The 53,805-nt window shown below is 68.3% G+C and carries 34 protein-coding genes and 7 pseudogenes; 23 read left to right on the top strand and 18 right to left on the bottom strand.

The window, feature by feature from the left end:
- Nucleotides 1-105 precede the first annotated feature (105 nt).
- Nucleotides 106-1,179, bottom strand: coding sequence for a DUF1611 domain-containing protein (locus ABZ904_RS36655; protein WP_361828429.1), 1,074 nt, complete (start codon nucleotides 1,177-1,179; stop codon nucleotides 106-108).
- A gap of 109 nt (nucleotides 1,180-1,288) precedes the next feature.
- Between ABZ904_RS36655 and ABZ904_RS36650 the strand changes: the two genes are divergently transcribed.
- On the top strand, nucleotides 1,289-1,552 hold the full coding sequence (locus ABZ904_RS36650; RefSeq protein WP_359411481.1) for a hypothetical protein: 264 nt from the start codon (nucleotides 1,289-1,291) through the stop codon (nucleotides 1,550-1,552).
- Nucleotides 1,553-1,641: 89 nt separating this feature from the next.
- Nucleotides 1,642-2,058, top strand: a pseudogene (locus ABZ904_RS36645) (integrase core domain-containing protein); the annotation flags it as partial.
- A 58-nt stretch (nucleotides 2,059-2,116) separates the two neighbouring features.
- Here the strand turns inward: ABZ904_RS36645 and ABZ904_RS36640 are convergent.
- From ABZ904_RS36640 to ABZ904_RS36630, 3 genes are all read right to left on the bottom strand, one after another.
- Nucleotides 2,117-2,614, bottom strand: a complete 498-nt coding sequence (locus tag ABZ904_RS36640) for a DinB family protein (RefSeq protein WP_361828427.1) — start codon at nucleotides 2,612-2,614, stop codon at nucleotides 2,117-2,119.
- Nucleotides 2,615-2,843: 229 nt separating this feature from the next.
- Nucleotides 2,844-3,236: a hypothetical protein gene (locus tag ABZ904_RS36635; RefSeq protein WP_361828424.1), complete on the bottom strand. Its 393-nt coding sequence runs from the start codon at nucleotides 3,234-3,236 to the stop codon at nucleotides 2,844-2,846.
- A gap of 709 nt (nucleotides 3,237-3,945) precedes the next feature.
- The gene (locus tag ABZ904_RS36630; protein ID WP_361828421.1) at nucleotides 3,946-4,428 is read right to left on the bottom strand and encodes a hypothetical protein; all 483 of its coding nucleotides are present in this window, start codon (nucleotides 4,426-4,428) and stop codon (nucleotides 3,946-3,948) included.
- A gap of 625 nt (nucleotides 4,429-5,053) precedes the next feature.
- Here ABZ904_RS36630 and ABZ904_RS36625 point away from each other — a divergent pair.
- The 3 genes from ABZ904_RS36625 (at nucleotide 5,054) to ABZ904_RS36615 (ending at nucleotide 15,180) form a co-directional block, all read left to right on the top strand.
- Entirely contained in the window at nucleotides 5,054-14,245 is a 9,192-nt protein-coding gene (locus ABZ904_RS36625; protein WP_361828418.1) for a DNRLRE domain-containing protein, read from the top strand.
- Nucleotide 14,246: 1 nt separating this feature from the next.
- Entirely contained in the window at nucleotides 14,247-14,921 is a 675-nt protein-coding gene (locus ABZ904_RS36620; RefSeq protein WP_361828415.1) for an SUKH-4 family immunity protein, read from the top strand.
- A gap of 106 nt (nucleotides 14,922-15,027) precedes the next feature.
- The gene (locus ABZ904_RS36615) at nucleotides 15,028-15,180 is read left to right on the top strand and encodes an AHH domain-containing protein (protein WP_361828432.1); all 153 of its coding nucleotides are present in this window, start codon (nucleotides 15,028-15,030) and stop codon (nucleotides 15,178-15,180) included.
- A gap of 199 nt (nucleotides 15,181-15,379) precedes the next feature.
- Here ABZ904_RS36615 and ABZ904_RS36610 read toward each other — a convergent pair whose 3' ends face one another.
- Entirely contained in the window at nucleotides 15,380-15,556 is a 177-nt protein-coding gene (locus ABZ904_RS36610) for a hypothetical protein (protein WP_361828412.1), read from the bottom strand.
- A gap of 418 nt (nucleotides 15,557-15,974) precedes the next feature.
- Here ABZ904_RS36610 and ABZ904_RS36605 point away from each other — a divergent pair, with 418 nt between their 5' ends.
- From ABZ904_RS36605 to ABZ904_RS36585, 5 genes and pseudogenes are all read left to right on the top strand, one after another.
- Entirely contained in the window at nucleotides 15,975-16,184 is a 210-nt protein-coding gene (locus ABZ904_RS36605) for a hypothetical protein (protein WP_361828409.1), read from the top strand.
- Nucleotides 16,185-16,249: 65 nt separating this feature from the next.
- Nucleotides 16,250-17,332, top strand: a complete 1,083-nt coding sequence (locus ABZ904_RS36600) for an integrase core domain-containing protein (protein WP_361828406.1) — start codon at nucleotides 16,250-16,252, stop codon at nucleotides 17,330-17,332.
- Nucleotides 17,333-17,365: 33 nt separating this feature from the next.
- A pseudogene (locus ABZ904_RS36595) lies at nucleotides 17,366-17,869 on the top strand (3'-5' exonuclease); the annotation flags it as partial.
- A 757-nt stretch (nucleotides 17,870-18,626) separates the two neighbouring features.
- On the top strand, nucleotides 18,627-19,142 hold the full coding sequence (locus ABZ904_RS36590) for a hypothetical protein (protein ID WP_361828403.1): 516 nt from the start codon (nucleotides 18,627-18,629) through the stop codon (nucleotides 19,140-19,142).
- Between the two features lie 82 nt (nucleotides 19,143-19,224).
- Complete coding sequence (locus tag ABZ904_RS36585; protein WP_361828400.1) at nucleotides 19,225-19,689, top strand: DUF6417 family protein; 465 nt, start codon at nucleotides 19,225-19,227, stop codon at nucleotides 19,687-19,689.
- A gap of 570 nt (nucleotides 19,690-20,259) precedes the next feature.
- On the opposite strand, the gene ABZ904_RS36580 is transcribed toward ABZ904_RS36585, so the two are convergent.
- Nucleotides 20,260-21,891 carry a hypothetical protein gene (locus ABZ904_RS36580; RefSeq protein ID WP_361828397.1) on the bottom strand — a complete coding sequence of 544 codons (1,632 nt, stop codon included), beginning with the start codon at nucleotides 21,889-21,891 and terminating at the stop codon, nucleotides 20,260-20,262.
- Nucleotides 21,892-22,404: 513 nt separating this feature from the next.
- Between ABZ904_RS36580 and ABZ904_RS36575 the strand changes: the two genes are divergently transcribed.
- Nucleotides 22,405-22,935, top strand: coding sequence for a hypothetical protein (locus ABZ904_RS36575; RefSeq protein WP_361828394.1), 531 nt, complete (start codon nucleotides 22,405-22,407; stop codon nucleotides 22,933-22,935).
- Nucleotides 22,936-23,157: 222 nt separating this feature from the next.
- Here ABZ904_RS36575 and ABZ904_RS36570 read toward each other — a convergent pair whose 3' ends face one another.
- From ABZ904_RS36570 to ABZ904_RS36555, 4 genes are all read right to left on the bottom strand, one after another.
- Nucleotides 23,158-24,672 carry a restriction endonuclease gene (locus ABZ904_RS36570; RefSeq protein ID WP_361828391.1) on the bottom strand — a complete coding sequence of 505 codons (1,515 nt, stop codon included), beginning with the start codon at nucleotides 24,670-24,672 and terminating at the stop codon, nucleotides 23,158-23,160.
- Between the two features lie 966 nt (nucleotides 24,673-25,638).
- A complete protein-coding gene (locus tag ABZ904_RS36565) occupies nucleotides 25,639-27,165 on the bottom strand; it encodes an amidase (protein WP_361828388.1) in 1,527 nt (508 codons plus the stop codon).
- 93 nt (nucleotides 27,166-27,258) lie between these two features.
- Nucleotides 27,259-28,509: an iron-containing alcohol dehydrogenase gene (locus ABZ904_RS36560; RefSeq protein WP_361828385.1), complete on the bottom strand. Its 1,251-nt coding sequence runs from the start codon at nucleotides 28,507-28,509 to the stop codon at nucleotides 27,259-27,261.
- 222 nt (nucleotides 28,510-28,731) lie between these two features.
- Nucleotides 28,732-29,673 (bottom strand): hypothetical protein, encoded by a 942-nt coding sequence (locus ABZ904_RS36555; RefSeq protein WP_361828382.1) that lies wholly within the window; start codon nucleotides 29,671-29,673, stop codon nucleotides 28,732-28,734.
- 398 nt (nucleotides 29,674-30,071) lie between these two features.
- On the opposite strand from ABZ904_RS36555, the gene ABZ904_RS36550 reads away from it, so the two are divergent.
- Nucleotides 30,072-31,043, top strand: coding sequence for a helix-turn-helix domain-containing protein (locus tag ABZ904_RS36550; RefSeq protein WP_361828380.1), 972 nt, complete (start codon nucleotides 30,072-30,074; stop codon nucleotides 31,041-31,043).
- 192 nt (nucleotides 31,044-31,235) lie between these two features.
- Here the strand turns inward: ABZ904_RS36550 and ABZ904_RS36545 are convergent, their stop codons facing one another.
- The 3 genes from ABZ904_RS36545 to ABZ904_RS36535 form a co-directional block, all read right to left on the bottom strand.
- The gene (locus ABZ904_RS36545; RefSeq protein ID WP_361828377.1) at nucleotides 31,236-31,463 is read right to left on the bottom strand and encodes a hypothetical protein; all 228 of its coding nucleotides are present in this window, start codon (nucleotides 31,461-31,463) and stop codon (nucleotides 31,236-31,238) included.
- Nucleotides 31,464-31,937: 474 nt separating this feature from the next.
- Nucleotides 31,938-32,885 carry an alpha/beta hydrolase gene (locus ABZ904_RS36540; protein WP_361828374.1) on the bottom strand — a complete coding sequence of 316 codons (948 nt, stop codon included), beginning with the start codon at nucleotides 32,883-32,885 and terminating at the stop codon, nucleotides 31,938-31,940.
- A gap of 95 nt (nucleotides 32,886-32,980) precedes the next feature.
- A complete protein-coding gene (locus ABZ904_RS36535) occupies nucleotides 32,981-33,202 on the bottom strand; it encodes a hypothetical protein (protein ID WP_361828371.1) in 222 nt (73 codons plus the stop codon).
- Between the two features lie 674 nt (nucleotides 33,203-33,876).
- Here ABZ904_RS36535 and ABZ904_RS36530 point away from each other — a divergent pair.
- Together ABZ904_RS36530 and ABZ904_RS36525 are read left to right on the top strand one after the other, a co-directional pair.
- Nucleotides 33,877-34,338 (top strand): annotated as a pseudogene (locus ABZ904_RS36530) (integrase core domain-containing protein); the annotation flags it as partial.
- Nucleotides 34,339-34,750: 412 nt separating this feature from the next.
- The gene (locus ABZ904_RS36525) at nucleotides 34,751-34,915 is read left to right on the top strand and encodes a hypothetical protein (RefSeq protein WP_361828368.1); all 165 of its coding nucleotides are present in this window, start codon (nucleotides 34,751-34,753) and stop codon (nucleotides 34,913-34,915) included.
- A gap of 221 nt (nucleotides 34,916-35,136) precedes the next feature.
- Here ABZ904_RS36525 and ABZ904_RS36520 read toward each other — a convergent pair.
- Nucleotides 35,137-35,340, bottom strand: a pseudogene (locus tag ABZ904_RS36520) (Vms1/Ankzf1 family peptidyl-tRNA hydrolase); the annotation flags it as partial.
- Nucleotides 35,341-35,762: 422 nt separating this feature from the next.
- Between ABZ904_RS36520 and ABZ904_RS36515 the strand changes: the two are divergent.
- From ABZ904_RS36515 to ABZ904_RS36495, 5 genes are all read left to right on the top strand, one after another.
- Nucleotides 35,763-38,504: an AAA family ATPase gene (locus ABZ904_RS36515; RefSeq protein WP_361828365.1), complete on the top strand. Its 2,742-nt coding sequence runs from the start codon at nucleotides 35,763-35,765 to the stop codon at nucleotides 38,502-38,504.
- A 1,155-nt stretch (nucleotides 38,505-39,659) separates the two neighbouring features.
- Entirely contained in the window at nucleotides 39,660-41,369 is a 1,710-nt protein-coding gene (locus tag ABZ904_RS36510) for a CocE/NonD family hydrolase (protein WP_361828362.1), read from the top strand.
- A gap of 496 nt (nucleotides 41,370-41,865) precedes the next feature.
- On the top strand, nucleotides 41,866-42,717 hold the full coding sequence (locus ABZ904_RS36505; protein ID WP_361828359.1) for an aquaporin: 852 nt from the start codon (nucleotides 41,866-41,868) through the stop codon (nucleotides 42,715-42,717).
- 35 nt (nucleotides 42,718-42,752) lie between these two features.
- On the top strand, nucleotides 42,753-43,670 hold the full coding sequence (locus ABZ904_RS36500; RefSeq protein WP_361828356.1) for a pirin family protein: 918 nt from the start codon (nucleotides 42,753-42,755) through the stop codon (nucleotides 43,668-43,670).
- A 906-nt stretch (nucleotides 43,671-44,576) separates the two neighbouring features.
- Nucleotides 44,577-47,069 carry a SpoIIE family protein phosphatase gene (locus ABZ904_RS36495; protein ID WP_361828353.1) on the top strand — a complete coding sequence of 831 codons (2,493 nt, stop codon included), beginning with the start codon at nucleotides 44,577-44,579 and terminating at the stop codon, nucleotides 47,067-47,069.
- A gap of 4 nt (nucleotides 47,070-47,073) precedes the next feature.
- Here the strand turns inward: ABZ904_RS36495 and ABZ904_RS36490 are convergent.
- Nucleotides 47,074-47,187, bottom strand: a pseudogene (locus ABZ904_RS36490) (IS5/IS1182 family transposase); the annotation flags it as partial.
- Nucleotides 47,188-47,255: 68 nt separating this feature from the next.
- Between ABZ904_RS36490 and ABZ904_RS36485 the strand changes: the two are divergent.
- Nucleotides 47,256-48,082: pseudogene (locus ABZ904_RS36485) on the top strand (integrase); the annotation flags it as partial.
- An 89-nt stretch (nucleotides 48,083-48,171) separates the two neighbouring features.
- On the top strand, nucleotides 48,172-49,257 hold the full coding sequence (locus ABZ904_RS36480) for an integrase core domain-containing protein (RefSeq protein ID WP_361828350.1): 1,086 nt from the start codon (nucleotides 48,172-48,174) through the stop codon (nucleotides 49,255-49,257).
- Here ABZ904_RS36480 and ABZ904_RS36475 read toward each other — a convergent pair.
- The 3 genes from ABZ904_RS36475 to ABZ904_RS36465 form a co-directional block, all read right to left on the bottom strand.
- Nucleotides 49,232-49,993: a hypothetical protein gene (locus ABZ904_RS36475; RefSeq protein WP_361828347.1), complete on the bottom strand. Its 762-nt coding sequence runs from the start codon at nucleotides 49,991-49,993 to the stop codon at nucleotides 49,232-49,234. The two genes, ABZ904_RS36480 and ABZ904_RS36475, sit on opposite strands and share 26 nt — an antisense overlap.
- Before the next feature lie 178 nt (nucleotides 49,994-50,171).
- Nucleotides 50,172-50,831: a hypothetical protein gene (locus tag ABZ904_RS36470; protein ID WP_361828344.1), complete on the bottom strand. Its 660-nt coding sequence runs from the start codon at nucleotides 50,829-50,831 to the stop codon at nucleotides 50,172-50,174.
- Between the two features lie 627 nt (nucleotides 50,832-51,458).
- Nucleotides 51,459-51,584, bottom strand: coding sequence for a hypothetical protein (locus tag ABZ904_RS36465; protein ID WP_361828341.1), 126 nt, complete (start codon nucleotides 51,582-51,584; stop codon nucleotides 51,459-51,461).
- 186 nt (nucleotides 51,585-51,770) lie between these two features.
- Here ABZ904_RS36465 and ABZ904_RS36460 point away from each other — a divergent pair, with 186 nt between their 5' ends.
- Nucleotides 51,771-52,298: a hypothetical protein gene (locus ABZ904_RS36460; protein WP_361828338.1), complete on the top strand. Its 528-nt coding sequence runs from the start codon at nucleotides 51,771-51,773 to the stop codon at nucleotides 52,296-52,298.
- A 65-nt stretch (nucleotides 52,299-52,363) separates the two neighbouring features.
- Nucleotides 52,364-53,716 (top strand): annotated as a pseudogene (locus tag ABZ904_RS36455) (ISKra4 family transposase); the annotation flags it as partial.
- Between the last annotated feature and the right edge of the window lie 89 nt (nucleotides 53,717-53,805).

The following is a 53,805-nucleotide window of genomic DNA, read 5'->3' as shown; positions in this document are numbered from 1 at the left end:
ACCCGGACGGTGCCGAGGGCGTAAGACCACCTGAGCCGCCGGCTCAGGTGGCGGCCTGAGCCGTGAATCCCCACGCAGCCCTGGAGGGTGGAGAATCCCCTCCCTTCAGGGAGGGGAGCCCTCAACGTCGCATCCATCGTCGGTGCCGCCGTAAGCCGCGTTCAAAGTGGCAGGTGTCGGGATCAGCAGGTCCACCGCAGCGCCGCCTGCGAGCTGCGCCGGGGACAGCACCGGAATCCCAGTGGTGGCGGCGGCTTCGCGGGAGGCCAGCGGGCTGGCGGTCACCCGGCCGCTCACCGCTCGGATCGGAACGTCCAAAGCGGCCAGGATGTCGCTGCCGGCGCTGGCGCCCAACGCGTCGGCGACGGCGAGCACTATTCCGTCGGCAAAGCCCGCAAGGCATGTGGCGAGCGCCGCCGTCTCGGTTTGTAGCAGACCGTCCGCGATCTCCAAGGCCACCGCCTGGGCCCCTTGGTCCACCAGGCCGTCGCGGACCCCGAACATCGTGGCGCGCAACCGCTCGAGCGGGTAGCCGAACGTGGAGGGCAGGCCGAAGTCGAGGAAGTCCAGGACGGCCGTGGCGCCCGCGTCGATGTACATCCAGCGGTCTTTGCCGCTGCCGGAGCCGGTGATCTTGCCGGCGCCGGCGGTCAGTCCCGCGCGGCGCCAGCCCCGCACTATGGCCGCCATGGTGGTGGTCTTGCCCGCGTTCATCGACGACCCCAGTACGACCAGGGTGCCCAGCCCCGGCACGGCTGCGGCGGGCGTGGGTATCGCGAAATCCTCCACCGACAGCACCGCGCCCAGGTGGTCGGTGAGCGCGCCGATCACCTCCAGTTCGGTCGGCGGGTCACGGCGCGTGTGGGCGGATACGACGGTACCGATGAGGCCGCCCGCGGTGAGCAGGTGGACGGCCGTCCCTTCCGGCAGGTATCCCTCGAAGAAGTCGGTCGCGTACCTGTTTCCGTAGGCGCCGACGAGGATGTCTCCCGGATAGAGGCTGACGCTGCGGCCGTGGACGTCCTCCGTGTGGGCGTGGGCCCCCAGCGCGGTCACCTTGGCCGCGACCAGGTCGCCGAGCTGGGGTTTGCGGGGGAATCCGCTCAGGCACATCTGGCCTCGGTCCACGACTCTGCGAGTGACGTAGCTCCACTTGGCGGCGGAAATGCCTTGGATCACGAGCGCCACGTTACTCCTGTCTGTTGTGCGGCTCTTGTTGGCAGACGTCCCCAGTCGGTGTCGCGGGCTTTCGTGAGGTGAGACGGCTTTGGCGGGATCGCTGCTACCCGTGGACGAGCTCCATGAGGACGACAAGCGCGGGTACGCGCCGAAGCCGTGCGAGGTCCTCCAGGCCCGCGCCGCGATACGAGCGGCATCGGCCCGTCCGCAGGCCGTCGGCGAGCCGCGCCTGCCGCCCGCTTCTCCGCAAGAACCACCGGCCTCGCACACCGTCGGCTCCGTGACCGCTTCAGCTCCGCGGGACCCGGGCGGCCTGTCCATGCCGCATGGCGGATGGTGCATGCCGCTCTCCACGCCGCGGTACGAGAGCTGACGGGCAGTCTGACCAAAGCCGCGTACACGGTCGAGGCCAGCGGCCTGCTCGCCACCGACTTCTTCTCTGTGGACACCATAGGACTACAGCGGCTGTACGCCCTCTTCGTGATGGAGGTGCGCACCCGCACCGTCCCATCTCATCCGGGACCGGGACGGGAAGTTCCCTGCCCTGTTCGACGCGGTCCTCGCCGATGCGGGGATCGGGTCGTGCTCAGCGGCGTCCGGATGCCGAGGATGAACTCGGCCATGGAAAGGTGGGTGCAGACCTGTTGTCGTGAGCTGCTGGACCGGTCCTTGATCTGGAATCAGCGGCACCTGCTCCACGCCCTGCGGGAGTTCGAGCGGTTCTACAATTTACACCGGCCCCACCAGGGCATCGCGAACGCCCGCCCGCTGAACCCGTCGCCCCCGCCGATCGCCGATCCGGGCCAGATCGCCTGCCTCGAGGTACGAAGACGCGATCGCCTTGGCGGCATTCTCCACGAGTACGAACATGCCGCATGACCTGCCCGGACGAGGATTTCGGCAAGGGCACCGTCAGGGGACCGGCCCCCGCCGTCCACTACTGTTCGGCGCTTTTGTCGATGCGCTCGCGGAGGAGGTCAGCGTGGCCGTTGTGCCGCGCGTACTCCTCGATCATGTGAGTGAGGATGTAGCGGAGAGAGAAGACGTCGTCTCGGTACCGCCCGGTGACGTCGGGGGACTCGGCGGCATCCACGATGTCGCGGGATCGGGCGCACTCCTCGTGCCAGATCGCGAACGCCTCGGACGGGTCTGCGGTGTCAACGTCGAAAGCGCCGCCGTCGCTTCGGGGCCAGTGCACGTCGCTGTGCTCGCCGTTCAACACGTTCCGGAACCAGGTCCGCTCGACGTCAGCCATGTGCCGGACGAGGCCGAGCAGCGACAAGCCCGAGGGCCGCACGGCCTTTCCCCTGAGCTGCTCGGCTGTGAGCCCCGCACATGCCATGGCCAGCGTGTCACGCTGGCGCTGCAGGAAGCCGGTCAGCGTGGCGAGCTCATCGGCCACCCGCGGAGGTTCGGTCCTCTCCCGGTTGTCCATCGGACCATCATGACACCGAGGGGCGCATGGCAGTCGGATCTCTGCGGCTGACCTGCGCCGCCTACGACCGGCTGCCATCTCGGCGGTTCGGCTCGAGCCTTCGGAGTGTGGAGGCCGGCCTTGTCATGCGTCCGGTGGTGGCTCCGCCCCGCTCCCGTCGTCGGCCGACGCGGTGGTGCACGGCTGATGGTCTGCGGGGGAGCGTCGGTTGAACGTCGTCGTCTGGGCGTCAGTGGCGTCGTGATGGTGTCGCCAGGCCATTGGAGGATTCGATGACTTGCTCGGCCTTGTCCGAGTCTGGCTCATCCAGCAACTCGCCGAAGGTCAGCAGGTTGGCGATGGTCTCCAACTGGACCAACTGGACTGTGTCCGGATCGACTTCGGATGCAAAGAGCGGGGCTCGGCACAACGCGGCGGCTGCCTGCCTGTATGCGTGATGCGACTCTTCGCCGGGGGAGGCTGCTGCCAACCGGAACAGCGACTCCAGCGCAGAGGACTGGATGCCCCACTCTTCATCCGGTTCGAACGCGAGGACCGGCGCACGCCACCGCCACATCGCCAGGGCGGCGGCCTGGCACTGTTGGTTTGGCGTCAGGCCGGCCACCCGCTCGATCTGCACCATGTTCTTCGTCGTCCTCTGAGTGGTTCCTTCACCGCGGGGCAGTGTAGAAGGCGCCGACGAATCGCATGATCGTGCGGACTTGCTGCCGAAACAGCCGGCGCGCCCTGAGCCGGGCGGTCGTGATGCGGCAGCGTCTCTGACTTGGCTTGGGGATCCCCGGTGTTGCTCAGGGAGGTGAGCCGATCGTCTTCGTGCCCTGGTGCTGATCGGCGGGAGCCGTCAGCCCTCGTGGCACGTTCCTGCGGACACTGGGCGGTGAGGTCTCGCGGCCCCACCGAGGAGGGTGCCCCGACGTTGCCTGGGCGCCGGGTATGCGCGTGGCAGTCTGCCATGGGAACTACGGATCGCTCATCCAACGGGTAAGCGTCAGTCGCCGCCGGATGAAAGGGTTCGGTGGGGACTGGCCTGGCCGTATTGGCGGCGCTGCCACACCGGGCCGTGGGCCGCGCCCGCCACGGTAGCGCAACCGAGGCCGCGCCGGGGTGCGGGCCGATGAGTGGCCACCTCCCACAGCTTGACCGAACTGCAGCAGCGCCACCGATCTCCAACTGTATGGTCATTGCTTGCGGTGTTCCTTTAGACGTGCCCGGATCCGTCGCACGGCCAGCACGGTGGAGATCGCCACCGAGACGATCAGAAGGATCCTGTCGACGCTCACGCCGCCTCCATGTTCTGTATCGAAGATCTCCTGGTCTGCTCTGCACGGTCATCATGGGGTGGTGCGGGCCAGGGGGGCGCGGCAGTTGGCTCGTCCGTACGAGCCGTACGCGGTGGCCTGCTGGACCACCTTGCCGTGCAGGCTGACCGAGCAGCTGGCGTTGCCGCCCTCCTTGCCCAGGACGATGGAGACGACCGCCGGGGCGCCGCCGGTGGTCAGGTCGGCGCCGCCGCGCCAGGGCAGTTGGGCGCTGACGGTGTGCAGTCTTCCGTCCGGTGCGGCGTAGCTGATCTGGGCGGTGCCGTGGCCGGTGATCTGGTAGGCCACGGGGGTGGTGGGGCCGTGGTGCTTGGTATCCGCGCCGTGGTTGCCGTTGTCGCTGTGGGTGGTGAACAGGACGCCGGCGGCGGCGAGGGCGGCACACAGGAGGGCGCTGGCGAATATGAGCGGGCGGAGGCGGCGCCGGCTGGCGGGCGCGGCGGCGGTTTCATCGCTTTCGGGGGTCTCGGTGCCGGTTGCTGTCTGGGTTTCCATCGCCGACTCCCGTTGCGTAGATGGGCGTGAATGCCCGTTTTTTGAATTCTTGGCGGTGCGCCCGTCGATTACAGCCAATGCGAGCAAGGGGTGCAAGTGCCGGGCCGAAAGGCCCGTTTCGCTCCTGCGGCTCAAGTCTCCATGGTCGACTCAATCCTGAACGCCAGTTAAACAGGGTTCCAGACTCGGCAAAGCGATGATCTTGAGAGTAAAGGTGGCTTCAAGGGTGTCGCACGGTCGGTGGCTGAATTTGCACCCACGAATCGGGTGAATGCGGTGAATCAGCTGGCTGGAAGGGTGGTTCGTCCCGAATTTGCGATGGTTGACGTTGCTCTGGACCTGCCAACGATCTTTGTGTCAGAGTTCCGCCGCCGATTCGGTGTCCCCCAGCACTGGTCGCATTGCCGGCTTTGGATCCGCCATGGCCGGTTTTGTGTGATCACGTCTGCCTATGGGTTTACGGTGCTGCGGTTCATCCTTTCTGTGCCTTGGTTACAGATCCGGAAATGGTGGGGCTGCCGGAACGGCCATGTCGGTATGCCCTGGGATATTCGCGCTCCGAAGTCATGTGCAGATGCGGTCGCTTGTGTCGCGATTGTCGAGCATGCGTGACAAGGAGTTTTGGGTGGCGAGACGAAGTCGGATTGCCGCATCCCTGGTGGTCGGAGCGTTGCTGGGTTCTGTCCTACAGACCCCGGCGTTCGCGTCCGCTCCGTCATCGGGCGATGGCGGTCCCGGAATCATCGACACGGTCAAGGGCTGGTTCGGCGGCGGGCATTCTTCGCCGAAGCCGCCGGTTGGGCCGAAGGACGCGATAGCCGACCGGCAGAAACTGCCGCGGGGCAAGAAGGCGCCGAAGGCGCATCGGGTGCGGGAGTTGACGTCCAAGCGCACTCCGTCGACGCGGTATTGGAAGCTGTCGGACGGCACCACGCAGGCGGAGATCTCCGCGGTGCCGCTGTCCTACCACTCGCCGGACGGCTGGAAGGCGATCGACACGAAGGTCGCCGCGACCGCCCGGGCCGGCTACAAGTACGCCAACACCGCCAACCTGGCCAGCTCTTACTTCGGCTCCCGCAGTGGGAGCCTGCTGCGTTTCGAGGCCGACGGGAAGCACACCGTCACCCTGGGCCTGGCCGGTGCGGACAAGGCCGTCTCCCCGGTCGCCAAGGGCGACACCGTCACCTACCGGGGCCTGGCCGCCGGCGCCGACTTCGACTACCGGGTCGGACGCGGTGAGGTCAAGGAGGACATCGTCCTGAACCGGGCCCCGAGTAGCCCGGTCTCGTTCACCTTCACCCTGAAGAGCGGCGGGCTGACTCCCAAGCAGCGCAAGGACGGCTCGATCGCCCTCTACGGCGGCAACGAGTCGGGCCGCCCCGTGCTGGTCATCCCGGCCGCGGTGATGTCCCAGGCGCCGAAGCACGCCGACTCCGCCGTGGTCGACATGGACCGTGGCCCGGTGGCGCAGAAGCTGACCCGCACCGGCTCGTCCTGGCGGATCACCCTCACGCCGGACGCGAAGTGGCTGGCCGCCAAGGGCCGCCGTTTCCCGGTCGCCGTCGACCCGACGGTGATGATCGCGCCGACCCCGTCCACCTCCCAGGACGTGATGGTCGACTCCACTCAGCCGAACACCAACCTCAACGGGGTGGGCACCTCCACCACCGGCAACTGGCAGCTGGGCGTGGGCACCACCACGTCGGGCAAACTGCGCTCGCTGGTGCAGTTCCCGCTGAGCGGCATCCCCTCCGGCACGAAGATCGACTCGGCGCGGCTGGGTCTGTACTACAACCAGGTCCACACCACGAACTCCAACAACGTCACCATCGAGGCGCACCGGGCCACCGGCTCGTGGACCGCGACCGGGGCGACGTGGAACAACACCTCGGCGCTCTCAGGTGAGCTGTCGGGCACCAGCGTGCAGCTGGACGACGGCGACCCGGGCACGGCGGCGCAGGGCTCGTGGCCGTACTCGACGAACAGCGCCTTCACCCAGTACGCGATCAACGGCGACTACGCGTACAACAAGGACGCCGTCGCCGGCGACACCTACACCTGGCAGCCCACCGTCCCGGAGACGGCCCCCTACCGGGTGGACGTCCATTACGTACCGGCCTCGGACCGGGCCACCAACGCCCCGTACACGGTGACGTACAACGGCGGCACCTACAACGGCACGGTGAACCAGGCCTCCGGCACCGGCGGCGTGTGGACCTCGCTGAACGGCGGCACTCCGCTGTCCTTCACCAAGGGCACCGCGGGCAAGGTCGTCCTGGGTGACGGCCCGGCCTCCACCTCCACCGCGGTCATCGCGGACGCCGTGCGCCTGGTCGATGCGGGCAGCGTCTCCAAGCCCGCGGGATCGTACGACCAGTGGCACAACTTCGCGGTCACCGACACCGTCCAGCAGTGGATCTCGGGCACCGCCACCAACTACGGCTTCGTGCTGCAGTCGTCCAACGAGTCGACTCTGGGCCAGGGCGGCCCGATGTACGAGGCCGGCGAGTACGCCTACGGCGGCGAGACCGCCACGTATCCGACGCTGACCATCGTCTACGGCACCCCGGGCGTGGCCGTGAATGCGCCGACGGTCATCCACGCCACCGGCGCGGAGCTGAGCTGGCCAGCGTACACGAACACCACCGGGAACCCGGCGAACGACCTGGCCGAGTACCAGGTCCACCGGTCCGTCTACCAGGGCTTCACCCCGACCTCGGCGACCTTGGTGGCCCCGGTCTCGGCGGGCACGACGAGTTTCACCGACACCACCGCGGTGCCCACCCCGGCGGACTCCCCGGACGACTTCCACGCGGTCTACTACGAGGTCGCCGTCAAGACCAAGGGCGGCCAGATCATCGGCGGCCCGGTGCAGCTGACCGACCTGCCGAAGGCCGGTGAGACCCGGCAGATCATCCAGTCCGGCCAGAGCGACACCACCTTGTCCTCGACCCAGCCGACCACCGGGCACGACACCATCTCCTCCGACGGCGCGAACCAGAACTGGTTCACGGTCGGCAACAACTCCACCACCTACGGCAAGACCCGTGCGGTACTGAAGTTCCCCACCGGCTCCCTGCCCTCGACCGCCCGGGTGCTGGACGCCCAGGTGCAGGCCGAGTCGACGATCACCACCAACACCGGCGGCGGCTCGGCCTCCTACGAACTGCACGGCCTGACCAAGGACTTCGACGAGGCGACGGCCACCTGGAACAACGCCTCCTCCACCACCGCCTGGACCACGGCCGGCGGTGACTACTCCGCCACCGTCAACGACGCCGACACCGGATTCACCAACGATCCGGTGCGGCGCTGGTGGGATGCCACCTCCCTGACCCAGGGCTGGATCAATACGCCGTCGTCCAACCACGGCGTGCTGATCAAGGTCAAGGACGAGTCGACCACCGGGCCGCAGGAGAGGTCGGTGTTCCTCTCCTCCGAGACGAGCGAACCGCAGCTGCGCCCGCAACTGGTGGTCACCTATGTGGACGCCACGACCGACTCGACGTACTACGCGCCGCAGGTGCCGCAGCGGATGACGCCGGGCACCACCTACAACGTCGACCTGTCGCTGACCAACACCACCAACACCACGTGGGCGGCAACCGATCAGGTGCTGTCCTACCGCTGGACGCTGCCGGACGGCACCGACGTCACCAACGGCGGCAACCAGATCCAGACCGCCCTGCCGCAGGACCTGGTGCCCGGCCAGACGGTCACCATCCACGCCCAGGTCAAGGCGCCCACCAACGCCGACTCCGGCAACCCGACGAACTCCCGCACCCAGTACACACTGACGTGGGACGTCTTCAACAAGACCAACAACACCTGGAACTCCGCCACCGGCGGCGTCGCGGGCCTGGCACAGGCCGAGACGGTGGAAGACCCCACCTCCGACACCATCGGACTGGAGAAGTTCTACACCTACTCCGGCGTTGCCACCGGCGCGGGCTCGTCGGTGATGACGAACCTGGCCTCCGGCAACAACGTCTTCTCGTACAACGCCTTCTCCAACCCGGGGCGCGGGCTGGGAACGTTCGCGCGCTTCGCCTACAACTCGCTGGACACCTCCGACACAGTGATGGGGCCGGGCTGGTCGGCACAGGCCTCGGCGCCGATCCGGCTGGGTGCGGCGCTGGACTTCCACCCCAACCCCAACCCGACCGAAGTCACCCTCACCGACGGTGACGGCACCTCGTCCGTGTTCACCAAGCAGGCGGACGGCACCTTCAAGGCCCCGGCGGGTGTCCACTACCTGCTGGCGATGAAGGGCGGGGTCGACTGCACCCCCGACAAGGACGACACCGCCGACGCCTGGTCGATGACGCGGCCGGACGGCACCCGCTTCTTCTACGACTGCGACGGCTACGTCACGTCGATCGTGGACAAGAACGGCAACACCGAGACGTTCACCTACGCGATCCGCAAGTCCAACAACAAGCCCACGCACTTTTTGAGCTACATCACGGACCCGACGGGCCGACAGTCGCTGACAGTCACCTACTACAACAAGGGTGACAACTACAAGTACATCGACGACACAGGCACCGAGCAGTCGGGTACGAACCTCACCAACCCGAAGATCATCGACCATGTGGCGTCGATGACCGACATCTCCGGCCGCCAGGTGACGTTCGAGTACACCACGCAGGGCCTGATGGCCCAGCTGACGGACGGCGCCGGCTCGTCCCAGCCGAAGGTGTTCAAGTTCGGCTACGACGCCACCCAGGGCACGAAGAACGTCAAGCTGGTCTCCGTCACGGACCCGCGTGGCCACGCGACGCAGCTGGCCTACTACGCCCCGCAGAACGGCGACAATCCGAAGTATCACTGGTGGGCCAAGACCCTCACCGACCGGCTGAACGACGCCACGTCGCTCACGTACGCGACTGACACGTCGAACAGCGCGTTCACCGACACCACGGTGACGGACGCCAACACCCACGCGACGACGTACGTCACGGACGACTTCTCCCGCCCCGTTCAGATCACCAACCCCAAGAACGAGGTCACGAAGCTTGCCTGGGACGCCGACAACAACGTCACCTCGCTGATCGAGGACAACGGCGCCACCACCTCGTGGACGTACGACCCGAAGACCGGCTACCCGCTGACCCAGAAGGACGCGGAGGCGAACAAGAACGGCACGCCGGCTACGGTCTACACGTATCAGACCAGTCTGGACGGCTACTCCTCCGACCTGTTCAGCAAGACCTCCCCGGAGGGCCGCACGTGGCAGTTCGGCTACGACTCCTTCGGCAACCTCACCTCGGTGCAGGACCCGAAGGGCGTGGCGACGGGGTCGGGCTACACCACCGCGTACACCTACGACTCCTACGGTGAGCTGACCAAGGCCACCGACGCCAACAACCACTCCACCACCTACAGCGCGTTCGAAGCCAACGGATACCCGCAGACCGAGACGGACGCGCTTGGCGACGTCAATCAGACCAGCTATGACGTGCGGGGCGAGGTCCTCAGTGTCACCGATCCGCTGAGCAAGACGACGACGCAGACGTACGACACCTTCGGCCGTCCGCTGGTCTCCAAGGTGCCCAAGGACCAGGCGTCCGGCTCGTACATCACCACCCCGGCCCCGGTCTACGACACCAACGACAACGTCACGCAGTCCACGGCCCCGAACGGCGCGGTGTCGTCCGCGGTGTTCGACGCCGGCGACGAGCTGAAATCCGGCACCCTGCCCAAGGACAACTCCTCCGACCCGGACCGGATCACCACCTACACCTACGACAAGGTGGGCAACAAGCTCACCGAGACGGACCCGAACGGCAACCTGCCGGGTGCGACTTCGGGCAGCTATGCTACGAGCACGGCCTACGACGAGCTGGACCGCCCGGTGTCCGTCACCGACGCGGCCGGCCATGTCACCTCGACGTCGTACGACGACGTGGGCAACACCGTGCAGGTGGTCGACCCGCTCAAGAACCTGACCACGGACACGACGGACTTCACCTCGAAGTACGCCTACGACCTGGACCACCGGGCGATCTCGGTGACGGACGCGGCCGGGCACACCAAGCAGACCGGCTACGACAAGGACGGCCTGCAGACCTCGACCACGGACGAGGACGGCAACCAGACGCTGTACACGCTGGACGAGCGCGGCATGACCAGCCAGGTGCAGGTGCCGCACGACAACCCGTCCGGCTCCATCACCTACGACACCACCAAGTACGAGTACGACCAGGTCGGCAACCAGACCAAGGTCTACTCGCCGCGCGCGGTGGCCGCGAACAGCACGACCGCCTTCACCACGCAGACCGTCTACGACGAGCTGAACCGGGTCAAGTCGCAGCTGTCCGCCTACGATCCGAACGACTCGACGTACAACCATGCGGCCCAGACCGACAACTCCTACGACGCCGACGGCCACCTGACCAAGGTGTCCGCCCCGCCGTCCGCCGGGCAGTCGGTGCGCAACGACACCACCTACACCTACTGGGACGACGGCCAGACCAAGACCTCGACGGACCCGTGGGACATCACCACCTCCTACGACCACGACGAGCTGGGTGACCAGACCTCCCGCACCATCACCTCGGCCGGCGGCTCGCAGTCGCGGACGATGAACTGGACGTACTACCCGGACGGGATGGTCCACACCCGGACCGACAACGGTGTGCCGGTGGGTCTGCAGGTGGACCTGGCCGACAACTCCGATGTGCAGTCGACCTCGGCGGTGGGCTCGTGGCCGACGGCCACCAGCGGCTCCGACCACCAGGGCTACGACTACGCCACGCACCCGGCGGGGTCGGGCTCGGACTCCTTCACCTGGAGCCTGTCCATCCCCGAGGACGGCACCTACCAGGTGTACGTGAAGTACCCGCAGGTCTCGGGCGCGGCGACGAACGCCTCGTACACCATCGGCTACCACGGCGGCACCGCCACCAAGACGGCCGACCAGACCAAGAACACCGGCGCCTGGGTGTCGCTGGGCAGCTACGCCTTCACCGCCGCCGACACCACCCAGAAGGTGACGTTGGCGCAGAACTCGGGCGGAACAGTGGCCGCGGACGCCGTCAAGGTGGTCCGCGACAACAGCGCCGACACCGACAACGAGAAGACCGCCTTCACCTACTCCTACGACGCCAACGGCAACCTCGTCGACCTGGCGGACGCCACCCCCGGCGCCCGCTACGACGACTACGCCGCCACCTTCGACGGAGTGAACCAGCTGGCCAAGCTGGAGGTGAAGAAGGCCGGGTCCACACTGCACACCACGTCGTTCAACTACGACGCGGACGGCAACACGCTCAACCGGACCCACGATGCGACTGTCGCGAGCTTCGAGTACGACACGCGCAACCTGCTGAGCAAGGTCACCAACAAGGAGTCGGCCAGTGACCCCAACCCGAAGGTCACCCAGTTCACCTACACCCCCGGCGGTCAGGTGGCCACGGAGACCAAGGGCAACGGCAATGTCGTCACCTCAAACTACTTCCTCGACGGCGCTCTGAAGCACCAGCTGGAGAAGAAGTCCGACGCCACCACCACGGTGGCCGAGCACACCTACACCTACGACCCCAACGGCAACACCAGCGAGGACGTCTCCAAGGTCCAGAACGCCGACGACCACTCGTCGTACAAGAACCAGACCCTGGACTACGCCTACACCCCACGCGACCAGGTCAAGAGCGTCACCAAGACCGGCGGCGGGCAGAACGAGTCCTACGTCTACGACGACAACGGCAACGCGACGTCCTCCACGGTCGGCGGCCAGACCACCACCTCGATCTTCGACCGCAACCGGCTGGCGACCACCACCGTGGCGGGGGTGTCCTCCGGCTACCACTACGACCCCTACGGTCGGCTGGACAACGTCACCACCGGCGGCAGTGTGATCGAGCGCTACACGTACGACGGCTTCGACCACATCGCCAGCGAACAGAAGAAGAACGGCACCGGATACGACACCACCAACTACACCTACGACCCGTTCGACCGGACGGTGTCGCAGACGCAGAACGCGGGCGCGACAGGTGAGAAGACCACCGTCTTCGACTACCTGGCGATGTCCAACGCGGTCGTGTCCGAGACCGAGAACGGGACGGCCACCAAGACCTACCAGTACTCGCCGTGGGGCGAACGGCTGTCCCAGGTGAACATCAAGTCGGACGGCACGCAGGAGCCGACGTACTACACGTACGACGCGCACTCCAACGTCCAGGCGGTCACCGACGCAGGCGGCGACACCAAGTCGACCTACGGCTACGGCGCCTACGGCTCGGACGACACCAGCCAGGACACCGGTGCGGACAAGCCCGGCTCGACGACGAACTCGCCGAGCGACCCGTACAACGCCTACCGGTTCAACGCCGACCGCGTGGACGGCTCCACGGGTACGTACAACATGGGCTTCCGCACCTATGACCCGGGCCTGAACCGGTTCCTGTCGCGGGACATGTACAACGGCGCCCTGTCCGATATGGGCCTCGTGTCCGACCCGCTGACCGGCAACCGCTACGCGTTCGGTGGCGGCAACCCGATCAGCAACATCGAGCTCGACGGCCACGGCTGGCTGTCCGACCTGGGCCACGCGGCCCTGGACGCAGCCGGCATGATCCCGGTCGTGGGCGCGGTGGCGGACGTCGCCAACGGAGCCTGGTACGCCGCCGACGGCGACTACCTGGACGCGGGCATCTCCTTCGCCGGCGCCATCCCGGTGATCGGTGACGCGGCCCTGGGCGCCCGGATGGCGGTCAAGGGCGCGAAGTACGCGGCCGAGGGCGCCGAGGCCCTGCAGGGCCTGAAGAACGCCACGCACGTGGCCGAGGACGTCAAGGCAGGCGTGCACGGCGCGGAGGACGCCGCGGATGCGGGCAAGGCGGCCGACCGGACGGCAGCGGACGCCCAGAAAGCCGACGAGGTCCAAAAGGCCGAGGCGGCCCGGAAGGCGGAAGAGGCGCGGGTCGCAGCCGAACACGAGGCCGAGTCCGCAGCCACCGCCGAGTCCAAGGGCGACCAGATCGCCGAGGGCGGCAGCTGCAGCTTCTCGCCGGACACGAAGGTCCTCATGGGCAACGGCCAGGCCAAGCCCATCGGCAAGGTCCAGGTCGGCGACCAGGTCCAGGCCGCGGATCCCAAGACCGGCAAGCATCAGGGCGCGCGCACTGTCAAGCACACCTGGGTCAACCACGACCACGACTTGGTCGACGTAACGATCCGCACGCAGGACGGCCGCACCGCGACCCTGCACACCACCGCCAACCATCCGTTCTACGACAAGACCACGCACAAGTGGGTCCCTGCGGCCGAGCTCAGCCAAGAGCATGACCTCCAGACCCCCAACGGCCACGGCCTGGTCCGGGTCAAGAGGATCACGCTCACCACGGGCACGGCGGACCGGTACAACCTGACCGTCGAGCAGCTCCACACGTACTACGTCCTCGCCGGCAAGGTCGCCGTCCTGGTCCACAACACGTGTGGCAAGGTCAGGTACGGCACCACGGAGGACAGCCAGATCGCGATGAAGTACCGCCAGCAGGCGGGCCTGGGCAGCGACCAGAACGTGGCTGTCTACAGCGTGAAACTGCCGAACGGCAAGGTCGCAAAGCTGGCGTTCCCCAACACGGTGAAGGGCGCGCATTCGGAAGCGCACGCAGATGACTTCCTGGCGGAAATCGGGGTCGCACCCGAAGACGTCACGGCCATCTATTCCGAGCGCAACTTCTGCACCACGCTGAGGCACATGTGCGCCGGGCGCATCGGCAAATATGCGAACGCGTCACTGTCCTGGTCCTTCGACAAGGGGGAGAACGCGTGGGCAGGTATCCTCAACGCGGTACACGGGGGGTGACATGATCCGGTTGCAGGAGGACTCCATGGACATCCCCGGGGCGAAGAGCGAGCTGTCGCGCATCCTCCAGACCGATATCGGCGAGCTCGTCGTCGCAGATCGCCGGGTACTCCCCTCGGCGCAGGCAGGTGAATGGCGACTGCCCGGGGCCGACCTGCGGACCCTGTCCGAGTACGGGCTGCCCGGACCCCGTGACGACGAACTGATGGGAGTGGTCGCGGGATTCCAGCCCAGCGGTGAGCCAAGGCGCGTTCACGAAGGTTCCCGGTTCTACGACCTGGGTTCCTTCGGGGCGGCTCTGCTGGCCGCGCAGGAAGGCACCGGACGCGTCTTCGCTTTCCCTCAGTTCACGGAGATCCACCCGCAACTGCGTCACCTCATGCCGGAGGGGCCGGTGCCCGTCGAGGTCAACTCCCGTGTCTTTGCACTCGTGGAATGCGCGTGGCGGTGGCACTGGATGGTGCCGGTTTTGGCAGAGCAGGAGGTGCTCGCCGGGAAGGCGGAAACAGAAGCCTGGCGCACGGCTTCGGGCCCTGAGGCCCGGGCCGCGTTGCCGGACTTCTTCACCGGCTGCCGCCAACTCGGCGAGCTGGGCCTGACCGGGTTGGCGACGTTCGACCCGGACGTCGTCGGCAGGGAGGAGTCCTTCTGGGCCGAGGCCCTCCTGGACCTCTGATTCCCACCAGGTGCGGCACGCAGGCCTGGCAGGTTCCCGAACCTGCCAGGCCTGCGCTCACGCGAGCGACGCAGATACACCAGTGGTCCCTATCGAGAGCTGACGGATCTCCCGGCCGACAAAGACGACGGCACACACCATCGTGATGAGCACCGGGAAGCGCGCGGCCATAGCCAGGCAGAAACTCGCCCGCATGGGTATCGACATCAACGACGCCCGCAACGGCACCTTCCTGCCGCGCCCACACAACTCACGATGATCAACGGTGGCCGCACCCGTCTCCGCGCCGCCCCGGACCAGATCACGATCTACGGCCGGACTCGCCAGCTCGACGCGCCCGGATCTGCATGACCAACCCAGCCACCACTACCAGCGGGGCTGCCACGCACGCGATGTAGAGCAGAATCAGCGGCTGTCCGGGATGCGGCCGGAGGCCAGTCCCACGACCCAGGTCCGAGTTAAACACCCGAGTACGGCGAGGCGGGCACCTGGGCGCGGTCCGGGCCGGCCGACACAGCGGGAGGACCGGTCACCGCGAAGGAGCCGCCGTCGTCGACGGCCACCGGCACCGCGCAGTAGCGCACCGGCGTCTTGGCGTACTGCGCAGCCGCCGTCACCGGCCACGGGCCGGCCATGCGCAGCGTACTGCGCACCGCCGTCCCCGACTGAGGCCCAGGCTCACCAGTTGGATTAGCGAACCGTAGTGAACCTGTGGCAGAGTGCTACGCGCACGCCCGGCGCCCAGGCGACGTCGGGCACCCTCCTCGGTCGGGTCTTGCGGCCCGGCCGGCCAGCGTCCGGAGGGACGTGCCACGCGGACTGGCGGCTCCTGTCGTTCAGTACCAGGGCACGAAGGCGATTGGCTCCCAAGGCTGAGCAACGCTCAGGCTCGCTAAGCCAATTAGAGACGCTGAACCTGCGCAGGCTGAGAACGCACCCCGTCCCCCGCGGCCGGATAAGCCGTCGGCGGGTGCCCGGCTGCTGCTGTCGATCGGCCTGCAGCATCCCGAACTGCTGCTGTCGGGGCCCGCATTGCGGGACCAGGGACAGGCCGTGACCGCCATGTTGGAGACGGGCTGGAGTCCCGAGCAGGTGCGCCGCATCGTCACCAGCCGACCGCTGCCGGACCGGATCCGCACCTCCGTCGACGCGATCGTCGCCGCCCGACTGCACGCCGCACATGCCTACCCGCCTCCAGCCGCCTGCCCGGACGCCGACACCGTGTGCGTGCCGACAACCCATGTCACCCATGCTGAGCTGTAGTTCTGGAGTCACGATGTGATCACATCGGGGGCCTCCGGGATCGCCTCGGTGCACGCTCGGGTTCCGTGGCGATACGTCTGCTCTACCGGTTCTGTTGCCTGCTTTTGGGTTGGCTGCGGCTGCTGGGCCGCTCCTCCGCGGCGAAAGACGTCGAGATCTTGGTGCTGCGCCATCAGCTGAGTGTCTTGGAACGCGGCAGGCCAAAGCCCGCTTTCACCCTCGGCGACCGGGCGGTGATCGCCGCCCTCGTTCGACTACTGAACAAGCGTCAGCGCCTCAGCCTGAAACTCTTGGTCACCCCGCGCACGGTCCTGCGTTGGCATGTGAGGCTGGTCGCGAGGAAGTGGACCTATCCGCACCGCCGTCCGGGCCGCCCGGCCAAGCCCGAGGCACTGCGTGCTCTGGTGCTGCGCCTGGCTCGCGAAAACGATGGATGGGGGTATCGTCGGATCCATGGCGAACTGCTCAGCCTGGGATGGAAGGTCGCCGCCTCCACCGTCTGGGAGATCCTGAAGCAGGCCGGGGTCGATCCGGCGCCCCAGCGGGCCGGCCGCTCTTGGGCGAGGTTCCTCACCGCCCAGGCCCACGGGATCCTCGCCGTCGACGTCTTCCACGTGGACACGGTCTTCCTGCGGCGCCTGTTCGTCCTGTTCTTCATCGAGCACGACACCAGGCGAGTGCACATCGCCGGCGTCACCCGCAATGTCACCGCCGAATGGGCCACCCAGCAGGCCCGCAACCTGCTGATGAGCCTGGACGACGTCCGTACCGCTGGCATCCGGTACCTGATACGGGACAACGCCGGCTACTTCACCGAGGGCTTCGACGCGGTCTTCACCGCCGTCGGCGCCCGGGTGGTGCCCATCCTGCCGGGCGTACCGCGGATGAACGCGATCGCCGAGCGCTGGGTGGGATCCTGCCGCCGCGAGGCCACCGACCGGGTCCTGATCACCGGAGAGCGGCACCTGCGCCTCGTCGTCGACGAGTACGCCGACCACCACAACGAACATCGGCCTCACCGATCACTCGGACAGCGATGCCCCGACGGAGTCGGCGCGCCCGAACCGCCCGCCGTCGATGCCTCATCGCGTGTCATCCGGCGCGACCGCCTCGGTGGCCTCATCCACGAGTACGCGCAGGTCGCATAGGGTGACGGGATTGTCGGCACGCACAGGGACGGGTTGCGCGCCCTGGCCCTGGCCGCCCGCGACCTGAAGGAAGGCCGCCGCACCACGCACCCAGAACTCCTCCTCTTCCCCACCTGGGGAGAGCTGCAGGACTACGCCGCCCACGATCCGGCCGGCCGTGATCTGCAACCCCTGGTCGACCTCGTCGACAAGCACGGCACCGATGCCATTCTCGATGCCGTGGCCTCACTTGCTCCCGAGCAGCAGGCCGAGGTGACCGTTTCAACCGCGCACAAGGCCAAGGGACGCGAGTGGGACTGCGTGAGAATCGCGGACGACTTCACCCCACCGAAGGACAGCGACCAGAAAGACGACAACGGATGCGCCATTCCCGGGCCGATCGACGACAGCGAGGCCCGCCTCGCCTACGTAGCCGTCACCCGCACCCGTCAGCGCCTGGACATGGACGGCCTGTCGTGGATCGACCACCACCCGGATGGAAATCCCACAGCCGGTAACAGGCCCCGCATGCTCGGCCGTCATGCGGATCAGAGGTAGCTGCGGAACCGCACAATGACCACGGAGGAACCTTCGCACGGGCACAATCCCCCTGCACGACAGCTGCCAGACCAACTGCACCTGGTCGGACCGGGCTGGCATCCTCTGCTCCTGCGGCTGCATGAACAACTCCTCGCCCTTGACCCGGGCTATCAGGTGGACGAGCTGAAGGAGAAGCTCGGCACCGCTCGCATCCGGATCACCGGCACCTCGGCCGCGTCCGCGGAGGTACAAGCTCTTGTCACCGCCGCCGAAGAGCAATCCACGACCGTCTGCGAGTTCTGCGGAGCACCTGGACATCGCAGAACACGCAGTGATGCCATGGCCAGCTGGATCAAAGCGGTATGCGACGACTGCCACCGTGCTTGGTCCCACCACTCCATCATGATCATCAACGGTTCCGTACACAGCCGGGAGACCGGACAGTGGTATCGACCTTGGAGTCCCCGATAGCACCTGAGAGCGGGTGTTCACGCGCACCCGCCCGCAGGTGTACCAAGCGTGCGGCGGTGTCTCGGTAAGGCACGCAGAGGCCCCCTCGCCCGCCCGGCTGCCTCTGTGGGTCGCCGCCTGAATATCACTCAACTCTGCGGAGAAACATGGGACTTCGGAAAGGCTTGGTCAGGCAGAGGTAAGGATTGCGCAGGTCGCTTCTTGTTCATCCAACGGGTCTACTCGCATAGATGCGGGTGGTGGTGTCATGCCGTCAGCCGCCCGGCACCCCACTGTCCGGGCCGACCCTGCGGGAGAACCCCCTATGCGCCGCTTCACCGCCACCACCTGCGCCCTGGCCCTCGCGGCCGCCGGCCTGATCGCCGCCTCGACCGGCACCGCCCAGGCGTCGACCTGCTCCCACGCCTACCTGCCGCTGCCCGACTCCTCCTGCACGCCCGGCGCCTACAACCCGGACGTCACCCAGTCGAACATCCACAGCACCATCTGCGTGTCCGGCTGGACCGCCACCGTCCGCCCCCCGACGTCCTACACCAACCCCCTCAAGGCCCAGGGCATCATCGACTACGGATACTCCGACACCAACATGGCCGACTACGAGGAAGACCACCTCGTCCCCCTCGAACTCGGCGGCGCACCCCGCAGCACCGGCAACCTGTGGCCCGAGCCCTACTCCGGCTCCCAGACCGCACACTCCAAGGACGGAGTAGAGACAAAGCTGAAGAACGCCGTCTGCGCCGGCACCATCACCCTGTCCTCCGCCCGCAGCGCCATCAAGAACAACTGGACCACGGCCCTGCCGGTCACCGGGATCGGCTGACCCTGCCAACCGCCGGGGTATCCAGGCCTGACGTGCTGGATGCCTCGGCATCACGTGTCGAGTTCGCAGTGCCCGCCCCGCCGTGGTCCCTACGGGAGGGGCGGGCACTGACGTCTGCCCGGCTGATCACACGAGAGTGGGCGGCCTGGTGCGAGCTGCTGTTTGCCCGCGGTGTGCGGCCCTGAGGGGCGGGGAAATTCCAGCGGAGACGGTGCGGGTGGCGCGGGCGGCTTTCCCAAGGGGGAGTCTGGCGATCCAGCCCGACCGGTGCCCGCACCGGTCGGGCTGGATCGCCACCGCCGGGCGCGTGACCGGCTGTAGGCCGGCCGCGTTGCCCTGGCATGGACGCCTACGATCACCTCGACCTCGAAGAGATCGACTTCGCTCTGGTCGAGCACACGAACGAGCGTCTGCCCTGCTCTCCCTCGAGGAGGCGCATGATCTGCTGCGCTTGCTGGTGATGATTGCCCAGTCCGGTGGGCCGATGTCGGCCGAGGCGGACCGGTTGGCGCGGGAGGTCACCGCCCGCATCCCCTCGGAGACCTGACCGAAGCACCCGGATGGACCGTATATGGGGCGGCCGCACCCTCCCGGGTGCGGCCCTGACGCGTTCCGATGTCTCAACTCCTACCCCGTCGTTTTCAGGGAGGGATAAAGCCATCGTGATGCGGAGGATCCCCGCACGGGAGAAGGCGGAGACGGCTGTCAACCGGCCAGGAGGATCCACTGCCGCACCCACCGTCGTGCCCATGGGCGTGCTTCCCGCCCATGGCTCTGCCGCCGCGATCAGTGGCGGCTGCGACCTTCGACAGACCGGCATTCCGGCCATCCTTTGCGGGATCTACGTAGTCCAGGCAGGCACCACTACCGTGTGGGGCTACGCGGGCATCGAACGGCTGCCCCTGCCTGGAGCGTTCCACCGCTGCCAGCTGCAGCCCCTTGCGGTAGATTTGCCCGTCGGTGGCCACCGCGCACGCTCCGCTGACCGACGTGGCCTCGTGCGCTGCAGGAGCCGCCGCAGCGTCGGGCGCGGAGTCACGAGACGCCCCCATGATCCGCGCCGCGACATCAGGAAGCGGGCCGCATGGCTCCACGACCGGACACGGCGTTGCGGTTGTCACCGGCCGCGCCACAGGCGGTGGAGGCGCGCCGTGTCGGCATCGAGGACGTCGCGCAGGGCGTCGGGGTCGTCGGGGACGATCAGACCGAGGTTGGCGGCGGACCGCCGGTACGCCGCCACGGCTTTAGGGTCGCCGGCCGCGAGCAGCGTGGACAGGGGCGGCTGGCCGGTCTCGGTGGCGCGGTCGACCAGGAGCAACACTCGTGCCTGATCGGGGGCCGTGAGCCGGGGCAGTGCGGAGCCCAGTTGGCGGCGCAGTGTTTCCCACGAGGTGATGCCTCCTCGCTGGGCGGTTCTGCGCAATGCTCCGCGCACGGCCCTCGCCACTGCTTCGAGCTCCTGCTGCGAGTGTTCTAGGAGGGGGGCGGGCTGCGGCCGGGCCGGGACAGGTCGGGCATCTGCCCGCGGGCCACGGGCATGGCCGCGCGGTGGCGTCCGGTCCGCTGGGGAACCGGACCGCCCGGGCCGCGGCAAGTGATGCTGGACGGAGCGGGCCTGCTTGATCAGTTCCTCCTCCTCCGCGGACAGGTGGTGGCCCTGTCCGCGCAGAGCGCTGGCCTGCTGCACCATGGAGCGGATCTCCTCGACCCGCTGCCGACCCATGGCCTCCTGCAGGCGGGCGAACACCAGTCGCCGCGGCTTGTCCTTCTGCTCCTGCCAGCTGCGTGCCGCACTCAGTGCCTTCTGGAGCCTGTCGTGGGCGGCCGTGGCGTCCTTGAGCCGTCCCAGCAGCTCGGCGCCGTCGGCGCACAGCTCGCGGACTTCGGCAAGATTGTCGGCGCGCTGCGCGCTGCCCAGCCGGAGCACCAGGCGGTGGACCTCCCTCGGCCCTGCGTCCGAGGCCGCAGGGCTGGCGGCTGGCGCCGCGGGGGTGGTACCCGCGGCCGTATAGCTCGTGCCCGGCGCCTCGGCTGCCGGGCGAGGCGAGGTGAGTCCCTCCCATCGGCGCCGCAGCTCGGCGACGACCGGCGTCACCAGCCCGTCCGGGGTCATCGTGCAGTTCTCGAGCGCGAACCACTCGGTGCCCCGGCCCAGCGCTTCGGTGCCGATCTGGATCCGGCGGCACGGGCCGTCGCTGTAGAACCGGACCCGGTTGACGTACCGGCGGCGGGCCAGCGTCTCGTACTCCACCCCTACCCCCGGCCCGAGGATCGTCTCGGTCCGCCCGGTGGGGTCCCAGCGCACCGGGACCTCGCCGTTGATGTGGACCCGCAGTTGCATGCCGCCGTCGACGTCGATGTCGACCACGGACCCGACCGGCGCGCCTTCGTGCCGGGCGAAGTGGAAGTGCGCGCCGCGCCCCTGTTCTCGTAGCCACGCGGTCGTCGCGGCCTTGAGGTACAGGTGGTCGGCGCTACCCACGCCCCCATGGGTGCGCGAGCACACCGTCGGTGCTCCGTCGGGGTCGGGGTAGTGCGCGAAGTGGCAGGCCCGGTCGGTGTACAGCTTCGTCGTCAACCGCCTGCCGCAGCCGCCCAGTAGCACCCCGCACCAAAACGTCGCCCCTTGGTACAGATGCCGGAAGACGTCCAACTCGAACGCCTCCAGCGGTAACACCAGCGGCTCGTCGGACTCCCGGTGCCCCAGCACCGCCGTCTGGATCCGCCGTGTGTCCCCCTTCGCACCCATCGGCCCCCTCCCCATCGACACGCCCACGCCCCCTGCTGGCGTCGCCCCGAACCAGGCGGCACCGATGCTCGCACCCTTCACCGACAAAGGCGCCCCGTTCGGACGCCCTGCACCGAACGTACGAACTCGGCTGCACGGGCGCCGCCTTCGCGCCGGAGGTCCAGGGCCGTCGCCCAGGTCCTCGCCCGCCTCGACGCACTGCTCAGCTACCACGCTGCCGGCCACCCTCATCCAGGGCCGGGCTGCCCAGGACGCTCTCGCCGCAACCGCCGGAGCACAAACGGTGATCAACCGCCTGCGCGACCGGTGACCGCACCGCCGCCCGGCCGGTCGACTTGCCGCAGATGGTGGAACCGACAAGGCCCCCGCGAGGCGGCCGGACGCGGCTGGCTGACCCAACACCGCGTCGTCGAGCGCGGTCAGCTGGCTGCCGCCGCAGCGGGCAACGGCCAGATTCTTCCGGTGTCACAATGCCACTGGTGGGCCTGCGGTCTGGTGCGAAATAGTGGTTGCGTGACCGATAGCGTTCTTCGTCCTGCGTCGAACGGCGCTGGCCTCTCCGGGCTGTTGAGCGCCTTGGACTCCTACCGGTTGGCGCGGCAAACCCTGCTGGGGACCTTGGGGCTCGGCCAGTCGAACCGGGACCCCCTCGCCGAGTTCGCCGAGCACCTGGTCGCGGCCCTGTGGCAAGGCCGACTCGCCGAATCCCGGGTGCAGGCGAACTATGACCTGATATCGGCCGACGGCGAGTACGTACAGGTCAAGTACCTCGCCAACCCTCTCTCCAGCTGGCCGAACGAGCACACTGTGCGGAGCATCCCCGGCGTCGGCTGGTACGTGCTCGTCGTCTACGAAGCGTTCGCTGTGACGGGCGTCCTGGCCTTCCCGCCCGACCTGACAGAGATCTGCTCGGCCCTGGGCAAGCGCCACCCCGACCAGGCGACCTCGCTGCAACTCACCCGCCGGAACTGGTGGACGATCCGCGATAACGCAGACGCCTATCGGCAGCTGGGTATGCGCATCTGGGTTCCACCCTTCCTGTAGGCAGGCGCAGGTCGTGAGCCGCAGCGCACGCGACGTACCTCCGGCCAAAGGATTGCTCATGTCCGAGACGGTGGACGCGGGTCGGATCGGTCAGGAGGTCATGTCCCTTACTCCGCGGCGCACGAGCGCCTGCTGCCTACCGGCGATCTATGCGCCCTTGCAGGCTGAGTCGTGCGGACCGATTGGTGCACCGTGTGGTGCCGCGTGGTGTCGTTGATCCGGTCAGCGGAGGTCGCGGGGGTGCCAGCCGGCGGGGAGTTTGGGGAGTCCGATGAGGGCGTCGATGTTGAGGTGTTCTTGGAGGAGGGCTTTGAGGCCGCGGCCGTCGATGAGTTCCATGCGGCCGGTGCGCTGGGCGAATTCTTTGCTGGCGGTGCCGAACCAGGAGGTGGTGACGAGAATGCCTTTGGCGGCTGCTTTGTCGTGCATGACGCCGGCCAGGGCGCGGACGGCTTCGGCGGGGACGACGTTCTTGTAGCGCTTGGCCTGGATGATGCACAGGCCGCCGATGATGGGGTCCTCGTTGGTGGCGACCGCGTCGATGCCGTCGTCGCGGGAGGCCTGGGTGACCCAGGCCTTGAGGCCGATTGCCTCGAACAGGCGGCGCACCAGGTGCTCGAACTCCGACGGGTCGAGGGCGATCAGGTCGGGGCGGCTGTCGAGGCCGGCAACGACGTCGATCTCCTCGACGAACTTGTACTTGCTCAGGTCGAACGTCACCACGGGCCGGACGGGCTCGAGGTCGTAGGGGTGCTGGGAGACGATCGCGTTCAAATGGCGCAGGCACAGCACCGGGTCGAGCTCGGGCTCGTCCAGCACGAGCTCGTCGAAGGTGCCGCGTTCGGTGCGGACGCTGACCAGGCACGGGCGGATGCCCTTGCCGGTGGCCCGGTCCTTGGCCTGCACGTGCCCGTTGAACGCCACCGAGCTGACCAGGGCAGGCGGGGTCACGGCGAGGACCTCGTCCACCGCCCTGAGCGCGAGGCGGGCGACGAGCTGCTTGTACAGCTCCTTGGTGTCCGCTTCCTTCCGCGGCTGCGGCACCACCGCTGGCGGGTCGGCCGCCTTGTACCGGTAGCTGGTCGCGGACGGGATCACGTCCTGCCCGGGCAGGTCCACATCCACCATCAGCTCACGGGATTCGGGCGCATACGCCAGCCGCCACGCCCGGCGTAGCCCCGGCGGATACTCGCACCCGGCCAGTACGCCCTCCACCGCCTCCACGAACGCCGTCGCCCCTCCGGCCAGCGCCTGCTCCACAGCCTCACGGTGATTACGCAGGCCGGGGGAGCGGTCCATGAGCACTCGGTCCAACGCTGCCTGGCGCGCCTGCACCTCGCCGGTCCGCTGCTGCGCCTGGGCCTTCATCTGGTCGACCTGCTCCTGCTTGGCCAGCCGCGTCGCCTGCTGCACCTGCCGCGCCTGCTCCTTCTTCTTCTGCTCGGCCTCTCTCTCCCGTGCCGCCTGCCGGCGGGCCAGATCCCGCTCGACCTGCTCCACTTTCTGCTTGCGCTCGGCGTTCTGACGCTTCTTCTCCCGCTGCGCCGCCGCCCACCGCTGCCCCTGCTCGCGCTCCTGTTTGGCCGCCTCCCTCTCCTTGCGCAGGCGCTCTTGTTCCGCGGCCCGGGCCCGGCGGGCCTCTTCCTGCTGCAGCCGTCTTTCCTGGGCAGCCTTGGCTTTCTTCGCTTCCTGGTAGGCCTGCAGCAACTGAGCGGTCAAGGACTTCTTGCGAGCCACGGCGCCCCCCTCAGACCCGTCGTGTCACCTGCTGTGAAGCCATGCCCGTCCCACAAGAACAACAACCCCGGCATCGCGCGCGTAGAGGCCCGTGGCGATTGAACGTTGCCGGTGGTCGGCCGGTTCGCCGAGTGGGTGAGGCAGGCCGCAACGCATCCCCTGGTGCGTGGTGGCGGGGTGTATTCCATTTACGCACCGAATGCGCGGAGTTGACGCATGGTCCCGACGCCTGTCCGTGTGAGCATGGATCTACGGCCGCCCCTGCGCCACCCCACCTGCCTTCCGACCGTCATTCGAAAGTGAGTAACGAACGATGCGCCGCGGGGTGGCTGTCCAGCAGATGACACCGAAGTCGTTGACGATGGCGCTGCTCCGGTGGCCTCCACTGCGGTGGAGGAGGTGGGTGATCGGCGTGGCCCTGCCCGGAACCGATCTAGATTTGTTTGGGCTGGCTGGCGTGGGCCGGTCTGATCGTCTTGGGATCCCAGTGGTACATCCGTCTGAACGCGACCCAGGCTCCCCATTCCGGCTCGTACAGCGACGTCATCGCCAAGGCCACAGCCCGGCCCCGCGGCTCCGAGCGGGCAAACCGCGCAGCGAACCGCGCGTGTAACCCCGCCAACACCCACGCCATGACTCGACTTGACGCACACCAAGATCCACAGACACCAGGACGCTCAATCACACCAGACCCCCTAACTGTGATTGCAGTACTAGTCCCCATGCGATCCCGGCTGCCGCCCTGCCCGAGCCGATCCGCTCTCGGCCGGACAGCGCGCCGCGTCCGCCCCTGGCACATCCCGGCAGGTCGTGCTGGGAGCGACCGCGTTCGGCCTTGCTGCAGCAGGTGGGGTGGTTGAGGCCCTCAGGGTTCGACGCGAAGGAAAGTCCAAGGGCTGAACCGGCCCAGGCGGCGCAGCGGCCACTGATCCCTACCCGGTCCTTGCCCCAGACACCGGACGGGGATCAGTGGCTGCCGCGCGGAAGAGCTCCCGTAGCGGGCGGGATGGGCGAGCGCCAGGTAGCGCGATACGGCGCGTCGGGGGCATCTGTACGGGAGGCCTCGCCCCCGGGAGGGCAGCGGCGCTGTCGGCCCATCGTGACTGCAGGCCAGCGATTTTGTAGAGCCTCGGTGGCCCGGTGCAGGTGTTCCGCGATATCGAGCAGCCGCGACTCGGTCCGCGGCGGCGACGTCAGCTGGACGCCCACCGGAAGACCGTGCTCATCGAACCCGGCACGGACCGTGCAGGCGGGCAGCCCCGTCAGACTCTGTGGCGCGGTCGAGGTCATGACCAGTTCCCGGAAGGGCAGCTGACGTCCGGCATGCCGGAGCTTGTCCTGACCGATCGGCACGGGTGAGATCGCCGACACGGGGGAGAGCAGCACGTCCACAGCCGAGAGGATCTGGTGCATCACCGAATGCAGCCGCACCCGCTCATAGTGGCTGTCGACATACGTGTCCGCGTCTGCGATCGCCGCCAGTTCGAGGCGGGAACGCACCTCTTGCCCGTACTCCGCGCCTCGTCCGGGCCACAACCCGGCGCGCCGGTGCACCCGGGAGCCTTCGGCCAGAACCACGGCGCCCAGCGTCTCGTAGAGCCTCGGCGCATCCGGGGCCGGCACCTCGACCACCTGGGCGCCCAACTCGGTGAAGGCGGCGGCGGTCGCGTCACGGGCAGCCTGTGCGGCCGAGCCCAGCGGGATCTGGTCCAGGTCGGGGCAGATGCCCACCCGCAGGCCCTTGATCGCGAGCGAGGACGGGTCCGGGGCGCCCCGGTGAAGCCGATAGTCCGGCTTGCTGATCACGGAGTGGAGCAGCCGTACATCGGAGACCGTGCGCGCCATCGGCCCCACGTGGTCCAGCGACGGTGCCAGGGGGAAGACCCCCCTACCATCGACCGCGCCATGGGTGGGCTTGAGCCCGACCACTCCGCAGAACGCCGCCGGGATTCGGATCGAGCCCGCCGTGTCGGTGCCGAGCGCCAGGGGCGCCAGCCCGGCCGCCAGCGCAGCAGCGGAGCCGCCGCTGGAACCGCCCGGAACGCGATCGGGCGCCCATGGGTTCCGGGTGGGTCCGAAATGCTCGTTGTCGGTGGTGATACCCCAGGCGAACTCGTGGGTGGCGCTCTTGCCGATCACGACGCCGCCGGCTGCTCGCACCAGCCGGACCACAGGGGCGTCACGATGCGGCAGATGCCCGGCGAACATCCCCGATCCATAGGTGGTCTGCAGGTCCGCGGTGTCGATCAGGTCCTTGACGGCCACCGATACGCCGTCCAGTGGCAGGGGCCGCCCCTCGCGGTAACGCTGTTCGGATGCCTGCGCCGCCTGCAGTGCCCGCTCCAGCGAGGTGGCGGTCATGGTGTTGAGAAAGGCGTCCAGGGCCTGGATGCGATCGCCGAGGGCGCGCACCACCTCGACCGGCGAGAGCTCGCGGCGGGTGTAGGCGGTACGCAGTTCGTGTGCCGACAGATAGGCGATCTCGTCATGCATGGGCACCACCCGCAGGGAGGGCGGCGGCTGTGCGGCGGCCCGCCGCTACGGGGCGCGAGGGCGACCGCAAGTCGTGGGATCCGGTTCGACGACTCACCACATGTCCCCCAGCAGCGCATCCAGACGTGCCGCCCCATCGTCGCCCAACTGGGCCACAGCCCGAGGGTAGGCGGCGCGGACGGTTGCCGCGATCTCGGGCAGCTGGGTAGGGGCGATGCCCACCTCCCGCAGCCGACTGGGCAGTTCGGCGGAGCGGATGAGCTCCTCCAGCCTGGCGGGCGCGTCCAGCGGATCGGCTGCCGCCGGACGGGAGAGGTCGAGGGCGGCGTCGACATCCAGGGCACGGGCGACCTCGGCCAGGGCCTCGGGCGCCTTTTCGCGCATCGCACGCATCACCGGCGCCAGCGTCACCGCGGAGGTCAGGCTGTGCGGTACGTGGTAGGTACCGCCGAGCACATGGCCGATGCGATGGCTGAGGCCGTGGCTCAGTGCCCCAGGTGCGACGTAGCACTCCCAGGCCGCGATCTGGCAGGCCAGCCGGTGGTCCAGAGCCTGCGCATCCAGCGATCCGAGCAGTGCATCGGCCATGTGCCGGATACCGAGCCGCGCGAGTGATCCGACCACCGGGCCGGGCACGTCCGCCAGCAATCCCTCGATCGCATGGTCCAGCGCCTTGATCCCCGAGCTGCTCCACAGCTGCACAGGAGTGGCCACGGTCAGCTCGGGGTCGAAGACGACCATGGCCGGGGTGACGTCCGCTCGGGCGTAGCTCTGCTTGAAGGGGCCCTCCGGCCGCTCCTCGCTGACCCCGTAGAAGTGCGAGAGCTCCGCACCCGACAGGGTGGTGGGCAGCGCGATATGGACGGGTGCCCCGGCTCCCTCGTCGATCAGCTCTGCGGCGATGGCCTTGCCCGCATCGATCACCGAACCGCCGCCGAAACTGACGATGCCGTCCACTTTGAGCTCACGGCATCGCTGCGCGCCCGCCCGGACGCCTGCCTGCGGCACATGCGCGGCAAGGTCGCTGATGGTACCCACCAGCAGCGGACCGCACGCCGCCCGGACGCGTTCGAGCAGGACCTGCTGCCTGACCAGCGACGCGGTCGTGAGCAGCAGCACACGGCAGGCGCCGAGCTCTTCGAGCAGCTCCTGGAGACGGCCTGCCGTCCCCGCGCCCCACACCACGCGCCGGGTCGGCAGCAGCGGGAGTTGCCCCGGCCGGATGCTGCCGGCGAACCCGCTGCCCGCCCCGGCGGACGCCGTGGTGGACGGCAGCTGCCCGGTCACAGGTTCGGCCGACGGCTGCTGGTCCGCGGCCGGTCGGCGATCCGTCGGGAAAGACATGGTTGCGCTCCTTGCGGTGGAGGTGCTACCGCCGGAACGAGGGACGGCCAGGCAGCGAGGGCAGGTCAGGTCAGGGACGAACGGACGGGTGGTGGGGCGACCACGGCGATGCTGCGGGTTCGTCGAGCCGAGAGGGCAGCCCGATGCGCCCACCCGCAGTCGCACCGTGACCCCGGTCGCCTTCGTGCGGCTGGGGTCTGGTGCGGCGGGCGTCCGGTCGTACTAGTCGAGGGGCTCCAGTTCGGCGAGGAAGCCCTCATGCTGGCTCTCGAGCCAGGAAGGCAGCTGCAGGGAGCTGCCCAGGCTGTCCAGCTCCTCGTCCTTCAGGAACCCCAGCGGGTGGCTCCAGGTGGCCTCGAACATGGCCCCGGCCGGGGTGCGGAAGTAGCACGAGTAGAAGTAGTTGCGGTCCCGGGGGTCGGTGACATCGATGAAGCCCATCGCCTCGAGACGGTCCTTGAACGCCAGCTGGGCGGTGGAGTCGCCGATGTCGAAGGCCACATGGTCGACGGTGTTGCGCATGTATCCCCAGCTGCCCTGGGGCTCGTCCGGCTGGTGATCGAACTCGACGAGCTGGCCGACCCGGCCGTTCGCCATGGAGTAGGAGCTGACCGAGCCGTCACTGTCCCGATGGACCAGCCCCATGCCCTCCTTGAGGAACATGTCCAGCTCGTCCACCTCGCGGGTCACCACCATCACGCTGTGCACGCCGCGGATGCCAGCGGCCGGCGGAACGTCCGCACCGGTCCAGGGCAGACGCTCGTCCACGGCGACGCCGACCAGCTGGTACTCGATGCCGTCCGGGTGGTGCAGCCGGATGCGCCGCTCACCGAGCAGCTCGAACTCCTCGTACGCCACACCCCTGGAGGCCAGCCTGTCGGACCAGTAGCCCAGGCTGTCCTGCGGCACCGACATCGCGATGGAGCGCACCTGGCCCGAACCCTGTCGACCCAGTGGCCGGTCCTCGCCGAAGGCGAAAGACGTGACAAGGGTGCCCGGCTCGCCGTACTGGTTGCCGTAGTACAGGTGGTAGAAGGGGCGCTTTCCGTCGAGAAGCACAGTCCTTTTGACATTGCGCAGGCCGAGCAGACCAGAGTGGAACTCGACATCGGTCCGCCCGCCGGTCACCGTGTTCGTGATGTGGTGGTAGCCGTTGAAGTGCATGATTCTCCCTCGTCGTCACAACGCCGTACCGGGTTTCGTCGACGGCCGGGCGACGAGTGGTGCGGACCGGCCGATGCGAGCGGTGCGACTGTGGCAGCTGCGCTGTACTTCCGCCGGTCGGTAGGCCTCCGATCTGCGGTGTAGCGCTGTCAGCAATCATCGCCGTCCATTCACCGGACAACAGTGGCGCTAATGCCAAGTAGCGATGAGATACCGCCAGGCTGCGTGCGCTGGGCTTACTCCACCACGCTCCGCGGCCACCGCCGTGCGGTGGTACGGCCGGGGCCTCGACGGGTATTCAAGTACCTGCCGGATGGTTCGTCCGAAGCGATCCATGGGAGGACGCCGGCCGAAAGCTATGTCCATGCCAAAATCCTTGAGATCGATAGGATTCAGCCATGCACACCATGGCTGTCCTGGCATTGGAAGGCGTTGTGGGGTTCGATCTCACGATCCCCTGCCAGGTGTTCGGCATGACCCGTCTCACCGACGGCAGCATGGCCTACGACGTGCGGGTCTGTGGCCAAGGCCCAGTGGCAGCGACCACGGGCCAGCCCGGCAGCCCAGCGCTGTTCCAGGTGCAGACCCCCTGGGACCTCGAGGTCATCGCGCAGGCGGACACGGTCGTGGTGCCGGGCGACGTCGAGCCGCCCGAAGAGGTCCTCGAAATGTTGCGGGCGGCAGCGAACCGGGGGGCGCGGATCGCCTCGGTGTGCACCGGCGCCTTCGCCCTCGCAGCCGCCGGGCTGCTCGACGGCCATCGGGCCACCACACACTGGGAGCGTGCTGCGGAGCTTGCCCGCCGCTATCCTCGGATCGACGTCGATTCGGCAGTGCTCTTCGTGGAAGACGGCCAACTGCTCACCTCGGCGGGGGCCGCGGCGGGCCTGGACCTCTGCCTGCACATGGTCCGGAGCGACTTCGGCTCGGCCGTGGCGGCCGACACCGCCCGGCGCGTCGTGATGCCACTGCAGCGCCACGGGGGGCAGGCCCAGTTCATCATGCAGGAGGATCCGGCGGAGGAGGGCGTCACCCTGGCACCCACCCTGGCCTGGCTGGAGGAGAACCTGCACCGCCCCCTGACGTTGGAGGAGATCGCCCGGCACGCGGACACCAGCGTCCGGAGCCTCGCCCGGCACTTCCAGGCACAGGTGGGCACCACACCTCTCCAATGGCTGGTCCGCGCCAGGGTGCACCGTGCACAGCGACTGCTGGAGTCCACCGATCTGCCGGTCGAGCGGGTCGGCGCGGAGGCCGGTTTCGGTTCGGCTCCCACCTTCCGCCAGCACTTTGCCCGCCAGGTCGGGACCTCGCCGCTGCTCTACCGCAGCGCCTTCCGGGCCCGGGACAACGGCCAGCCCGCAGGATAGGCGCTTGCCCGATCAGGCCCGGCACCTGCCCGCGGAATGACACCGTCACGTTGACCGACCGGGTGGGATGATCTTCGGGCTGGTCATGCTGGGGAGAGACTGCCAATCATGGGAGCAGGGTAGGCGATGGCGCTGACACCCTGCTGACGACCGTCAGACCCAGCCGATGCCGAGTTTCCGTAGCGCGTCGAGCTACTCCCTTCGTACGACGTCGAGTTCGGCCTCGAGCTCGTACGGATCACGGATCTTGGCCAGATGCGGCCACTCGCCCTTGACGTGCCCAAAGAGCGATTCGATCCATGCCTGGTCGTTGGGCGTGTGCGGGCGCCCGAAGTGCTGCGCAATCAGCGCGGCGGCCATGAAGACCCGCGTGTCGACGCAGGCCATCTGCGGCCCGTTGTCCGAGACGGCCAGCAGCACGGGCGGCTCCTGGGGCGTTGAACTGGCGTACCGAATCTTATGGTTGTTGGCCCGCTCGGCCAGTGGCCCAAGCCCTCGGCGTGCAGGGCGGTGGTGAAGGTGACCTCGACCTGCACACTGGATTCCTCGGCCGAGACCAGCGTGGCCAGCCACGTGCGGGAGACCAGATGCATGATCGCCGACCGCGACGCGCGGCGGGACCAGGCCCGCGGTCAGGCCCATCGCGCTTTTCCCGCATCCAGGTGTGTGCGACCGCCTGCTCCGCGATCGTCGAGCGCAACCGCTCGATCTCCGCCCTGGCCTCGGCGAGCGCCAACTGCTCGACACTGGTCGCCTGCCGCCGGGCACCGCGGCGGCGAGTGCGTCCAGCGCACCCTGCTTGGCGGTCTTCAGGACCCCGACGACGGTCGAGCGGTCCACGGCAGTTGGAAGGCAACAAGTAGCCCCCGCTACTTTGCACCGTGGGTCAGAAGACTAGGAGACCGGGGGCGTTTCCGCCGCCTCGCGCAGCCGCGCGCTGACGAGGTCGATGACCTCTTCGGTGGCTTGGGGAAAGGCCTTGGGCAGAATGGCGGTGAGATGGAAAGCGCCGTTCATACGCTGCTGCACGACGGGCGTACCGGCGCCCGCGAGTTTGCGGGCGTACCGCTCGCCCTCGTCACGGAGCGGGTCGAACTCCGCTGTGATCACTGTCGCCGGCGGCAGGCCGCTGAGATCGTCCGCGAGAAGCGGGGCGCACCGTGGATCGTGCGCCTGGTTCCGCCCCTCTGGCAGGTAGTGGTCCATGAACCAGTCCAGGACGTCACGGGTCAGGTAGTACCCGGAGCCGTAGTCGCGCATGCTGGGCGTGTCGGCGTAGGGGAGGGTGAGCGGGACCATCAGCACCTGGTGCCGAAGGTCGAGTCCGTGGGCACGCCCGAGTTGGCTTACCACTGCGGCCAGGTTCCCCCCCGCGCTGTCCCCGGCCACCGACATGCGCGCGGCGTCGATGCCGAAGTCGGCGGCGTGCCGGGAAACGTAGGTGGTGGCGGCGAGGACGTCCTCGAGGGCCGCCGGAAACGGGTGATCCGGAGCCCGTCGGTACTCCACGGACACCACCGTGTGTGCTGCGCGCCGAGCCAGCGAGCCACAGAGCCAGTCGAAGCCCTCGATCTCGCCGACGACGAAACCGCCCCCATGGAAGTACATCAAGCCAGGCAACGTACCCTCGGCGTGCTCCGGCCGGTACACACGAACACGCAGCGGGCCCCCGGGGCCGGGGATGCTCACGTCCTGCGTCGACACGCCATCAACAGAATCGCCGGCGTAGTCGAATATCTCGACGTCGGCGCGAGCCTCTTCGACAGACGCCCACAGCCTGTCGGCAGGCCACACCTTGGCCATGAGCGTCTTCGTCAGCTCGGTCGAATCTGAAGTGAGCATGAGGGTCTCCTGGTCGCAACAGCAGCTGCCAAGGGCGGGCGCAATCCGGATCTTCCTGGACAGGAGCCGGGGCCATGGCCGGAATATAACCCGGATCAGGTGGCCAGTCCCGGTCGAGGCGGTTGGTTATCCCGCCGCATGTCCTCCGGCTCCGACTCGGTTCCGCTGCCCGGCGTCGGGCAATCTACGCCCTGGCGCCGGACGGGCGTTCGCCGACCATAGCGGCTGGTCAGCCCGTCGACCTGCTCGGCGAAGGTCACCCGCGCGCAGTTGCCGTTGTCGCAGAACAGCCGACGCACCGACAACTCGATGACCACGGGCCAGGCACCGACCGGCGCATCGGCGATCCTGCGCGCCGTCCCGCCCGAGGAAGCGGTTGGCTCCGTCGGAGAAGTACGAGATGTTCGTTGCGGTGTTGACCAGCAGCACACGCAGCGGGAGGCCGCCGAGCGGTGGGGCGTGGACCGCTCGACCGTCGTCGGGGTCCTGAAGACCGCCAAGCAGGGTGCGCTGGACGCACTCGCCGCCGCGGTGCCCGGCGGCAGGCGACCAGTGTCGAGCAGTTGGCGCTCGCCGAGGCCAGGGCGGAGATCGAGCGGTTGCGCTCGACGATCGCGGAGCAGGCGGTCGCACACACCTGGATGCGGGAAAAGCGCGATGGGCCTGACCGCGGGCCTGGTCCCGCCGCGCGTCGCGGTCGATGTCAAGGCCGGGCTGCTGGAGTTGGTCGAGTACGCCACCGCGCACGGCTGGTCGGTGCGCAAGGCGGCCGGCGCCCTCGGCCTCGATCACGTCCGGGTCCTGCGCTGGCAGGCCCGGCGGGCCGCCGGCCGGCTCGATGATGCCCGGCCCGGCCCCGATGAGGCCCTGCACGCCCTGCTGGGCTGGGAGCAGGCGGCGATCGTGAAGCTGTCCGAGGAGTGGGGCGGTATCGACCGCTCGCACCGCAGAGGCGCACGTGGTGCAGCGGCCGTCGCCGTCGGGGTGGGTGGGCGCCACCGCACACCCGACGGCGCAGTGGATCGTGCAGCTCGGGCGCAATCTCCTCATGGACCTCGAGGACGCGGGCAGCAGGGCCACGTTCATGATTCGCGACCGCGACTCGAAGTTCACGGCCGCTTTCGACGACCTGCTGACCGACGCCGGGCTGACGGTCGTCACCACCGGCATTCGGATACCGCGGATGAACTCCCTCATGGAGCGCTGGGTACAGACGTGCCGACGCGAGCCGCTGGATGGCACCTTGAGCTGGAACCAGAGCCACCTGCTGCACGCACTCCGCGAGTTCGAGACCTTCTACAACTGCCATCGACCGCACCGAGCCCTGGGCCAAGCCGCGCCGCTGCGCCCACTGCCTGCACCGATCAACATGCCAGAGCCGATCCGGCACCTTGAGGTCCGCCGACGAGACCGGCTCGGCAGAACCCTGCACGAACACCAACATGCCGCCTGAGCAGGCCGGATGATTTATCGGCACCCGCAGTGGCCGGCGGCAGCGTTCCCGGGACAGCACAGGGGGAGAGCCCTCCCTGGCGCGAGCGTGGCGCCGGCCGGGGAACCGGTTTGCGTACGCTCGCCGGGGTGCGCAGCCGCATGTGCAACGGGCCCTTGGGCTGCGCAGCCACGATTGCCCAGCCGTCCGTCGCATGGACCGGACACCTGTGCTCGGCCCGACCACAGGCCCCACCAGCGGGTCATCCGCCCCTGGGTGAGGCACAGCTCATGAGGCGAAAGGCTCGCGCGGCTCGTGGCAACGTGTTGCCTGCAGCAGTATCCCTCCCGGGGAGCCGAGGGGCGGTGGTGGTCGGCTGCAGCAGTCGCATGCGGGACGGGCGGCGGCGAGATCCACTGCATTGCAGGGGCGTGTGCTGAAGAGCTTGGTGTACCTGCTGCTCGAGCAGGCGACGGGTGTATTGCTGCCGGGCCTGCTCGATGGCCTCTTCCAGCACGGCGGAGGAGGGGTCTGCGGCGCGGCCGCCGTGCTCGGTTTCCACCGTGACCTGGCGGACGGCCTCGGGAAGCGTCTCTGATTGGCTTAGGGAAACCAAGTGATGCCCAGTGCCCTGAGCCAATCGCCTTTGTGCCCTGGTGCCGTACGACCGCAGTCGCCAGCCCGCGTGACACGTCCCTCCGGACGCTGGTCGGCAAGGCCGTAAGGCCGCGCCGAGGAGGGTGCCCGACGTCGCCTGGGCGCCGGACGTGCGCGTCACACTGTGCCACAGGATCACTACGATTCGCTCATCCAACTGGTGAGCCTTTCGTGCACGGCCGACCGTTCGCGGGGGTCGCCGACCAGGCCGACCGGGTCGGCGCCGGACTCCTCGTAGGCCGAGTTCAGCGCTTCGGCGATCTCGCCGGCGGTGTGGTCCCAGGTGTCCTCGACCTTCAGCTGGAAATGACGCTCGGCCCAGTTGGCCGTGGCCGTGTGGTGAACCGGCCACTGCCGCCCCTCCACCTGCAGCCGAACTTGCCCTGGGCAGCACCCGCTTCACCCAGCTCATGCAGCAACTGCGCGCCGAACAGGCACAGCACCGGGCGCGGGAGCATCCGGTCATCGACTGACGCCACGCCCCGTGCGGTCGCTGTCCGGCTCCCGCGCCGGACAGCACACCGCGTACTAGGTCATCACGGCTGACGGGTACCATATGGGGTGCATTAACCATTCTGGAGGAATCTCCACGTGCTGAGCTCGATACTTACTGTCACCGCGCAGGTCAGCGTTGACAGGCGCAACGTCGGAGGGCATCGCCGGGCGGCAACCGGGACCCTCTCCTCGCCCTCCCTTCCGGCCCGCGCGCCTGCGGTTGCGGTGCGGGGCGGGCATCTCGAGACGCAGCTGTGGGGGACCCTGCAGAAACCAGGAGCAGCACGCGCGCGATGATCGGCCGGGATGAGGAGCTGCGCACCCTGCGCGGGGTGTTGTCGGACGCGGCGGCGGGGCATGGCGATGTGTTGCTGGTCCATGGCACCGCCGGCGTCGGCAAGTCGGCTCTGTTGCGCACATTCGGCGCCGAGGCGGCGGAAAGCGGTTTCAGGGTGCTGCGCACGTCGGGCGTGGAGACCGAGCAATGGCTGCCGTTCGCCGCACTACAACTCCTCCTGCAACCAGTCGCCCGGGGCGTCGAGAACCTGCCGGCCCCACATCGGCTGGCGCTGAGCGGCGCCCTTGGCGTCACGGAGACCGAGCCCGAGATATTCCGGGTGGGACTTGCCGTACTGGAACTGCTCGCCGACGCGGCCGAACGGCAGCCGGTCCTGCTGCTTGTCGACGACCTGCAGTGGATCGATTCGTCCAGCCGGGACGTGCTCAGGTTCGTGACCCGGCGCACCTCCGACTTCGCCATACTGGCCGTCTGCGCCGCCCGAATCGACTCCTCCGACTCGTACACCCCGAGCGCGTACCCGGACCTCCGTCTGGGACCGCTCGGTCCGGCGGCCGCCGCCGAGCTGCTCGACACCAGCGCGCCCGGCCTGCCGGCGCCGCTGCGGAAACTCATCCTGGAGCGCGCCGCGGGTAATCCGCTGGCCCTGGTCGAGCTGCCCAAGGCGGTGCAGGGCATGACCGCCCAGATGGACGGCCTGCCGCTGACCCAGCGGCTGGAGGACGCGTTCGCCGCGCGCAGCGACTCGGCGAGCCGGGAGTGCCGCGCGTTCCTTCTGGCCCTGGCCGCCGAGCCGACCGCGCCGCTGAACCGGCTGCTGGAAGTATCCACTCACCTCTCCGGCTCGGCGGTTTCCGTGGACGCAGTGCAGGAGGCGGTCGACGCGGGTCTGGTCACCCTGGTCGGCCGGACTCCCGAGTTCCGGCATCCGCTGATGCGCTCGGCGATCTACACTCGCGCCTCGGTCGCCGACCGGCTGGCCACCCACCGAGCCCTGGCAGCGGTGATGGAGGACACCCCCGAGCGCCGGCTCGCCCACGAGGCCGCGGCCGTGATCGGCCCGGATGAGGAATTGGCCGCCCGCCTCGAGCGTTTCGCCGATACGTCGCAGGCCCGGGGCAAGGTGGCGGCGGCCGTCCCGGCCCTGCGCCAGGCGGCCGAACTCGTCCACGACGCGCAGCGCCGGACCGGCATCCTGGTCCGGGCGGCCGAGCTGTCCAGCGAGATCAACGACCGCGTCCAGACCCAGATGCTGCTGGACCGCACCGATGTGAGCGTGCTGGGCCCGGTGGAGCGGGCCCGCCTCCTGGTCGTGTACGACAATGCCGCGTTCGAACCGGACGAACCGCACCGGCGGATCCACGACATGGTCACCGCGGCGGCCGGCGCGTTCGACGCAGGGGGTGCGGACGTCGCCGAGAACCTGCTGTGGCGTGCCGCCGCACGATGCTTCTTCCAGGACGGCGACCCACAGGTTCGCGCTCAGACCGTGGCCGAACTGGACCGGTGGGACCCCGATCCGAACGCCCCCCACGTGCTGGTGGTGCGGGCCTACGCCGAGCCGTACCGGCACGGGGCGGATGTGCTCGTACGGCTGGACGGCCTCGAGCCGGATCGTGAGGACGGCCGGATCCTGCACTTCCTCGGCGACGGCGCGATGGCCATGGGCGACATCAGCCGCGCCGCCCGGTATCTGGGGCTGGCGGCTGCGGCGTGGCGGTCGCAGGGCATGCTCGGGCTGCTCGCCCGTTCGCTGGCCACTGGCTGGCCGCGGCTGTTCCTCGGTCAGCTCGACCGGGCGCGCGAGGAGTCTGCTGAAGGGCTCGCTCTGGCCGAGGAGACCGGAGAGTGGATCGTGTGGCTCGCCCTGAAGGCGGCGGCCGGCCTGGTGGCGGCGCTGCGCGGTGAGGCCGAGGAAGCGATGCGGTCGATCCGCGAATTGCGCGCCCACAGCCTGTTCGCCGGCATGCCGTTCGTCACCGTGGTGGCGCAGCAGGTCGACGGGCTGCTCGCCCTTTTCGACGGGCGCGCAACCGAGGCCTACGACATTCTCGTATGCGCGTTCGATTCGGCCGACCCGCGCTACCACTCGGTGAGCCGCTGGCTGCTCGCGCCGGACCTGGCGGACGCCGCGGTGGCCGCCGGCACCGTGGAGCACGCCCGGGAACTGCTCGCCGAACTTCCCGAGCTGGCCAGTCGGCTGCCCTCGGAAATGATGGTGGTCGCGCACGCCTACACCGACGCGGTGCTGGCTCCGGACGACACAGCCGAGGAGCGCTACGCCGCAGCGCTTACCGTGTTGCCGGCGAGCTGGACGCTGTCGCGCGCCCGGCTGCACCTGCACCACGGCCGCTGGCTGCGCCGACAGCGCCGCTACGTGGACGCCCGGAACCCGCTGCGCACGGCCCGCGACGAGTTCGACCGGATCGGCGCGCAGCCCTGGGCCGAGATGGCCCGCGAGCAGCTGCGTGCCACCGGCGAGTCGAACGGTCGGCGGCACGCGCACACCAGCGAGCAGCTGTCGGCACAGGAAATGCAGGTGGCCGAGCTGGCGGCACAGGGGCTGAGCAACCGGGAGATCGGCCAGCGGCTGTTCATCTCGCACCGCACCGTCGGAGCGCACCTGTACCGGATCTATCCGCGCCTGGGCATCACCAGCCGGGGCAAGCTCGCCGCCGCGCTCGCCGCCCTCCAGAGGAACGAGCCGAGGGAAACGGACCCGACGGCCCGGGGGTGAACGGTAGGCGCATGGCCGGGCTGCCTACGGTAGTTGTCGCGTCAGCCGGTCAGCAGCGTGCCGAACAGCGTCGACATCGGCGCGTCTGCGCAACGGATGGTCGCCGCCCCCCGGAGTCGCTGGTGACGTGCTCGGTGGGGATGTTTTCCAGCGGCAAGATGTCGCCATATTGGGCGGTGCTGAGGAGCGCCTCCCTGACCTGGTGATGGTCGTCGTGGTCGAAGGGACCCTCACTCGATCCTGAGGTGTTTGCGGGCCCGGCAGACCAACTGTCGAGCGTTGCCCTCGCTGGCCTGCACGATGGCCGCCACGAGGGCGTAGGGGAAATCGAGGCTTCCCGGAGGATATAGGCGGCCGGGTTCAGCTTCTCCATGAGGAAGAGAACCGCGAAACTGAGCGTCTCGTCCTGCTCGGTGCCTACCTGTGGGTCCAGGCAGATTTCCGTCTTTAAAAGATCACCGTAGCCCGAACATTCTCGTGACTAATTGTCCTGAGTAGCGGGATCCCTCCGCATCTGCCACGGCATTACCACACCGTGCAAGATGAGCCGACAGCAAGGCGCCGGTCCGGTGACCGGATCATGATTATCGCCTCCACGGACCCGCTATTACCTGAAACAAACGCGGGACCAGCCTCCACTCGCTTCCCGAGCCCAAACATCGGTCATCTGACTGCGGCGCCGTGCACGAGGACATGGCTAGGGGTGGCAGGAGGCCATGAGCGAGCCCTTCGTACGCCTTCCTGACAGACCCACGGCACGGAGCCGCGCGCGGCCCGCAGCGGGTAGGGCCCGGGCCAATCGTTTCCGCTCATAGTCACTCGACTGATGCCTGAGATCTCAACCGGCCCCAGACTCGCAATAGCCTGATCCAGCGGAGCAGGTGACGAAGTGCCGAACCAACCGTTGCGTAATTCACGGCGCTGTGCGGGTACCGATCAGTACCCGCCAGGGCGGGAAGCGGGAGGGGACGAATCGATGGCTCGGCCTGACGCGCGGTCTCGACGGTCGGTTCCTCGGACCGGTTGCACAACGCCGAATACCACCAGTACACCCCGCCGGGCTTTCAGGATCAGGCGGCTTCGTCTTGATGTCTACGTCTGTGCCTGAACCGAAAACAAAGATGCAACACCAATAACGATGAGGAGTAAGTAATTATGGTGCAGCCTGTCACGGGCTTTCCCGGGGTAACCGTGGAAACCGATGTACGGTGCCGGTTGCGTGACGGCGTCGAACTGCTCGCGGACGTTTACCGCCCGGACGCGGCAGGAGGTCCCTATCCGGTTCTGCTGCAGCGCACCCCGTACGGGAAGCAGGGCGCCCAGTCGGAAACAGCGTTCGCGCACCCGGCCTGGTACGCCCAGCAGGGATTCATCGTTGTCGTCCAGGACGTACGGGGGCGGTATGCGTCCGAGGGCGAGTTCTACCCGTTCCGTGACGAGGGCCGTGACGGCTACGACGCCGTAGAGTGGGCGGCCGGCCTGCCCGGGACGAACGGCCGGGTGGGTATGTACGGGTTCTCCTACGCCGGGTTCACCCAGCTCCTGGCCGCGGTCGAGCAGCCGCCCAGCCTGGCCGCGATCAGCCCGGCCATGACGAATTCCCAGGCCTACGAGGGATGGACCCACAACAAGGGTGCCTTCGCCTACGGGTTCAACGCGTTTTGGTCCGCCTACCTGGGCATCGCCGAAGCGGTCCGGCGCGGCGACCAGGAGCGCATCGATGCGCTCAGTGGCGCCCTGATGCACGCGCCGGACAACTTCTGGATGGCTCCGGAGGCCTTTCCCGCCCTCGACCGGGACATCACGCCCTACTACTTCGACTGGATCGAGCACCCTACGTACGACGACTACTGGGCACGCTGGTCCATCGACAGCGACTACAGCCGCATCCAAGTGCCCGCATTGCATGTGGCCGGTCTCTACGACGTGTTCGTGTCAGGGACCAAGCGCAACTTCGTCGGGCTCCGTAGCGGCGCGAGCACCCCCGAGGTCGCCGCACGGCAGAAGTTCGTGGTGGCACCCTTCCACCACATGCCCTGGTACCCCGTCGTCCAGGTGGAGGATGCGAACTCCAAGGTCGTCGACGACTGTCAGGTGCGGTTCTTCACGGAGACGCTCAAGGAGACGGACACCGGCACCTTCGAATCCTCGGTCAGTACCTACGTCCTCGGCGCGGGCTGGCGTGACTTCTCAGCCTGGCCGCCGCAAGAGGCACGGATGGAGCGGCTCTTCCTGCACTCGCAGGGACGCGCCAACACCCGCTTCGGCGACGGCACTCTGGACACCCGGACGCCGGGTGACGAGTTGCCCGACCTCTACATCTACGACCCGAACGCGCCGGTCATGAGCGCGGGTGGCCATTCCTGCTGCGTCGAGGAACTGACACCGATGGGGCCGGCCTGCCAGTGCCGGCGCGAGAACGGCAAGGGCGTGCTCGTCTACACGACCGCTCCGCAGGAGCGGGATGTGGACGTGGTCGGCGATGTGACGCTGACCCTCTACGCGGCCTCCTCGGCCACCGACACCGATTGGACCGCGCGCCTGTGCCTGGTCGACGAGGACGGCTGCTCGCGCAACCTGCAGGAGGGCATCGTGCGGGCCGCCTTCCGCGACTCCCTGACCACGCCGCAGCCCATCACCCTGGGCGAGGTCTATGAGTACGTCATCGATCTGGGTCCGGTGTCGGCTCGCGTCCCGGCCGGGGCGCGGCTGCGCATTGACGTCACGAGTTCGGATTTCCCGCAGTGGGCGCGGAATTCCAACTCCGGTTACCCGGGCGACGGAGTGCCTCAGGTGGCCACCCAGACCGTCCTGCACACGGCGGAGTATCCCTCCCACCTCACGCTGCCGATGCTCCCTGCATAGAAGCAGCATCTCTGTCAGTACCGGGGCGCTGCTGTACCAGCAGTGCAGGACTGCGGTCGTACGGCACCAGGGCACGAAGACGATTGGCTCAAGGCACTGAGCATCACTCGGTTTCCCTAAGCCAATCAGAGACGCTGACAGCACCCCAGTGGGCCAGGGACATCGGCAAGTCCGAGACCCGCCGACGGGCCCTGCTGCGCGCAGCCTGGAGGGAAGTCAGAGAGAGCGCCTGGGCGCCATCGCCGAGTCGCGCCACCGTCAAGCCCAGCATCTTTGGCGCGCGCCAGGCCGAACTCCTCGGTCAGGCCGTCGCCGAATCCGAGCAGCACCGCCAGTGGTGCGCCCCCAGCGCGGATTTACCCCCGGACAGCCCACCGAGATCTTCGACACCTGCTTTGTCCCCTGATCCCGGGACTAAAGGTCCTCACCGTCTCGCGTCGTCGGGAACCCACGCCGACGCGGAGCGCGTTCCCCCATCCCCTGTAACACCATCCTTATGAGCGACCCCAACGCACCCTCCTTGGCCTTCCGGCGCAGCTCCCAGGAGTTCCTGCTGACCTTCGTCCTGCTGTTCGGCGTGACGACCATCGTGCGGTGGGTCATCGGCCCGTCCGCGGTCTCCGAGGCGATTCCCGGAATCCGCCTGAAGCTGCTCGTCGTCGGCGTGGCCGCCGGCCTGCTGGCCACCGGGCTCATCCTCAGTCCTCCCGGCAAGCAGTCCGGCGGACACATGAACCCGGCGATCTCCTTCGCCATGTGGCGCTTCGAGGTTTTCCCTGGCGCGGTGGTGGCGCCGTACATCGTGGCCCAGCTCGCCGGATCCCTGCTCGGCGTGCTCGCGGCGCGGGGCGTGTGGGGCAGCGCCGTCGGCGCTCCTCCGGTGGCCTATGCCGCCCTGCAGCCTGCACTCGGCTGGTCGGCCACGGGGCTCTTCCTGGCGGAGACGGCGTCCACTGGCGTCATCGTTCTCCTCGTGGGGCTGTTCCTGTCGGTGCACCAGCTGACGCGCTTCATCCCCTATCTGGTGGGCGTCCTCGTCTGCCTGTGCATCGTCCTGCTGGGCACGAGCACTGGGGGCAGCCTCAATCCCGCCCGCCAGTTCGGCCCGGCGCTGGCCGCCGGGCAGTTCGACTTTCTGTGGGTCTATCTCCTGGCCCCCATGGCCGGAGCCGTCCTGGCCCCGGTGGTACGGGATCTGCTTCCCGGACGCCGCCGGGTGCCCCCCACCAGTTGCACGACGCCGACGTGCCGCCGCTGCACAACCCCGCGACCCGGTGAACCGCGCCCACCCGGGTACCGGTCGGCCCACCGGAGCACGTCACAGCACCCCTTATTCCATCAAGAATAAACGTTGAAGTTTACACTACTGTGGGAAGTGCGACGATGAATGAGACCCAGGCCGAGGCCACCGTAGAGATCCTGTCCCCCCGCGACGTGCCCCTGGGCGGCCCCCGGGCGATGAACGTGCGGCGCACCCTGCCGCAGCGATCCCGATCGCTGATCGGTGCGTGGTGCTTCGCCGACTACTACGGTCCGGACGAGATAGCGGTCACCGGCGGCATGGATGTCGCACCGCATCCCCATATTGGGCTCCAGACCGTCTCCTGGCTCTTCAAGGGTGAGATCGAACACCGCGACAGCCTGGGGACGCACTCGATAATCCGCCCCGGCGAGCTCAACCTCATGACCGGCGGACACGGCATCTGCCACTCGGAGGTCTCCACCGCGAGCACCGACGTCCTGCATGGCGCGCAGCTGTGGGTGGCGCTCCCGGACCGGTACCGAGACACCGGCCCCGACTTCCACCACTACGTCCCGCAGACCGCCGTCCTTGACGGAGGCGAGGTCAAGGTGTTCCTGGGCTCCCTCGCTGGTGACACCTCACCGGTCCCCACTTTCAGCCCCCTTCTTGGCGCCGAACTTCGTCTAGACCCCGGTGCGACCGTCACCCTCGCGGTCGACCCCGCCTTCGAGCACGGCCTCCTCGTCAACAGTGGGGACGTCTCCCTGGCCGGCACTCGGCTGAGCCCGTCCCATCTCGGCTACCTCCCCGTCGGCAGGGACACCTTGACCATGACCAACCACTCGGACGCACCCGCGGTGACTCTGTTGCTCGGCGGCCCGCCCCTCGGCGAGGAGATCCTCATGTGGTGGAATTTCGTCGGCCGTACCCAGGAGGACATCGAGAAGGCCCGCGAGGACTGGATGAACGGCTTCCGCTTCGGCGAGGTGATCGGGTACCCGGGAGATCCCCTTCCCGCGCCCGAACTCCCGCGGGTGCCGATGAAGCCGCGAGCCTGACACGCCCCCGTAGATAAGGATCCGGTCGAGGATTTCGCGGCGCAGGGTGCCCACGGCTCTTTCGCAGATCGCGTTCGCTCTCGGTGCTCGGGGTGGGTTGAGCAGGACCTTGCCCCTGCCGAAAACCTCATCCGTACAGGTGAGAGCCAGTATGCGGGTTCCGCGGGCCCGCGGCCCGCGGGCTCGGGTCGGGGCTCTGGCGCGAGTGCCCAATCCTGCGGGAACATGATCGATCGTGCGACTGGCCTACCTGGGTGTGACGAACGCGTTCGCCATGCTGCGCTTGCTACCGATGAGCGACCGGGACAAGGACGTCGAGATCCTGGGGGTTGCGTCATCAGATCACCGTGCTGGAGCGGGAACTGGGAGGGGGCAGGCCGGACTTCAGGCCGAGCGATCGGGCGTTCCTGGGCGGGTTGCTGCACCAGCTTCCGCGCGATGCACTGCGTCGGCTGCGACTCGCTGACCTGAGCCGGAGAACGCTCGGCGCCGCTGTTCCCCGTGAGTCCCCGTTGCGTCCCGCCGGACCGGGCACGCAACGGGCACGAAGGGCACGGCAGCCCCTCTGCTTTTCAGGCGAGTCCGTCGTGTGGGGGGATCACTTTCCGTCCAGGCAGCGACCAGCGCCGACAGCTCGTGACATACCGCCCCTCCCGCGGCCCTGCGGCGGCCGTAGTGGACCGCGTTGGTGTCAGCCCCGGCTGCAGCCCTGTCACAGATCGGAGCCCTGCCCTGTCGACCACCCAAAAGGTACAAATCTAAACGACTTGATCTCAGTAGGACCCGGCCGAGGTCGTCCACGTCCCGCCGGGACACATGCTGCTCCAGTCGCCCACCCCGCCGTGGTCCTGGTCGCCGCAGCCGACCCGCGTGAGAACGAGTCACCTAGGTGAGGACGAAAACTCGATGACCAGCACTGACAGGGTGACCCTTGGTAAGCGATCGACCACGAGCGATATATCCGAGTCGGCGGTCGCGATGCTCGACGAGCGTGGGACGGTGGTCGCATGGACGCAGGCCGCCGAGCAGCTTCTCGGGTACTCCGCCGGGGACGTGGTGGGCCGGTCCGCCGCACTCGTGCTGCCGTCTTCCGCGGAAACGCCGACGCTATCGGCGTTCATCGAGCAGTGCCGTGCCCACAATGACTGGTCGGGCACGATGACGGTGCGCCATCGCGACGGCCGCATGCTCGACATCAACCATCGGATCTCGATGTTGCGGGGGCAGGACGGAACAATCCGGTGGCTGGTGTCCGTCACCGACATCGGCACGCTCTCCCGGGAGGCGGGAAACGGATCGGTGCGGGAGTCGCTCCTCACTCACGCGCCGATCGGCATCGTCGTTTGCGACCCGCAGCTGCGCTGCGTGTGGGTGAACGACACGATGGAGAGCCACGACGGCCTCTCCTGTGACCGGCGGCTCGGCCGGCGACTGACCGATTCATTGCCCGGCTTCGAGGTCGAAGCCCTGGAGGCGGTGATGCGGCGGGCACTGCGGAGCGGCACCACCGCGGTCCACGAGTACCGGGTGTGGCCGACGGAAGATCCCAGCCGGGAGCATGCATTCTTGGCCTCGCACTTCTGCCTCCAGGACGCGGACGGCAAGACATTGGGGGTGTGCGCCATCAGTGTGGATGTCACCGGCAGTCAGCGGACACGCGAGCGTCTTGCCATTCTCAGCCAGGCTGGCACGCGTATCGGTGCCACCCTGGACGTCACACGGACCGGGCAGGAACTGGCCGACCTTGCCGTGCCGGTGCTGGCCGACTTCGCCTACGTCGACCTGGGGGAGTCCGTCCCGTTCGGCGAGGAGCTCCCGACCCGGATCGACACGTTGGGCGGTCGCCGTCCCGTTTTCCTCCGTGCCGGTCAGGCCTCGATCCACTCAGGAATCCCAGAGTCGTCCTTTGCGCGAGGGGAGACGGCTTTCGTTCCCCCGACCTCGCCGCTCGCCGGCGTACTGCGCACGGGAAGGTCCCACCTGGAACCGGTGCTGGACGCCTCCCCTGGGACATGGGTCGACCAGGACCCGGCGCGGGCGCAAAGGATCCGTGAGCACGGGGTGCACTCCGTGATGATCGTGCCCATCATTGCGCGGCGCGCCGTCCTGGGTATCGCGGTGTTCGTCCGCACCGAGGACCCCGTTCCGTTTCACGAGGATGACCTGCTGCTCGCCGAGGAGCTCGTCACCCGGGCCGCGCTGTCCTTGGACAACGCCCGCCAATACACCCGCGAACGCACCACGGCCCTCGCCCTGCAACGCAACCTGCTGCCCCACCGTTTGACGGGCGGCGCGGCGGTCGAGGTGGCCTGGCGCTACCTGCCGGCCGACACGGAAGCCGGCGTCGGAGGCGACTGGTTCGATGTGATCCCGCTGTCCGGCGCCCGGGTGGCCCTCGTCGTCGGCGATGTCGTCGGACACGGCATCAACGCCGCCGCCACCATGGGCACGCTCCGCACCGCCGTACGCACGCTCGCCGACCTGGAGCTGCCCCCCGACGAACTGCTGACCCACCTCGATGACACGTTCCAGCGACTGGCCGAGCAGGACGCCGACGCCGCGGACCAGGCCCCCACGGTGGTGGGCGCCACCTGCCTGTACGCCGTCTACGACCCGGCCACCCGGAAGTGCACCATGGCACGGGCCGGGCACCCCCCGCCCGCCATCATCGACCCGCAGGGCCGGGTCACCTTCCCCGACCTGCCCGCCGGAAGCCCACTGGGCATCGGGCTGGGCGTCCCTTTCGAGGCCGTGGAACTGGAACTGCCCGAGGGCACTCTCCTCGCCCTCTACACCGACGGCCTGATCGAAACCCGCGACGACGACATCGACGTGGGAATGCGCCGCCTGGGCACCGCCCTGGCCCAACCGGATCGCTCCCTGGAAGACCTGTGCACCCGAGCGACGCAAACCCGCCCGGGTCAGGCACCATCCGACGACATCACCCTGCTCCTGGCGCGGACGCGCTCACTCAGCCCCACCCAGGTCGCCTCCTGGACACTGCCGAACGACCAAACCGCTGTCCCCAACGCCCGGCACATGGCAACCCGCCAGCTCACCGAATGGGGCCTGGAAGATCTCCAGGACCCCACCGAGCTGATCGTCAGCGAACTGGTCACCAACGCCGTCCGCCACAGCACCGACCCGATCGGACTACGCCTGATCCAGCACCAAGTCCTGACCTGCGAAGTATCCGACACCGACGCCAACTCCCCGCATCTGCGTCACGCACGCGCCACCGACGAAAACGGACGCGGCCTCTTCCTGATCACCCAGCTCTCCCGCAGATGGGGCGCCCGCCCGGAATCGGGCGGCAAAATCATCTGGGCCGAACAAGACCTGGACTCCGCACCCTCACGCGCACGTGCCTCCGGCACGCCACCCGCGCGCAAGGAGTAACCGTGACCTGGATCTCGGTGGCGTCCAGGCGGAGCTCGATGCCTTCGGCCTGGGCATAGGCGAACACGTCCGCCAGTGTCCGCAGGCGCAGGCCAGGACGGTCGGGGACCGCGCATCCTGTGCTGCTCGAAAAGTCGTCTTCGCAGGTGGCAGCGGTGACGGTTCGTCGGCTGGGAGCATGCCCGGATGATCGTGTCCCTGTTGTGCAAGGTGACCCGGAAGTTGCTCTCCCTGCCGTCGTTGCTGCTCCGCGGGGATGCGGCGAAAGACGCTGAGCTTCTCGTCCTGCGCCACGAGAACGCGGTGCTGCGCCGGCAGCTGGCCAGCCCGGTCCGCTACGAGCCAGTCGATCGGTTGTGGTTTGCTGCCTTGTCGGGGCTGATACCTCGGTGTCGCTGACGCGAGGTCTTCCCGGTCACTCCGGGCACCCTGCTCGGCTGGCATCGCCGATTCGTCGCCGCGAAGTGGGACTACAGCGCGCGCAGGCGCACCGGTCGGCCGCCGACCGCCACGGCGCTCAAGAGCCTCGTACTGCGACTCGCCGGCGAGAATCCGCGATGGGGCCACAGGCGGATCCAAGGAGAGTTGGCTCGGCTCGGGCACTGGATCGCAGCCTCGACGGTGTGGGAGATTCTCCACGCAGCAGGCATCGACCCCGCGCCGCGTCGCTCCGGTCCGACCTGGCGTGAGTTCCTCACCGCCCAGGCCGAAGGCATCGTCGCGGCGGACTTCTTCCACATCGACTCCGCGCTTGGCAGGCGGCTCTATGCGCTGGCCTTCCTCGACACGGCACCCGGCGCCTGCGCATCACCGGCGTCACCGCCCATCCGACGCGGGAGTGGACGGTGCAGCAGGCGAGGAATCTCGCCGCCGACCTCGGGATACGCATGGAGTCCCTGCGGTTTCTGCTGCGCGATCGAGACGGCAAGTACGGCGAGGCGTTCGACGCGGTCTTCGAGGCAGAGGAACTGGACGTGATCAAGAGTGCACCGCGGGCGCCTCGGATGAACGCCCTGTCCCGCTCGGAAATACGATTCTGGGTCTGGCCTGCAGCTTCTCCACGCAGGGCGGCGGCCTGCACAGCGCCTGGGACGATCTGTCGATGCCACTGTCGATCCTCACCACGCTGGTCCACAATCTGATCAAGGTGCCCGCTGCCGTGCTGCGCAGCCGCGTGGCCAAGGATGCGGAAGTCTTGGCGTTACGGCACGAGAACGCGGTGCTGCGCCGCCAGATCGCCCGGGTCCGCTACGAGCCGGCCGACCGGATCTGGCTCGCCGTCCTTTCCCGGCTGGTCCCGCAGGAACGCTGGCGCCACGTATTCGCTGTCACGCCGACCACGCTGCTGGCCTGGCACCGGCAACTGATTGCGCGGAAGTGGACGTTCTCCCAGCACCGCCGCCTCGGCAGGCCGTCCACCGCGTCCACCGTCAAGCAGCTCATCCTGCGCCTGGCCAAGGAGAACAGTACGTGGGGCCACCGCCGCATACAGGGCGAACTCGCGCGCCTGGGCTACTCGATCGCCCCGTCCACGGTCTGGGAGATCCTGCACGCGGCCGGCATCGATCTCGCTCCGCAGCGCTCCGGCCCGACCTGGCGTGAATTCCTCAACGCCCAGGCCCACGGCATCCTCGCCGCCGACTTCCTCCACATCGACACCATCTCGCTCAAACGCCTATACGTCCTGGTCTTCATTGAGCACGACACGAGGCGCGTCCACCTCGCCGGCGTCACCGCCCATCCCACCGCCCGGTGGACCGTCCAACAGGCCAGGAATCTCACCATGGCGCTGGGGTGTCGGATGGACTCCCTGCGCTTCCTCCTCCGCGACCGGGACAACAAATACGCCGCCGTTTTCGACGCCGTCTTCCAGGCCGACGACGTGGAGATCCTGCTCAGCCCGCCTCGGGCACCGAAGGCGAACCCGATTTGCGAGCGAGCCGTGGGCACCCTGCGCCGCGAAGTCCTCGACCGGATCCTGATCTACAACGAGGCCCACGCCCAAGCGGTCCTGACCGAGTACATCCGGCACTACAACCAGCATCGTCCCCATCAGGCTCGGCAACAACTGTCCCCAGACAGCACTCAACCGCCCGCCCCGGCCACCGCCACCGACCTCCAGGCCCACCGGATCCGACGACGGCCCGTCCTCGGCGGCCTGATCAATGAGTACCGCCACGCTGCCTGACCGAATGGCATCGCCGCAGCGCACAGCATCGAATCGTATTTTCGAGCGGCACAGGGTCGGCCGCCTTGTACCGGTAGCCGGTCACGGACGGGATCACGTCCTGCCCGGGCAGGTCCACATCCACCATCAGCTCACGGGACTCCGGCGCATACGCCAGCCGCCACGCCCGGCGCAGACCCGGCGGATACCCGCACCCGGCCAGCACGCCCTCCACCGCCTCCACGAACGCCGTCGCCCCTCCGCCCAGTGCCTGTTCCACAGCCTCACGGTGATTACGCAGGCCGGGGGAGCGGTCGATAAGCACTCGGTCCAACGCCGCCGCACGCGCCTGCACCTCGTCGGTCCGCTGCTGCGCCTCGGCCTTCATCTGTTCGACCTGCTCCTGCTTGGCCAGCCGCGCCGCCTGCTGCACCTGCCGCGCCTGCTCCTTCTTCTTCTGCTCGGCCTCCCTCTCCCGTGCCGCCTGCCGGCGGGCCAGATCCCGCTCGACCTGCTCCACCTTCTGCTTGCGCTCCGCGTCCTGACGCTTCTTCTCCCGCTGCGCCGCCGCCCACCGCTGACCTTGCTCGCGCTCCTGCTTGGCCGCTTCCCTCTCCTTGCGCAGGCGCTCTTGTTCCGCGGCCCGGGCCCGGCGGGCCTCTTCCTGCTGCCGCCGTTTTTCCTCGGCAGCCTTGGCCTTCTTCGCTTCCTGATAGGCCTGCAGCAACTGAGCGGTCAAGGACTTCTTGCGAGCCACGGCGCCCCCCTCAGACCCGTCGTGTCACCTGCTGTGAAGCCATGCCCGTCCCACAAGAACAACAACCCCGGCATCGCGCTCGTAGAGGGCTTGTCTGCGCTTCGACTGCCGGGTGGTGCTGCGACCGGCAGCAGTCTTCGGTAAGGCCGGAATGCGTAGGCCTCACTCGCGCACGGGTTCAGCTCGTCGGCTGCGTGCGAATGACCAGCACGTCCATATGGAGTTCATCGCGTGGCACCGGCATGCCACCCCAGTCGGCGAGTACCGCGAGGAGATTGAGAGCACGGTGGGGTGCGCATGCGACGTGTGGGAAACCGTCTGAGCTGGTGGTGAGGTAGGCCAGCGTTGCACGGGCAGCTGCTTCTGCGTCGGCGGCATGCTGGCCGGACTCTACTGGCACGGGCTTGCCCGTAGCGGAGACGAAGGCCTCGGCGAGCAGGAGCTTTGCTTCCCCGGCGATGAAGCGTTGAGGCTGGGTGGTCACTGTCGCTTCCGGGGCGAGGGTATGCAGGCGGGAAAGCATCCAGGCGGTCTGGGCGACTCCGGTGGCCAGCGATCCGGCGCCAGCGCCGGCCGACCAGGGCCGGTTGCCCTCCCCGGTACGGGCGCGGCCCAGCCAGCGCCACTGGTCGCTGCTCGAAGTCGGGACGGGGACGGCCATGGGCGCCTCTACAGCGAGGACCGCCTGTCCGTCCTCAGTCAGGGACCGGGACAGAGTCTGAACGGCGCCCTCCGGGTCGTCCCCATGGGATATCACGCCGCTTTCCAGCGAATCGACGAGTGCCCAGGCGAAATTAGATTGCTTCACCGAGCCGATATCCACGCCCACGACACGCACGGATCTTCCCCCTTCCGACGAAACCCTCGGCCAGATCCTCGCATGACCATGTGGGACTTGGCTTGCGATCGTCGGTGCAAGGTCCAACAGGCTGCCATGCGGCAGGTGCTGCGTACGACGGCGACGGAACCCAGCTCTGGATCGCTTGCGGGGCAGCAGCCCGGTTGCGGATCGCCTGACCGGCCAGCGCTGTGTCTGAGAGGGCCTGCCACCGCAGCTGCTGCCGCCGTCCGCGGAGTGCTCAACAGGCAGCACGCGAGCGACCACTGAACCCCACAATTCCAGTGGCGGAAGTTGTCGACGGACCAGACGGGCACGGAGCCGGGAGCTGGAGACTGGGCCGTACTCTCCTGGGCAGGCCAGTGGTGGCGCAGGGGGTCCCTATTTCTTCGGCAAGCGAGGCATGGGTTCCGGATTGTAGGAGGTGCCGTTGCGGAGCATGTCGAACAGCACGTGCGACAGCGACTCTCTATCTTGCCTGGCCGATACCGAATGGGGACCATGACAGCAAGGGAGGGGCCGGGTGTCCCCTGCAGAGGCATGACGCGATGCCGGGCGGCTCGGTACGGGGGAGGGGCTGGGCATGTCTGTGCCAGGGAGCGGGTCGGCCGAGCCCGGTGTGGCTCATCATCTGAGGCGGTATCGGGCACGTGTCGAGTCCTTCGTGTTGGTGGAGGTGAGGTCGCTGGCGGCGAATGGGTCATGCTCGGCGTCCCAGTCCTTGAACTCCTTGGTTCCAACATGAATGGCCATGCGCCAAACGTGGCAAGAAGCGTGACCAGATGGTTCCAACAAGCGTGTCCCAGAAGGTCAAGACCACCAGGTCACCTCGCCATATCGGTTGGGTGCGGCTCGTTTCGAGGGACGGGCTGACCTGGGGAGACGTTGATTGGCGTCGGGATGGGCAGGTCTTCTCCCTGAGGGGAGGAGGCGGTGTCGATGGGGTCGTTGTTCGAGGTGATCGAAGCCGAGGAGGCCGAGGTCCGGGGGCGGGTGGAACAACTCGAGGTCCAGCTGGTCGAGTTGAGCGAGCGGTTGGGGGCTGAGCGGGAGAGACTCTCACGGCTGGTGATCACCCGTGAGACGGTCGTTGAACCCCTGGCGAGGATGACGGGCGACAGTGCCGTGGACGAGTCGGTGTCGTCGGCCGGGGACGGGTCGCCGTTCGCGGGCGCCGAGCGTCAGGTCGTGGGGGTGTTGTCGGTGCCGAAGTGGCAGCCGGGCATGGAGACGAGCGCGCTGCCGCGGGTCTACCAGGACATTCTCGAGATTGTCGATGATGCGCCGGGGCCGGTGCGGGCCAAGCAGGTGGTGCCCCGGATCGGTCTGCCGGTGGAGAACGGGAAGATCGAGGTGACGCGGTCGAAGCTGAAGCGTCTGGTGGTGCGCGGTTGGCTGGACGAGACCACTCCCGGCCTGTTCACCCCATCCCGCGCCAGAAGGACTCATTCATCCAACTCGCCCTGAAAGAAGGGCTCTTCTTTCTAGATTCGTAGGTGCGAACCAGAACGAACCTCGAGAGAAGAGCCCGGATGGAACACTACGACAACCGGGGCACGCCTGAGGCGTTTGCGCGCTCGGTCAGTGCCTTCGACCTGCTGACGGCCACGCTGTCAGGCCAGACGGCCGGCGCATGGACCCATGCCGAGCTGGAGGAACACCTCCGGGCGGCGGGACGCGCGCTGATGCGTCAACTGCTGCAGGACCATCTCGACCTGCGCGCGATACGCGAGGAGGAACACCTCCGTGCCTGTCCGGATCTGCGGGTGACGGGACCGGACGGGCACACGCGTCCGTGGCGGGAGCGGGGCCATGAGCGGTGGCTGTCCACCGTCTTCGGCCATGTGAGGGTGGGGCGGGTTGCGCACCGCGGGCCCGGGGTGAGCAACGTGCATCCCGCGGATGTGCTGCTGTCGCTGCCCGCGGGCCGGCACTCGATGGGCCTGCGCCGCCTGGCCGTGATCGAGGCCGTCCGCGGCTCCTTCGACCAGGCCCTGGCCGCCGTCGGGCGGCAGTGCGGCACCGTGGTGGGCAAACGCCGGCTGGAAGAACTCGTCGTCGAGGCCGCCACGGACATCGGCGGTTTCTACCGGGCGAGCATCCCGCTGCCCTGCAGCCGGGACATGCCCCTGGTCATTCAGGCCGACGGCAAGGGCGTGGTCATGCGGCCCGAGGGGTTGTGCGAGGCCACCCGCCGCAAAGCCGCGCAGGCCGCGGCCCAGGGGCGGCGGGGCCGGCTCGCGCCGGGCGAGAAACCCAACCGGAAACGGATGGCCACCATCGCCTGCCTCTTCGACACCCGCCCGGCACCGCGCCGCCTGCACGACGTGATCGGGCCGCCCGAGGGCCGCAGCGGTCACCGCACCCGCCGCCCGCGCCCGAAAGCAGAGAACAAGTGGCTGACCGCCTCCCTCGTCAAAACCCCTGAGCAGGTCATCGCCGAAGCGTTCGACCAGGCCCAGGCCCGCGACCCGCACCACATGCGGGACTGGATCGTCCTGGTCGACGGCGCCCGCCACCAGCTCGACGTCATCCAGACCGAAGCCGCACGCCGCCACGCGAAGATCCACGTCCTCATCGACTTCGTCCACGTCACCGAATACGTCTGGGACGCCGCGCACGCGTTCCACAAGCCCGGCAGCCGCGAGGCCGAAGTCTTCACCGCCGACCGTCTCACGGCGATCCTCGCCGGTCACGCCGCCCGCGTCGCCGACGAACTCCTCGCCCTGGCCGACCAGGCCCACCTGGCGGCCTCACGCCGCGAGGCGGTCATCACCTGCCACCGCTACCTCACCGGCCATCTCGAGCAACTCCACTACGACACCGCCCTGGGCAAGGGCTGGCCCATCGCGACCGGCGCGATCGAAGGCGCCTGTGGGCACCTGACTGTTGACTGAACTACCGTGCTTGTCTTCGCAGTTCACGGCATGGGGTCGTGTCGTTGTGGCTACCGTCTGGGCGCATGGCTGAGGCT

This window comes from Streptomyces sp. NPDC046900, from assembly GCF_040644975.1.
Taxonomy (GTDB): domain Bacteria; phylum Actinomycetota; class Actinomycetes; order Streptomycetales; family Streptomycetaceae; genus Streptomyces.
The sequence above is the reverse complement of the archived record's forward strand: the minus strand, read 5'-3'. Positions and strand labels throughout refer to the sequence as shown.

Coding starts and splice junctions, on each gene's coding strand:
- ABZ904_RS36640 (WP_361828427.1), bottom strand. CDS start 2,614: ATGGACAACCGGGAGAGGACCGAACCTCCGCGGGTGGCCGATGAGCTC.
- ABZ904_RS36635 (WP_361828424.1), bottom strand. CDS start 3,236: ATGGTGCAGATCGAGCGGGTGGCCGGCCTGACGCCAAACCAACAGTGC.
- ABZ904_RS36630 (WP_361828421.1), bottom strand. CDS start 4,428: ATGGAAACCCAGACAGCAACCGGCACCGAGACCCCCGAAAGCGATGAA.
- ABZ904_RS36620 (WP_361828415.1), top strand. CDS start 14,247: ATGATCCGGTTGCAGGAGGACTCCATGGACATCCCCGGGGCGAAGAGC.
- ABZ904_RS36610 (WP_361828412.1), bottom strand. CDS start 15,556: ATGGCCGGCCCGTGGCCGGTGACGGCGGCTGCGCAGTACGCCAAGACG.
- ABZ904_RS36590 (WP_361828403.1), top strand. CDS start 18,627: ATGCGCCGCTTCACCGCCACCACCTGCGCCCTGGCCCTCGCGGCCGCC.
- ABZ904_RS36580 (WP_361828397.1), bottom strand. CDS start 21,891: ATGGGTGCGAAGGGGGACACACGGCGGATCCAGACGGCGGTGCTGGGG.
- ABZ904_RS36565 (WP_361828388.1), bottom strand. CDS start 27,165: ATGCATGACGAGATCGCCTATCTGTCGGCACACGAACTGCGTACCGCC.
- ABZ904_RS36560 (WP_361828385.1), bottom strand. CDS start 28,509: ATGTCTTTCCCGACGGATCGCCGACCGGCCGCGGACCAGCAGCCGTCG.
- ABZ904_RS36555 (WP_361828382.1), bottom strand. CDS start 29,673: ATGCACTTCAACGGCTACCACCACATCACGAACACGGTGACCGGCGGG.
- ABZ904_RS36550 (WP_361828380.1), top strand. CDS start 30,072: ATGCACACCATGGCTGTCCTGGCATTGGAAGGCGTTGTGGGGTTCGAT.
- ABZ904_RS36540 (WP_361828374.1), bottom strand. CDS start 32,885: ATGCTCACTTCAGATTCGACCGAGCTGACGAAGACGCTCATGGCCAAG.
- ABZ904_RS36515 (WP_361828365.1), top strand. CDS start 35,763: ATGATCGGCCGGGATGAGGAGCTGCGCACCCTGCGCGGGGTGTTGTCG.
- ABZ904_RS36510 (WP_361828362.1), top strand. CDS start 39,660: ATGGTGCAGCCTGTCACGGGCTTTCCCGGGGTAACCGTGGAAACCGAT.
- ABZ904_RS36505 (WP_361828359.1), top strand. CDS start 41,866: ATGAGCGACCCCAACGCACCCTCCTTGGCCTTCCGGCGCAGCTCCCAG.
- ABZ904_RS36500 (WP_361828356.1), top strand. CDS start 42,753: ATGAATGAGACCCAGGCCGAGGCCACCGTAGAGATCCTGTCCCCCCGC.
- ABZ904_RS36495 (WP_361828353.1), top strand. CDS start 44,577: ATGACCAGCACTGACAGGGTGACCCTTGGTAAGCGATCGACCACGAGC.
- ABZ904_RS36480 (WP_361828350.1), top strand. CDS start 48,172: ATGCCACTGTCGATCCTCACCACGCTGGTCCACAATCTGATCAAGGTG.
- ABZ904_RS36465 (WP_361828341.1), bottom strand. CDS start 51,584: ATGGCCATTCATGTTGGAACCAAGGAGTTCAAGGACTGGGACGCCGAG.
- ABZ904_RS36460 (WP_361828338.1), top strand. CDS start 51,771: ATGGGGTCGTTGTTCGAGGTGATCGAAGCCGAGGAGGCCGAGGTCCGG.